General features: G+C 62.6%; 52 protein-coding genes (1 of these 52 cut by a window edge). 23 read left to right on the top strand and 29 right to left on the bottom strand.

Features of this window, described 5'->3' with window-relative positions:
* The 4 genes in view from lpdA to FBY10_RS11080 are tightly spaced (at most 4 nt apart) and all read right to left on the bottom strand, a layout consistent with a single transcriptional unit that may run on beyond the window.
* On the bottom strand, positions 1-621 hold the 5' end (the start) of the coding sequence (gene lpdA / locus FBY10_RS11095; RefSeq protein ID WP_131698179.1) for a dihydrolipoyl dehydrogenase. Its footprint begins 759 nt before the window's first position; the window shows 621 of its 1,380 coding nt (coding positions 1-621); it begins with the start codon at positions 619-621; the stop codon falls past the left edge of the window.
* A 4-nt stretch (positions 622-625) separates the two neighbouring features.
* Positions 626-1,882: a dihydrolipoamide acetyltransferase family protein gene (locus FBY10_RS11090; protein ID WP_145336186.1), complete on the bottom strand. Its 1,257-nt coding sequence runs from the start codon at positions 1,880-1,882 to the stop codon at positions 626-628.
* Entirely contained in the window at positions 1,883-2,941 is a 1,059-nt protein-coding gene (locus FBY10_RS11085; protein ID WP_145336184.1) for an alpha-ketoacid dehydrogenase subunit beta, read from the bottom strand.
* A gap of 1 nt (position 2,942) precedes the next feature.
* Complete coding sequence (locus tag FBY10_RS11080; protein WP_145336182.1) at positions 2,943-4,178, bottom strand: 3-methyl-2-oxobutanoate dehydrogenase (2-methylpropanoyl-transferring) subunit alpha; 1,236 nt, start codon at positions 4,176-4,178, stop codon at positions 2,943-2,945.
* A gap of 195 nt (positions 4,179-4,373) precedes the next feature.
* Between FBY10_RS11080 and bkdR the strand changes: the two genes are divergently transcribed.
* Complete coding sequence (gene bkdR / locus FBY10_RS11075) at positions 4,374-4,862, top strand: Bkd operon transcriptional regulator BkdR (RefSeq protein WP_003174877.1); 489 nt, start codon at positions 4,374-4,376, stop codon at positions 4,860-4,862.
* A 57-nt stretch (positions 4,863-4,919) separates the two neighbouring features.
* Here the strand turns inward: bkdR and FBY10_RS11070 are convergent, their stop codons facing one another.
* A complete protein-coding gene (locus FBY10_RS11070; protein WP_131698176.1) occupies positions 4,920-5,783 on the bottom strand; it encodes an MBL fold metallo-hydrolase in 864 nt (287 codons plus the stop codon).
* Positions 5,784-5,952: 169 nt separating this feature from the next.
* On the opposite strand from FBY10_RS11070, the gene FBY10_RS11065 reads away from it, so the two are divergent.
* The 4 genes from FBY10_RS11065 (at position 5,953) to FBY10_RS11050 (ending at position 11,171) form a co-directional block, all read left to right on the top strand.
* Positions 5,953-7,197, top strand: coding sequence for an FAD/NAD(P)-binding oxidoreductase (locus FBY10_RS11065; RefSeq protein ID WP_145336180.1), 1,245 nt, complete (start codon positions 5,953-5,955; stop codon positions 7,195-7,197).
* Positions 7,198-8,004, top strand: coding sequence for a sulfite exporter TauE/SafE family protein (locus FBY10_RS11060; protein WP_145336178.1), 807 nt, complete (start codon positions 7,198-7,200; stop codon positions 8,002-8,004).
* Between the two features lie 139 nt (positions 8,005-8,143).
* Positions 8,144-9,289, top strand: a complete 1,146-nt coding sequence (gene nosP / locus FBY10_RS11055) for a nitric oxide-sensing protein NosP (RefSeq protein WP_145336176.1) — start codon at positions 8,144-8,146, stop codon at positions 9,287-9,289.
* A complete protein-coding gene (locus FBY10_RS11050; protein WP_131698172.1) occupies positions 9,231-11,171 on the top strand; it encodes a PAS domain-containing hybrid sensor histidine kinase/response regulator in 1,941 nt (646 codons plus the stop codon). Before nosP ends, FBY10_RS11050 begins: the two co-directional genes overlap by 59 nt.
* Positions 11,172-12,099: 928 nt before the next feature.
* Here FBY10_RS11050 and FBY10_RS11045 read toward each other — a convergent pair.
* From FBY10_RS11045 to FBY10_RS11020, 6 genes are all read right to left on the bottom strand, one after another.
* A complete protein-coding gene (locus FBY10_RS11045; protein ID WP_010209341.1) occupies positions 12,100-12,765 on the bottom strand; it encodes a response regulator transcription factor in 666 nt (221 codons plus the stop codon).
* Between the two features lie 15 nt (positions 12,766-12,780).
* Positions 12,781-13,329: a PQQ-dependent catabolism-associated CXXCW motif protein gene (locus FBY10_RS11040; RefSeq protein ID WP_145336174.1), complete on the bottom strand. Its 549-nt coding sequence runs from the start codon at positions 13,327-13,329 to the stop codon at positions 12,781-12,783.
* A gap of 108 nt (positions 13,330-13,437) precedes the next feature.
* Positions 13,438-14,229, bottom strand: a complete 792-nt coding sequence (locus FBY10_RS11035; protein WP_145336173.1) for an ABC transporter permease — start codon at positions 14,227-14,229, stop codon at positions 13,438-13,440.
* Positions 14,226-14,966, bottom strand: a complete 741-nt coding sequence (locus FBY10_RS11030; RefSeq protein ID WP_131698170.1) for an ABC transporter ATP-binding protein — start codon at positions 14,964-14,966, stop codon at positions 14,226-14,228. The genes FBY10_RS11035 and FBY10_RS11030 overlap by 4 nt, the downstream gene beginning before the upstream one ends.
* Entirely contained in the window at positions 14,963-15,922 is a 960-nt protein-coding gene (locus tag FBY10_RS11025; protein WP_145336171.1) for a YVTN family beta-propeller repeat protein, read from the bottom strand. The genes FBY10_RS11030 and FBY10_RS11025 overlap by 4 nt, the downstream gene beginning before the upstream one ends.
* A 30-nt stretch (positions 15,923-15,952) precedes the next feature.
* A complete protein-coding gene (locus FBY10_RS11020) occupies positions 15,953-17,125 on the bottom strand; it encodes an ABC transporter substrate-binding protein (protein WP_145336169.1) in 1,173 nt (390 codons plus the stop codon).
* Positions 17,126-17,311: 186 nt separating this feature from the next.
* On the opposite strand from FBY10_RS11020, the gene FBY10_RS11015 reads away from it, so the two are divergent.
* A complete protein-coding gene (locus FBY10_RS11015) occupies positions 17,312-18,574 on the top strand; it encodes a sensor histidine kinase (RefSeq protein ID WP_145336521.1) in 1,263 nt (420 codons plus the stop codon).
* The gene (locus tag FBY10_RS11010; RefSeq protein ID WP_145336167.1) at positions 18,571-19,197 is read left to right on the top strand and encodes a response regulator transcription factor; all 627 of its coding nucleotides are present in this window, start codon (positions 18,571-18,573) and stop codon (positions 19,195-19,197) included. Before FBY10_RS11015 ends, FBY10_RS11010 begins: the two co-directional genes overlap by 4 nt.
* A 65-nt stretch (positions 19,198-19,262) precedes the next feature.
* Here the strand turns inward: FBY10_RS11010 and FBY10_RS11005 are convergent, their stop codons facing one another.
* Positions 19,263-19,910: a pentapeptide repeat-containing protein gene (locus FBY10_RS11005; RefSeq protein ID WP_145336165.1), complete on the bottom strand. Its 648-nt coding sequence runs from the start codon at positions 19,908-19,910 to the stop codon at positions 19,263-19,265.
* Positions 19,911-19,998: 88 nt separating this feature from the next.
* Positions 19,999-21,891: a quinoprotein ethanol dehydrogenase gene (gene exaA / locus FBY10_RS11000; protein WP_145336163.1), complete on the bottom strand. Its 1,893-nt coding sequence runs from the start codon at positions 21,889-21,891 to the stop codon at positions 19,999-20,001.
* A 254-nt stretch (positions 21,892-22,145) separates the two neighbouring features.
* On the opposite strand from exaA, the gene pedF reads away from it, so the two are divergent.
* The 10 genes from pedF to FBY10_RS10950 all read left to right on the top strand — a co-directional run bounded on the left by pedF (position 22,146) and on the right by FBY10_RS10950 (position 33,253).
* Positions 22,146-22,607 carry a cytochrome c-550 PedF gene (pedF, locus tag FBY10_RS10995; RefSeq protein ID WP_027606205.1) on the top strand — a complete coding sequence of 154 codons (462 nt, stop codon included), beginning with the start codon at positions 22,146-22,148 and terminating at the stop codon, positions 22,605-22,607.
* Positions 22,608-22,610: 3 nt separating this feature from the next.
* Entirely contained in the window at positions 22,611-23,486 is an 876-nt protein-coding gene (locus FBY10_RS10990; protein WP_145336161.1) for an ABC transporter substrate-binding protein, read from the top strand.
* A gap of 9 nt (positions 23,487-23,495) precedes the next feature.
* Complete coding sequence (locus FBY10_RS10985) at positions 23,496-24,245, top strand: quinoprotein dehydrogenase-associated SoxYZ-like carrier (RefSeq protein WP_145336159.1); 750 nt, start codon at positions 23,496-23,498, stop codon at positions 24,243-24,245.
* A 16-nt stretch (positions 24,246-24,261) separates the two neighbouring features.
* Positions 24,262-25,194, top strand: a complete 933-nt coding sequence (locus FBY10_RS10980) for a quinoprotein relay system zinc metallohydrolase 1 (RefSeq protein WP_145336157.1) — start codon at positions 24,262-24,264, stop codon at positions 25,192-25,194.
* Between the two features lie 125 nt (positions 25,195-25,319).
* Positions 25,320-27,095, top strand: coding sequence for a PQQ-dependent methanol/ethanol family dehydrogenase (locus tag FBY10_RS10975; protein WP_145336156.1), 1,776 nt, complete (start codon positions 25,320-25,322; stop codon positions 27,093-27,095).
* Positions 27,096-27,216: 121 nt separating this feature from the next.
* Positions 27,217-28,737, top strand: a complete 1,521-nt coding sequence (locus tag FBY10_RS10970; RefSeq protein ID WP_010209363.1) for an aldehyde dehydrogenase family protein — start codon at positions 27,217-27,219, stop codon at positions 28,735-28,737.
* A gap of 240 nt (positions 28,738-28,977) precedes the next feature.
* Positions 28,978-29,049, top strand: coding sequence for a pyrroloquinoline quinone precursor peptide PqqA (gene pqqA, locus FBY10_RS10965; RefSeq protein WP_010209364.1), 72 nt, complete (start codon positions 28,978-28,980; stop codon positions 29,047-29,049).
* A gap of 127 nt (positions 29,050-29,176) precedes the next feature.
* Positions 29,177-30,340 carry an alcohol dehydrogenase-like regulatory protein ErcA gene (gene ercA / locus FBY10_RS10960; RefSeq protein ID WP_090405974.1) on the top strand — a complete coding sequence of 388 codons (1,164 nt, stop codon included), beginning with the start codon at positions 29,177-29,179 and terminating at the stop codon, positions 30,338-30,340.
* Positions 30,324-31,694, top strand: coding sequence for a hybrid sensor histidine kinase/response regulator (locus FBY10_RS10955; RefSeq protein WP_145336154.1), 1,371 nt, complete (start codon positions 30,324-30,326; stop codon positions 31,692-31,694). The genes ercA and FBY10_RS10955 overlap by 17 nt, the downstream gene beginning before the upstream one ends.
* A gap of 80 nt (positions 31,695-31,774) precedes the next feature.
* Positions 31,775-33,253 (top strand): DASS family sodium-coupled anion symporter, encoded by a 1,479-nt coding sequence (locus tag FBY10_RS10950; protein ID WP_145336152.1) that lies wholly within the window; start codon positions 31,775-31,777, stop codon positions 33,251-33,253.
* A gap of 195 nt (positions 33,254-33,448) precedes the next feature.
* Here the strand turns inward: FBY10_RS10950 and FBY10_RS10945 are convergent, their stop codons facing one another.
* Genes FBY10_RS10945 through FBY10_RS10935 form a run of 3 tightly spaced genes read right to left on the bottom strand, consistent with a single transcriptional unit; the run spans position 33,449 to position 36,111 of the window.
* A complete protein-coding gene (locus FBY10_RS10945; protein ID WP_145336150.1) occupies positions 33,449-34,261 on the bottom strand; it encodes an oxidoreductase in 813 nt (270 codons plus the stop codon).
* Between the two features lie 34 nt (positions 34,262-34,295).
* Positions 34,296-35,294: an NADP-dependent oxidoreductase gene (locus FBY10_RS10940; RefSeq protein WP_131698159.1), complete on the bottom strand. Its 999-nt coding sequence runs from the start codon at positions 35,292-35,294 to the stop codon at positions 34,296-34,298.
* A 28-nt stretch (positions 35,295-35,322) separates the two neighbouring features.
* Positions 35,323-36,111, bottom strand: a complete 789-nt coding sequence (locus FBY10_RS10935) for an SDR family oxidoreductase (RefSeq protein ID WP_145336148.1) — start codon at positions 36,109-36,111, stop codon at positions 35,323-35,325.
* Between the two features lie 177 nt (positions 36,112-36,288).
* Here FBY10_RS10935 and FBY10_RS10930 point away from each other — a divergent pair, with 177 nt between their 5' ends.
* The 3 genes from FBY10_RS10930 to FBY10_RS10920 all read left to right on the top strand — a co-directional run bounded on the left by FBY10_RS10930 (position 36,289) and on the right by FBY10_RS10920 (position 39,779).
* Positions 36,289-36,876, top strand: a complete 588-nt coding sequence (locus FBY10_RS10930) for a TetR/AcrR family transcriptional regulator (protein ID WP_131698157.1) — start codon at positions 36,289-36,291, stop codon at positions 36,874-36,876.
* Positions 36,877-36,993: 117 nt separating this feature from the next.
* Positions 36,994-38,637, top strand: coding sequence for an MFS transporter (locus FBY10_RS10925; protein ID WP_145336146.1), 1,644 nt, complete (start codon positions 36,994-36,996; stop codon positions 38,635-38,637).
* Complete coding sequence (locus FBY10_RS10920; RefSeq protein ID WP_053138529.1) at positions 38,634-39,779, top strand: HlyD family secretion protein; 1,146 nt, start codon at positions 38,634-38,636, stop codon at positions 39,777-39,779. The genes FBY10_RS10925 and FBY10_RS10920 overlap by 4 nt, the downstream gene beginning before the upstream one ends.
* 12 nt (positions 39,780-39,791) lie before the next feature.
* On the opposite strand, the gene FBY10_RS10915 is transcribed toward FBY10_RS10920, so the two are convergent.
* From FBY10_RS10915 to copC, 9 genes are all read right to left on the bottom strand, one after another.
* Positions 39,792-40,649 (bottom strand): aldose 1-epimerase, encoded by an 858-nt coding sequence (locus FBY10_RS10915; protein ID WP_237683115.1) that lies wholly within the window; start codon positions 40,647-40,649, stop codon positions 39,792-39,794.
* The gene (locus FBY10_RS10910) at positions 40,649-41,929 is read right to left on the bottom strand and encodes a TRAP transporter large permease (protein ID WP_065927003.1); all 1,281 of its coding nucleotides are present in this window, start codon (positions 41,927-41,929) and stop codon (positions 40,649-40,651) included. The genes FBY10_RS10915 and FBY10_RS10910 overlap by 1 nt, the downstream gene beginning before the upstream one ends.
* A 1-nt stretch (position 41,930) precedes the next feature.
* Positions 41,931-42,458, bottom strand: a complete 528-nt coding sequence (locus FBY10_RS10905; RefSeq protein WP_090402566.1) for a TRAP transporter small permease — start codon at positions 42,456-42,458, stop codon at positions 41,931-41,933.
* A 66-nt stretch (positions 42,459-42,524) separates the two neighbouring features.
* Positions 42,525-43,487, bottom strand: coding sequence for a TRAP transporter substrate-binding protein (locus FBY10_RS10900; protein WP_131698154.1), 963 nt, complete (start codon positions 43,485-43,487; stop codon positions 42,525-42,527).
* A 50-nt stretch (positions 43,488-43,537) separates the two neighbouring features.
* Positions 43,538-44,413: an SMP-30/gluconolactonase/LRE family protein gene (locus FBY10_RS10895; protein WP_145336144.1), complete on the bottom strand. Its 876-nt coding sequence runs from the start codon at positions 44,411-44,413 to the stop codon at positions 43,538-43,540.
* Between the two features lie 30 nt (positions 44,414-44,443).
* Positions 44,444-45,262, bottom strand: a complete 819-nt coding sequence (locus FBY10_RS10890; protein ID WP_145336142.1) for an NAD(P)-dependent oxidoreductase — start codon at positions 45,260-45,262, stop codon at positions 44,444-44,446.
* 223 nt (positions 45,263-45,485) lie between these two features.
* Complete coding sequence (locus FBY10_RS10885; RefSeq protein WP_131698151.1) at positions 45,486-46,748, bottom strand: OprD family porin; 1,263 nt, start codon at positions 46,746-46,748, stop codon at positions 45,486-45,488.
* Between the two features lie 156 nt (positions 46,749-46,904).
* Positions 46,905-47,762: a copper homeostasis membrane protein CopD gene (copD, locus tag FBY10_RS10880; RefSeq protein ID WP_145336140.1), complete on the bottom strand. Its 858-nt coding sequence runs from the start codon at positions 47,760-47,762 to the stop codon at positions 46,905-46,907.
* A 3-nt stretch (positions 47,763-47,765) separates the two neighbouring features.
* Entirely contained in the window at positions 47,766-48,131 is a 366-nt protein-coding gene (copC, locus tag FBY10_RS10875) for a copper homeostasis periplasmic binding protein CopC (RefSeq protein ID WP_053138508.1), read from the bottom strand.
* Between the two features lie 115 nt (positions 48,132-48,246).
* On the opposite strand from copC, the gene FBY10_RS10870 reads away from it, so the two are divergent.
* Positions 48,247-48,867: a TetR/AcrR family transcriptional regulator gene (locus tag FBY10_RS10870; protein ID WP_027606227.1), complete on the top strand. Its 621-nt coding sequence runs from the start codon at positions 48,247-48,249 to the stop codon at positions 48,865-48,867.
* A 95-nt stretch (positions 48,868-48,962) separates the two neighbouring features.
* On the opposite strand, the gene preA is transcribed toward FBY10_RS10870, so the two are convergent.
* The 3 genes from preA to hydA all read right to left on the bottom strand — a co-directional run bounded on the left by preA (position 48,963) and on the right by hydA (position 53,200).
* Complete coding sequence (gene preA, locus FBY10_RS10865) at positions 48,963-50,237, bottom strand: NAD-dependent dihydropyrimidine dehydrogenase subunit PreA (RefSeq protein WP_115488543.1); 1,275 nt, start codon at positions 50,235-50,237, stop codon at positions 48,963-48,965.
* Positions 50,237-51,604 carry an NAD(P)-dependent oxidoreductase gene (locus tag FBY10_RS10860; RefSeq protein ID WP_145336138.1) on the bottom strand — a complete coding sequence of 456 codons (1,368 nt, stop codon included), beginning with the start codon at positions 51,602-51,604 and terminating at the stop codon, positions 50,237-50,239. Before FBY10_RS10860 ends, preA begins: the two co-directional genes overlap by 1 nt.
* A gap of 156 nt (positions 51,605-51,760) precedes the next feature.
* Entirely contained in the window at positions 51,761-53,200 is a 1,440-nt protein-coding gene (gene hydA / locus FBY10_RS10855; protein WP_131698148.1) for a dihydropyrimidinase, read from the bottom strand.
* Between the two features lie 591 nt (positions 53,201-53,791).
* Here hydA and FBY10_RS10850 point away from each other — a divergent pair.
* The gene (locus tag FBY10_RS10850; RefSeq protein WP_131698147.1) at positions 53,792-55,273 is read left to right on the top strand and encodes an NCS1 family nucleobase:cation symporter-1; all 1,482 of its coding nucleotides are present in this window, start codon (positions 53,792-53,794) and stop codon (positions 55,271-55,273) included.
* A gap of 25 nt (positions 55,274-55,298) precedes the next feature.
* On the top strand, positions 55,299-56,582 hold the full coding sequence (locus tag FBY10_RS10845; RefSeq protein ID WP_131698146.1) for a Zn-dependent hydrolase: 1,284 nt from the start codon (positions 55,299-55,301) through the stop codon (positions 56,580-56,582).
* 122 nt (positions 56,583-56,704) lie between these two features.
* Here the strand turns inward: FBY10_RS10845 and FBY10_RS10840 are convergent, their stop codons facing one another.
* Positions 56,705-57,163: a transposase gene (locus FBY10_RS10840; RefSeq protein ID WP_145336136.1), complete on the bottom strand. Its 459-nt coding sequence runs from the start codon at positions 57,161-57,163 to the stop codon at positions 56,705-56,707.
* Between the last annotated feature and the right edge of the window lie 189 nt (positions 57,164-57,352).

Below are 57,352 nucleotides of genomic sequence, written 5' to 3'. Positions count from 1 at the left end.
GATGCGGTCCTGCGCCTCGACCACACTGACCTCGGCGCCGAGCTTGCGGTAGGCAATCCCCAACTCCAGGCCGATGTAGCCGCCGCCCACCACAATCAGGCGCTTGGGCACGCGGGTCGGCGCCAGGGCTTCGGTGGAGGAGATGATCGGCCCGCCAATCGGCAGCATCGGCAGGTTGACGCTTGTCGAACCGGTGGCCAGCAGCAGATGTTCGCACTGGATGCGCTGGTCGCCGACGTCGACGGTCTTGCCGTCCACCACCGTGGCCCAGCCGTGGATCACCTGCACTTTGTGCTTTTTAAGCAGTGCAGCGACGCCCGTGGTCAGGCGGTCGACGATGCCGTCTTTCCATTCCACGCTTTTGCGGATGTCCAGGGTCGGCACATCCACCTCGATTCCCAGTTGGGAACCTTGGCTGTGGTGCACGGTTTGCTGGAACTGCTCGGCTACGTGAATCAAGGCCTTGGACGGAATGCAGCCGATGTTCAGGCAGGTGCCGCCCAACGCCTGGCCTTCCACCAGGATCGTCGGGATGCCCAGTTGGCCGGCACGAATGGCGGCCACATAACCGCCAGGGCCGCCGCCGATAATCAGCAGCGTGGTATGCAATGTCTGAGTCATGCCCTTACTCCAGGAACAGGCTGGCGGGTTGTTCGAGCAGGCCGCGAATGGCCTGGATGAATTGCGCCGCGTCCATGCCATCGACCACGCGGTGATCGAAGGAGCTGGAGAGGTTCATCATTTTGCGAATCACGATCTGGCCCTTGATCACCATCGGCCGCTCAACGATACGGTTGACGCCAACGATGGCCACCTCCGGCAGGTTCAGCACCGGGGTGCTGACGATACCGCCCAGGGCGCCCAGGCTGGTCAGGGTAATGGTCGATCCCGACAGTTCATCGCGACTGGCCTTGCCATTGCGCGCGGCGCTGGCCAAGCGCGCGATTTCCTCGGCGTTGCCCCACAGGCTGCGTGCCTCGGCGTGACGCACCACCGGCACCATCAGGCCCACGTCGCTCTGAGTGGCGACGCCCACATGCACCGCGCCGAGGCGGGTGATGACCTGGGCTTCGTCGTCGTAACGTGCGTTGATCTGCGGGAAATCCCGCAACGCCACGACCATGGCGCGCACGATAAACGGCAGCAACGTCAGCTTGCCGCGCGTGGCGCCGTGCTTCTCATTGAGGTGCACGCGCAGCTCGTCGAGGGCGGTGACGTCGATCTCTTCCACATAGCTGAAATGCGCGGCACGCCGGGTGGCTTCCTGCATACGCTGGGCGATCTTGCGGCGCATGCCGATCACCGGGATCTGTTCTTCGTCGTTGCGTTCGGCGTAAGGGTTGGCTGCCGTCGAAGCTTTTGACGGCCCTTGTTGCAGGTAGGCGTCAAGGTCTTCGTGCAGGATCCGCCCGGCGGGGCCGGAGCCCTGTACCAGACGCAGTTGAATCCCGGCATCCAGCGCGTGCTTGCGCACGGCGGGGGAGGCCAGGGGGCGTTCGTCGACATCGCGGGCCACAGGGGCCTGTGCGGTCACGACGGGCGCGGGCTGGCTTTCAATCACCGGTGCCGGTTTGGCCTCGACAACGGCAGCCGCTTTCACCGGCTCCGCCACCACGGGCGCCTCCTTGGCGTTGCCCGCACCTTCCACTTCAATGCTGATCAGAATACTGCCCACTGCCATGACTTCACCCGGCTCGCCGCCGAGGGAAATTACCTTGCCATGGACGGGCGAGGGAATGTCCACCATCGCCTTGTCGGTCATCACATCCGCCAACACCTGGTCTTCGACGACCAGGTCGCCGACCTTCACATGCCACTGCGACAGTTCAACTTCCGCGATGCCTTCGCCAATGTCCGGCATCTTGATAACGTGCGTGCCCATTCAGACCTCCATGACCCGTTTCAACGCCGCGCCCACTCGGGACGGGCCTGGGAAATACGCCCACTCCTGCGCGTGCGGGTAGGGGGTGTCCCAACCGGTGACGCGTTCGATCGGCGCTTCCAGGTGGTGGAAGCAATGCTCCTGCACCAGCGCCACCAATTCAGCACCAAAGCCGCAGGTGCGGGTGGCTTCGTGCACCACCACGCAACGGCCGGTCTTCTTCACGGATTTGACGATGGTTTCCAGGTCCAGCGGCCACAGGCTGCGCAGGTCGATGACTTCGGCGTCGATGCCGGTTTCTTCGGCGGCGACCTGCGACACATACACGGTGGTGCCGTAGGTCAGCACAGTGACGGCCGAGCCCGGACGCACGACGGCGGCCACGTCCAGCGGCACGGTGTAGTAACCGTCCGGCACTTGCGCCTGCGGGTGTTTCGACCACGGCGTTACCGGGCGGTCGTGGTGGCCGTCGAACGGGCCGTTGTACAGGCGTTTGGGCTCGAGGAAGATCACCGGGTCATCGTTTTCGATCGAGGCGATCAGCAGGCCCTTGGCGTCATAGGGATTGGACGGCATCACCGTGCGCAAGCCGCAGACCTGGGTGAACACCGCTTCGATGCTCTGGCTGTGGGTCTGGCCGCCGTAGATGCCGCCGCCGCAGGGCATGCGCATGGTCAGCGGTGCAGTGAACTGGCCGGCCGAGCGATAACGCAGGCGCGCCGCTTCGGAGATGATCTGGTCGGTGGCGGGGTAGACGTAGTCGGCGAACTGGATCTCGGCAACCGGGCGCAGGCCATAGGCACCCATGCCCACGGCCACGCCGATAATGCCGCTCTCGGAGATCGGTGCGTCGAAGACCCGCGAGCTGCCGTACTTGGTCTGCAAGCCTTCGGTGCAACGGAACACACCGCCGAAGTAACCGACGTCCTGGCCGAACACCACCACGTTGTCATCACGTTCAAGCATCACATCCATGGCCGAGCGCAGGGCCTGGATCATGGTCATGGTGGTGGTGGTCATGGCGGTTTCCAATTCGATGCTGTTGTTGTGATCGTTCATGTCAGATCCCCAACTCTTGACGCTGGCGCTTCAAGTGCTCCGGCATCTCTTTATAGACGTCTTCGAACATGGTCGCGGCGCTTGGAATCTGACCACCGGCCAGGGTGCCGTACTGTTCGGCTTGTTTCTGTGCGGCGATCACCTCGGCTTCCAGTTCGGCACTGACCGCCGCGTGTTCCTCTTCGGACCACTGGCCAATCCTGATCAGGTGCTGCTTGAGGCGGGCAATCGGGTCGCCCAACGGGAAGTGGCTCCAGTCGTCGGCGGGACGGTATTTGGACGGATCGTCCGAGGTGGAGTGCGGACCGGCGCGGTAGGTGACCCATTCGATCAGGGTTGGGCCGAGGTTGCGGCGCGCACGTTCGGCGGCCCAGGCGGAGGCGGCGTACACCGCGATAAAGTCGTTGCCGTCCACGCGCAGGGAGGCGATGCCGCAGCCGACGCCGCGTCCGGCGAAGGTGGTGGCTTCGCCACCGGCGATGGCCTGGAAGGTGGAAATCGCCCACTGGTTGTTGACCACGTTGAGAATCACCGGCGCGCGGTACACGTGGGCAAAGGTGAGGGCGGTGTGGAAGTCGGATTCGGCGGTGGCGCCGTCGCCGATCCAGGCCGAGGCGATCTTGGTATCGCCCTTGATCGCCGAGGCCATGCCCCAGCCTACACCCTGTACGAATTGGGTGGCGAGGTTGCCGGAAATGGTGAAGAAGCCTGCGTCCTTGACCGAATACATGATCGGCAGCTGGCGGCCCTTGAGCGGGTCGCGCTCGTTGGACAGCAACTGACAGATCAGGTCCACCAGCGGCACGTCGCGGGCCATCAGGATGCTTTGCTGGCGGTAGGTGGGGAAGCACATGTCGTCGATGTTCAAGGCCAGGGCCTGGGCGCTGCCGATGGCTTCTTCGCCAAGGCTTTGCATGTAGAACGACATTTTTTTCTGACGCTGGGCGACCACCATGCGGTTGTCGAAGATCCGCGTCTTGAGCATGGCGCGCATGCCTTTGCGCAGGATCTCTACCGGAACCCCTTCAGCCCACGGGCCCAGGGCCTGGCCCTGGTCGTCGAGCACGCGGATCAGGCCCTTGGCCAGGTCGGCGGTGTCGGCGGGTTCTACGTCGATGGCGGGTTTGCGCACGGTGCCTGCGTCGGTCAGGCGCAGGTAGGCAAAGTCGGTCTTGCAGCCTGGGCGACCCGACGGTTCGGGAACGTGCAGGCGCAGTGGGGCATACGGCTGATTCATGGCTTTCTACGCTCGATCTTGTGAATTTCTTGTAGTGGGCGCGCTAGCTGACAGTCAGTCTCCGGGTAAGAGAAATCTTGTCCTACAACAATCATAGGCGTGGCGTAGAAGAATATTTATCTCTGTTTCGTTGCGCCCGCGATCAATTGCGGATAAAAAACCTGCATAAACATAATAAACAGGTGATTTTGTCTCATGCGCAAACTGGACCGTACCGATATCGGCATTCTCAACGCCCTTCAGGAGAATGCGCGGATCACCAACGCCGACCTGGCCCGCTCGGTCAACCTGTCGCCTACACCCTGTTTCAACCGGGTCAAGGCGATGGAAGAACTGGGCCTGATTCGCGAGCAGGTCACCCTGCTCGACGCCGATTTGCTGGGGCTGCACGTCAACGTGTTTATCCATGTGAGCCTGGAAAAACAGAACGAGTTGGCGTTGCAGCAGTTTGAAGGCGCGATTTCCGACCGGCCCGAGGTGATGGAGTGCTATTTGATGGCCGGCGATCCGGACTATTTGATCCGGGTGTTGGTGCCGACGATCCAGTCGCTGGAGCGGTTCATGATGGACTTTTTGACCAAGGTGCCGGGGGTGGCGAATATTCGTTCCAGCTTTGCCCTCAAGCAAGTGCGCTACAAAACAGCGTTGCCGTTGCCTGCCAATGGCATCAGCCTCGGTAGCTGATGCAACAGATTACCAATGTGGGAGGGGGCAGGTCCCCTCCCACATTGTTCCCGCATCTCAGAGTTGGTTGAGGGGTATCTTCAAGTAAGTAACCCCATTCTCTTCCGCCGGCGGCATATTCCCCGCTCGCACATTCACCTGGATCGCCGGCAACAACAGCGTGGGCATCCCCAGCCCGGCATCGCGTTGGGTGCGCATCGCCACGAACGTCGCTTCATCCACCCCGTCATGCACATGGATATTTCCCGCCCGCTGTTCGGCCACCGTAGTCAGGCATTTGGCCTCGCGGCCTTCGGGCGGGTAGTCGTGGCACACGTACAGTTGGGTATCGGGGGCAAAGGCCAAGAGCTTGCGCATCGACGCATACAACTGCCGCGCATCGCCGCCGGGGAAGTCGCAGCGAGCGGTGCCGACATCGGGCATGAACAGGGTGTCGCCGACCAGGATGAGGCGGTCGTCGATCAAGTAGGCCATGTCCGCCGGGGTATGCCCCGGCACGTGCAGGGCCTGGGCCTTGATGGTGCCGATGTGGAAGATTTCATCCGGCGCAAACAGGTGGTCGAACTGCGAGCCATCGACGCGAAATTCCGGCTCCAGGTTGAAAAGATTCTTGAATACGTCCTGCACCTTGCTGATGCTTTGGCCGATGGCGATCTTGCCGCCCAGGGTGCGGCGCAGGTACGGCGCTGCCGACAGGTGGTCGGCATGGGCGTGGGTCTCCAGCAGCCATTGCACTTGCAGACGATGTTCGCGCACATAGGCAATCACTTTGTCCGCCTGACGGGTGTCGGTGCGCCCTGATGCCGGATCGTAGTTGAGCACCGAGTCGACAATGGCGCAGGGGCCATCATCGCCCTCATGCAGGACATAGGTGTAGGTCGACGATGCCTCGTCCAGAAAGGCTTGAATCAACGCTGGCATTGGCGGCGGTCCTTGGTAGCGAATTGCGGGTTACATTCGAGATGTTTTCCACATAGGCTTGCGAGCTTAAGGCAAAAAAACGATTCGAGGCAAAGCATCGACCCATCGCTGGGCGTGATGCCATACGGCAGCGACCCTTGTGTGCATTGACGATAAAAGGCAATAGACCATGACCGACCAACACTGGGGGCCAACCATCAGTGGCGATATCGTCGTCATCGGCGGCGGTTCGGCAGGCATCGGCCTGCTGGCCAGCCTGCTCAAGCGCGACCCCGACCTGAACATCACCCTCATCGAACCCAGCGACCATCACTGCTACCAGCCGGCCTGGACCCTGGTCGGCGGCGGTGCCTACGACCTGAAAAAGACCCGACGCCCCCTGGCCGATGTGCTGCCCAATGGCGTCACCTGGGTGCAGGCCGCCGTCACCGAACTGTCGCCGGACGAGCGCACCCTGGTGCTCGACAGCGGCCAGCGCGTCAGCTGGAACAACCTGATCGTCTGCCCGGGCCTGCGCCTGGCGTGGGAGAAGGTCGAAGGCCTGGAAGAGACCCTGGGCCAGCACGGCGTCACCTCCAATTACAGCTACGAAAGCGCCGCCTACACCTGGCAACTGGTGCAGCAACTCAAGGGCGGCAAGGCGATCTTTACCCAGCCGGCCATGCCGATCAAATGCGCGGGTGCGCCGCAAAAGGCCATGTACCTGTCCTGCGATCACTGGCTCAGGCAGGGCGACCTTAAACACATCGACGTCGAGTTCAACCTGGCCGGCGCGGCGCTGTTCGGCGTGGCGACCTTTGTGCCGCCGTTGATGAAATACGTGGAGAAATACAACGCGCGCCTGGCGTTCAACGCCAACCTGGTCAAGGTCGACGGCCCGGCGCGCAAGGCCTGGTTCGAGGTGAAGGATGCCGAGGGCAACGTCACGCTCGAGGAAAAATCCTTCGACCTGCTGCACGTGGTGCCGCCGCAAGTTGCCCCGGAGTTTATCCGCCAAAGCCCGCTGGCCGACGCTGCCGGCTGGTGCGAGGTGAACCCCCACAGCCTGCAGCACCTGCGCTATCCGCAGATATTCGGCCTGGGCGATGTGTGCGGCACCAGCAACGCCAAGACCGCCGCCGCCGTGCGCAAGCAAATCGTGGTGGTCGCCGAAAACCTGCTGGCCCTGCGCAGACAGGCGCCGCTGCCGCTCAAGTATGACGGCTATGGCTCGTGCCCGCTGACGGTGGAGAAGGGCAAGGTGGTATTGGCCGAGTTCGGCTACGGCGGCAAGTTGCTGCCGACCTTTCCCCTCGACCCGACCCGGGCGCGCCGTTCGATGTGGTTTCTCAAGGCGACCTGGCTGCCGTGGTTCTACTGGAACGGCATGCTCAAGGGCCGCGAGTGGCTGACCCGTCTGAGCAAGGTGGATTAAATGCTGCTGGCCAGTGTGTTGGGGATGTTGATGGGCCTGGTCATGGGCCTGACCGGCGCGGGCGGCGGCATCCTCGGGGTGCCGGCGTTGGTGCTGGGGTTGGGCTTGACGATGACCCAGGCCGCGCCGGTGTCGTTGCTGGCGGTGGGCGCGGCAGCGGCCGTCGGGGCGATTGACGGGTTACGCCACGGCCTGGTGCGTTACCGCGCCGCGCTGTTGATCGCTTTGCTCGGCGCGCTGTTTTCGCCGCTGGGGGTGTTTCTCGCCCACCAGTTGCCGGAGCCGGTGCTGATGGGGCTGTTCAGTGTGTTGATGGTGCTGGTGGCCTGGCGCATGTTGCAGCGCGAAAAGCTCGAGGCCGGGCCGAGTGACCATGGCGCGGCGTCCTGGGGCCAGAAGAACTGCATGCTCAATCAACAGACCGGGCGCCTGGCCTGGACCGCCAAATGCAGCGCCACCCTGGCCGCACTGGGCGCGGTGACGGGGGCGGTCTCGGGTTTGCTCGGGGTGGGCGGCGGCTTTTTGATCGTGCCGGCGTTCAAGCAACTCACCGACGTGCAGATGCGTGGCATCGTCGCCACGTCGCTGATGGTGATCAGCCTGATTTCGCTGATCGGCGTGGCCGGCGCGTTCCATGCCGGGGTGCGCATCGAACCCGTGGGCTGGGTGTTCATCGCGGCGAGTATCGTCGGCATGCTGATCGGCCGACGCCTGTGCTCGGTGATTGCCGCACGCACCTTGCAGGTGGGGTTTGCCAGCCTGTGTGTGCTGGTGGCGATTGGCATGCTGGTCAACGCCGTGCTTTGAACCTGAAATGCCCTCCCACATTTGAATCTCCCTTGTTTTTGAGCGATTCATCCCATCGCATCCCCCCACCCAGTACCCAAGTAGCATAGGTCCCACCCTCCGCCCTTCGTACACTCATGCCTCAGAGGGGGAGGTAACGATGCATAACAGTGAAGGCGTAGTCAGTGCCATGTCCCAGGCCACCGATGCCGGGCAGGCCGCCGAGGAGTTGGCGCGGCAACTGTTGCATCCGTACCTGGGCTTCGTGCTGTTTTTCTGCTCGGCCTCCTACGACCTGCAGGCCCTGGGCCACGCCCTGCAAGAATGTTTCGGCAACGTGCGCGTAGTGGGCTGCACCAGCGCCGGCGAGATCACGCCCCAGGGCTACGGCCGCAATTGCGTGACGGCAATGGGCTTTAACCACGCGCACTTTTCCATCGCCACGGAGCTGATCGACCAGGTGGAACACTTCAGCCTGATCGACGCCCAGCAGATGGTTGAACGTCTGGTCGGCGGTTGCCGCAGCAATACCCTGGCGCCGATCAAGGGCAACACCTTCGCTCTGACCCTGCTCGATGGCCTGTCCAGCCGTGAAGAGGTGGTGCTCGCCGCCCTCAGCGCGGCGCTCGGCGACATTCCGCATTTCGGCGGTTCGGCCGGTGACGACAACTTCCTCACCCACACCCACGTGTACTTCAACGGCGCCTTCCACAGCGGCGCGGCGGTGGTGGTGCTGGTCAATACCTGGCTGGATTTCGAGGTGTTCACCACCCACCACATCCTGCCGCGCAACGAAAAGCTGGTGGTGACCGGCGCCGACAGCCCGTCGCGCCGGGTCTTCGAGCTCAACGCCGAACCCGCCGCCGAAGAGTACGCGCGGCATATCGGCGTGGCCGTGGCCGATCTCGATCACCGCGTCTTCGCGGCGCACCCGTTGGCAGTGCGCATCCACGACCAGTACTACGTGCGGGCGATCCAGCAAGTGCACGACGACCTGAACCTGAGTTTCTACTGCGCGGTGGAAAACGGCATCGTCCTCACCGTGATGAAACCCGGGCCGATCCTGCCAAACCTGCAAACCCTGTTCGACGGCCTGCAAGCGCGCCTGGGCGACCTGCTGTTGACCATCGGCTGCGACTGCTTCCTGCGCCGCCTGGAGTTGGAAGACAGCGACAATCTGGAACAGATCGGCGGTTTCCTGCGTGACCAGCGGGTGATGGGCTTCAACACCTACGGAGAACAGTTCAATGGCATGCATATCAACCAGACCTTCACTGGAGTCGCCATTGCCCGAGGTCGGCGCTGAACTGCTCGCCCAGGTTGCCCAGCTGCAACAGGACAACCACAAGCTGGCGCGGATCAACGCGGCGCTGATCGAGCGCATCGAGTCCGGCATGGTCCAGGGCAATAACCCTTACACTACCTTTCAGCATTCGGTGGTGCTGGCCGAACAAGTGCGCGAACGCACCGACGCGCTGAACCAGGCGATGGCCGAACTCAAGGCCAGCAACCATTTGCTGATCAACGCGCGGCTGCGCGCCGAAACCCTGCGCGGCGAACAGGCGGCCGCGCAAAAGGCCCAGGAAAGCGAACGCTGGATTCGCCTGATCACCGATAACGTCCCGGCCCTGATCGGCTACCTGAATGCCGACCTGGTCTACGAGTTCACCAACAAAGTCTATGAAGAATGGTATTGCTGGCCGCGCGGCATGATGCTCGGCCAGAGCCTGCGCGAAGTCCACAGCGAGCAGCACTGCCAGCGCCTGGATGCCTACGTCGCCCGCGCCCTGGCGGGGGAGAGCGTGACCTTTGAATTCGCCGAGACCAACATCAATAACCAGGAGCGCTACATGCTGCGCTCCTATGTGCCGAATATGCTGGCCAGCGGCGAAGTGGTGGGGATCTTCGTGCTGATCCGCGACATCACCGAACGCCGCCGCACCGCCGAAGCCCTGCACCAGGCCTATCAGCACCTGGAGCAACGCGTGGCCCAGCGCACCTCGGAACTGACCGCGCTCAACGACCAGTTATTGCAGGAGATCGACGAGCGCCGCCGCGTGGAGGCGCGCCTGCGTGAAGCCAAGCTCGAGGCCGAGCAGGCCAACCTGTCGAAAACCAAATTCCTCGCCGCCGTCAGCCATGACCTGCTGCAACCTTTGAATGCGGCGCGCCTGTTTACCAGCGCGCTGCTGGAGCGGCCCAGCGAAACGTTGGTGCGCAACGTGAGCAACTCCCTGGAAGACGTGGAAAACCTGCTGGGCACCCTGGTGGATATCTCCAAGCTGGATGCCGGGGTGATCAAGGCCGACATCGCGCCGTTTGCCCTGAGTGAACTGCTCGACAACCTGGCCGCCGAGTACACCGAATTGGCCCGCAGCGAGGGCCTCGAATTGCATTTTGTCGGCTGTTCGGCGCTGGTGCGCAGCGATATTCAGTTGCTGGCGCGGATTCTGCGCAACCTGTTGAGCAACGCGATTCGCTACACCTACAAGGGCCGTGTGGTGCTGGGCTGTCGCCGCCAGCATCAGCGTTTGTTGATCCAGGTATGGGACAGCGGCATGGGCATCGCCGAGGAGCGGTTGGAGGAGATTTTCCAGGAGTTCAAGCGCGGCGATGTGCAGCGGCCCGACCAGGACCGTGGGTTGGGCCTGGGGCTGGCGATTGTGGAAAAGATCGCCGGGATCCTGGGTCATCGCATCAGCGTCAAATCCTGGCCGGGCAAGGGCTCGATGTTCTCGGTGGAGGTGCCGTTGAGCGCCACGGCGCCCAAGTCGCTGCCAATGCTGGCCATGAGCGAGCCGATGCTCGAACGCCTGCAAGGCGCACGGGTGTGGGTGCTGGATAACGACGCGGCGATCTGCGCGGGCATGCGCACCTTGCTGGAAGGCTGGGGCTGCCAGGTGATCACGGCGTTGTCGGAGCAAGACCTGGCACGGCAGGTGGACAACTACCATGCCGAAGCCGACTTGCTGATCGCCGACTACCACCTCGACGACGACCAGAACGGCGTCGACGCCGTCGCCCGCATCAATGGACGCCGCGGCCGCGCGATACCGGCGCTGATGATCACCGCCAACTACAGCAACGAGTTGAAGCTGCAGATCCGTGAGTTGGGGCACACCTTGATGCACAAGCCGGTACGCCCAATGAAACTCAAGACCGCCATGAGCCACCTGCTCGGCAAATGAACGGCGAAATACCCACAAGTGGAGATCAAAATGTCGGAGGGGGCTTGCCCCCGATAGCGGTGGGTCAGTCGACATCATAACTGACTGATGCACCGCCATCGGGAGCAAGCCCCCTCCCACATTTGACCGGTGTTGTGCCTGGAAGATTGGCGGCGCAGGTACGTCTGATCAAGCTCAAGACTGCCATGAGCCACTTACTCGGCCGGCCCTGACAAACGGAGATCCAGTGTGGGAGGGGGCTTGCCCCCGATAGCGGTGGGTCAGTCGACATCATAACTGACTGATGCACCGCCATCGGGAGCAAGCCCCCTCCCACATTTGACCAGTGTTGTGCCTGGAAGATTGGCGGCGCAGGTACGTCTGATCAAGCTCAAGACTGCCATGAGCCACTTACTCGGCCGGCCCTGATAAACGGAGAACCAATGTGGGAGGGGGCTTGCCCCGATAGCGGTGCATCAGCCAGCACATGTGTTGACTGACCTGATGCTATCGGGAGCAAGCCCCCTCCCACATTTGACCAGTGTTGTGCCTGGAAGATTGGCGTCGCAGGTACGTCTGATCAAGCTCAAGACTGCCATGAGCCACTTACTCGGGCGGCCCTGATAAACGGAGAACCAATGTGGGAGGGGGCTTGCTCCCGATGGCGGTGTTTCAGCCAAGCAGATGTCGACTGGTCCACAGCTATCGGGGGCAAGCCCCCTCCAACATTTGACCGGTGTTGTGCCTGGAAGATTGGCGGCGCAGGTACGTCTGATCAAGCTCAAGACTGCCATGAGCCACTTACTCGGCCGGCCCTGATAAACGGAGATCCAGTGTGGGAGGGGGCTTGCTCCCGATAGCGGTGGGTCAGTCGACATCATAACTGACTGATGCACCGCCATCGGGAGCAAGCCCCCTCCCACATTTGATTTGTGTTGTGTCAGACGGGTCAGCGGCGCAGGTACGAGCCGAAATCGATATCCCCGGCACTGAGGATCGCCTGCACCCGGTTATGCACGTTCAATTTGCGCAGGATCGCCGACACGTGAGCCTTCACCGTGGTCTCGGCAATTTCCAGGGTGTACGCGATCTGTTTGTTCGACTCGCCCTTGGTCATGCGTTCCAGCACCAGCAATTGCTTGCGTGTCAGGGCTTGCAGCAGTTCGGGGGCGAAGCCGGGGTTTTCGTTGAGGCGCCGGTGGGTGCCGGGCTTCTGGGTGCGGATGATGTCCGGCGGCAGGTACACGTTGCCGTTGAGAATCTGCTGGATCGCCTCGGTCATTTGCAGGCGCGGCGAGGATTTGGTGATAAAACCCACGGCGCCATAGGTGATGGCTTGCAGCACGACCTGCTTGTCCTGCTCGGCCGAGACGATCACCACCGGAATGGTCGGCGCCTCGTTGCGCAGGTTGATCAGGCCATTGAGGCCGTGCATGCCGGGCATGTTCAGGTCGAGCAGGATCAGGTCGAGGTCGTCGTGTTCCTGGGTCAGCGCCAGGGCGCTGTCGAGGTCGGCGGTTTCCATCACTTCGCTGCCGGGAAAGCCGTCGCTGATGACGTTATGGATCGCTTCGCGAAACAGTGGGTGATCGTCGGCAATCAGGATTTTGTACATGGCCGTTCACCTTTCTTATTGTGATGTTTGAAATGGCTCGGGTTGGGCGACCGTCACCGGCAGCTTCGCCGCTTCCCAGGCATCCAGGCCGTCGCGATACCAGTACACAGAGGTATAGCCGAGGTTGGCGGCACGTTTTACCGCGTTCCAACTCAGCCAGCAATCGGAGCGGCAATAGAAGACCAACGGTCGTTCGAGGTCGCCGCCGCTGTAGGTATACAAGTGGCGCACGAAATAGTTTTGCCACTCCGGCGTCAGGTCGCCGTCGCCGGTATTGGCCAGCCAGTGGCTGCCGGGCAGGTTGGCGTGGGGCTGGTCTTCGATGAAGCGCCCTTGCAGCCACTGGCGGCGGTACACGTCGATCAGCACGGGCGCGGGGGTTTGGCTGAGCAGGGTTTGCAGGGCCGAAGTGTCGACAATCGTGGCGCCTGGCAGGTGGTCGGGCGTGGGGCTGCGGTACAGGCTGATGCGGTAGCCGTCGGCGGAAAACAGTGGAGTGTCGGCCTGAACGTTAGCGACGAACAGGCACAGCAGTGCCAACAGAGGCAGTCGGGCGTACAGCATGGCAGGGCGATCCTTATCGTTATGCGCGCATTACACGTGAGTCCCGAGCCCTTGGGAATGCGACGATAGACAGGAAAACCAGTACTAAAGTAGTAGTTTTTGCCGCCTTCAGCCCTTTTTGCGCAACGCCGCATGCTGGGGATTGAACGTCAGCACCGCCAACACCGCGAACAGCACGGTCAAGCCAAGGCACACTGCCAAGGCCAGGCCCGCGAAGCGTTCGTACAGGGCAAAGCGCACCAGCTCCACGGCGTGGGTAAACGGGTTGACCGCGCACAGCCAGTACAGCCATTCGCTGGAGTCGCGCATCTTCCACAACGGGTACAGCGCCGACGACAGGAAAAACAGCGGGAAGATCACGAAGTTCATCACCCCGGCAAAGTTCTCCAACTGGCGAATCGCGTTCGACAGCAACAGGCCCAGGGCGCTCAACATCAAGGCCACCAGCAGCAACGCCGGCAGGGCGATCAACAGTCCCATGGGCGGCGGTTGCACGCCGTACACCCAGGCGATCGCCAGGAACCCATACACCTGCAACAGCGAAATCAGCGCGGTGGCCAACAGCTTGCTGCACAGCAAAAACGTGCGCGGCAACGGGCTGGTCAGCAGCACGCGCATGCTGCCCATCTCGCGGTCGTAGACCATCGACAGCGAGCCTTGCATGCCGTTGAACAGCAGGATCATGCAGGCCAGCCCCGGGATGATGTACACCTCGTAGGGGATGTAGGTGTCGTAGGGTTCGATCACCGAGATGCCCAACGCGGCGCGGAACCCGGCGGCGAACACCAGCAGCCACAGCAATGGCCGCACCAGCGCACTGAGAAACCGCGTGCGCTGCAACACAAACCGCAGCCACTCGCGCAGGACGATGCCGCGCAGGCATTGCCAGTAAGCGTTCATGCCGCAGCTCCCGTCGTGGTGGGGCGTGTCAAGCGCGCGAACACGCTGCCGAGGTCGCCGCCTTGTTGCGCGATCAAGGCATCGACTTGCCCACTGGCCACCAGACGGCCCTGATGCAGGATCATCAACGCGTCGTCGGCCTGTACTTCGTCGAGCAGGTGGGTGGTCCACAGCACGCTGATACCCTGTTCGAGGCACAGGCTTCGCACGTGCTGGTTCAGCGCCAGGCGGCTGGCCGGGTCGAGGCCGACGCTGGCTTCATCCAACAGCAGCAAGCGCGGTTCATGCAGCAACGCCCGGGCGATTTCCACCCGGCGCCGATGCCCGCCGTTGAGCTCGCGGACTTTTTCGCGGCGCCGTTCGGTGAGGGCCTGGCGTGCCAGTTCGGCGGCTACGCGCAGGTCGGTCTGGCGCCGTGATAAACCGTGCAGCGCGGCGTGGTAGCGCAGGTTCTGTTCCACGCTCAAATCCAGGTCCAGGGTGCTTTGCTGGAACACCACACCCAGCTGGGTGAGGGCTGCACGCGGCGCCTCACGCAGGGAATGACCGCCCACGCGAATGTCGCCGCTTTGCAGGTCATACAGCCGCGTGAGCAGGGCGATCAAGGTGGATTTGCCGGCGCCATTGGGCCCCAGCAGCGCCGCAAAGCGCCCCGGTGCGAGGCTGAAACCCACCTCGCACAAGGCCTGCCGTGCGCCGTAGGCGAAGCTCACGTCGCGCACCTCCAGGGCGTTCATGGCGTGACCACCACGCCCCATGGATAACGCCCGACCTTCACCGACTTGATCACCTTGAGGCTGTCCACATCGATCACCGACACATCACCGCTCACGCCGTTGGTGGCCAGCAACTGTTTCTCGTCCGGGGTAAATGCCATCTGCCACACGCGGCGGCCCACCAAAAGGTAGTCGAGGACCTCGAAGGTCTTGGCGTCGATCACGGCCACATGGTTGGCCGGACCGAGGGCGACAAAGCCGTACTTGCCGTCGGCGCTGAGCTTGATGCCGACCGGCTGGACTTTGTCCGGGTGCACGCCCTTGATCTTGAAGGTCAGGGTCTTGAGGATCGCGCGGCTGGCCACGTCGAGGATGGTCACGGTGCCGCCGATTTCCGCCGAGGCCCACAGCTGCGAGCCATCGTGGTTGAACTCGACGAAGCGCGGGCGCTGGTCCACCAGGGTGCTGTCGGCCAGGGTCTGGGTGCTGGTGTCGATCCAGTGCAGCATGTTGGTGGTTTCGCTGGTGTTTACCGCCCACTTGCCATCCGGGCTCACGGCCATGCCTTCGGGTTCGACGCCGACGTTGATCTGGCCGAGCACCTTGGAGGTCTCGGTGTCGATCACGGTGACCAGCGCGTCGTCTTCGTTGGACACGTACAGCCAGCGGTTATTGGGGTGCAGGGCGAACTGCTCGGGGTCTTTGCCGGAGGGCAGTTCCTTGATGATCTTGCGCGTGGCCACGTCCATCACCTGCACGCGGTCCGAGTCGCTGGCGCAGATGTACAGCAGCTTATGGTCATGGGACAGCAGCAAGCCTCGCGGACGCTGGCCGACCTTGAGGGTGTCGGTGACTTGCAGGGTCTGCATGTCGATCAGGCTCAGGCTGTTGTCTTTCTCGTTGGAGACCCAGGCGGTACTGGCCATGGCGTGCCCGGCGGCAAGCAGCAGGGCGCATGAGAGCAGGGTGCGGCGCATGGCGGATTCCTTATTATTGTGGGTAGGTGATCAAGGGAAGCGGCAGGTCACCTCGGGTTTGTCATAGCCCAGGCTGTCCATTTCGTTGGTGGGGTGCAGGAAACCGTCCTGGGGCGAGGTGCTGACCAGCGCGCGGGGCTGCACGATGGGAATCGGTTGGCGCAATTGGCCGTTCCAGGGGCGGTAGCTGAGCTTGCGGCCCTTGAAACCATCCAGGGGCAGTTGCTCGCTGATTTCCAGTTGACGGATCGCCATGGGCTCGACCTGACGCAACTTGCTCACGGCACTGGCGATGCTGCGCACGGCCATCCAGGCGGCGAAGTCGCGGTCGTTCATCCAGCGCCCGGCCAGGGCCTCGAAGCGTTTCTGCAATTGGGCGGCGCCGTAGGTCTCGACGGTTTTGTGCCAGCCGGTGGGCGTCAGACCCTGGGTGCCGGCCACGGGGCGCGGGTACCAGGTCTGGTAGGGCACGTACTCGCCGAAGTCGCCGCGCTCGTCGGCCACCAACACCACGTCGTATTCGGCGGTCTGGGTGAACAGCGGCATATCCGCCTGGGCGCTGCGGCGTTGGTCGTTGTCGAAGCGCCAGGCCTTATCCGCCACCAGCTGCACGCCGAAGCGTTTGGCGGCGCGACGCAGGGCGGCAGCGTAGGCCTGGTCATCCTCGGTGGGGCCGACGATCAACAGCGCTTTCTGCCATTTGCGCACTACCAGGAACTGCGCCAGCGCATCGGCAAGCATCGCGCGGCTGGGCAGGGTATGCAGCACGTTGCCCAGGCAGTCGGTGCTGCGCAGGCTGTCATCCGGGCTGCCGGCATTGAACAACAGGCTGTCGGGCAACGCCGCGCTGAGTTGGCGCAGGCTGGCAGCGGGCGCGTTGACCACGAACAGGCGCAGGCCCTGAGCATGCTGGGCCTGGGCGGCGGCGAGCAGGGCGTCTGGGGTGTCTACCGTGGCGGTCGTCAGGCTGTAGCGCTGGTTGAGAAAGGCGCCGGTGCTGTTGCTGTCGATGATCGCCAGTTCAGCGCCGCGCTGCCCGGCATCGGCGGGCTCGGGAATCACATTCGACAGCAGCGGGCCCGGATCGGGCCGATAACCCAGGTAGCCGATCTGCACCTGCAAGGGCGCTTCAGCGGCCTGGCCGGTGGCGGCCCAGGCGATTGCCAGCAGGCAGATCACGGCGTAGGGGGCGAGCTGGCGCATAGGGCACTCCATGACAGGTAGCGCCAGCATAGGAACCCTGAACGTCGCTGCAAATATGCAGAAAGTAGCGCTGGGGCAGTACCAAGGTAGTAGCCACGCGCAGCGGGTGCGGTTTTAGCATGGGTCCCTAACGGTCTTATTCACAGGAGTGACACGAGCATGCGCGTCTTCACCGCCCGGCCCGGCCTGTCGGCCCTGTGGCGCATCAACCTGTGGGTGTGCGGCTTCTTCGCCCTGGTGACCTGCGCCTGCACCGCGCTGTTGCTGCACCAGGCCCTGGCCGATGTGGAGCGCGAGCTGCAATCGGCCGAAGCGGTGGTGCACTACCTGAGCGAAACCGCCGAGCGCGACCCGGCCAGCCTGCAACCCCACCTCACCGCGAGTTTGCGCCATGTACGTGTGCACTGGCTGGCGAGCGGCGACACCGCGCAAGCGCCGGCCCCGGACGGGCTGGACGCCTGGCTCGGGCGCCTGCTGTTTGCCGAGGCGCGACGCAGTGCCCAGGTGCTGGACTTGCCGGACGGTCGGCGCGTGTCCATCGCCGTTGACCCACGGGATGAAATCGACGAGGTCTGGGACTCCCTGCAACAACTGCTGGGCCTGTGCGCCCTGGCCCTGGTGCTGAGCCTGTTGACCATCCGCTGGGCGGTGCGCCGTGGTATGGGCGTGCTGGATGAATTGCTGCGCGCGCTGCAACAGGTGTGCGCCGGCCAGCTTAACGTGCGCCTGCGCAGTGAAGGCGCGCCGGAAGCACGGCAATTGGCGCTGCACTTCAACCGCATGACCGCCGCCCTGGAGCAGGCGCGCACCGATAACACCCGGCTCACCCAGACCCTGCTGGCGGTGCAGGAGCAGGAGCGCACCCACCTGGCCCAGACCCTGCACGATGACCTCGGCCAATACCTGGCCGGCATTCGCGCCCAGGCCTGCCTGTTGCGGCTGGTTACCGACCAGCCGCATCTGCTGGCGTCCACGGTGGCGCAATTGGAGGATCACTGCGAGCACTTGCAGCAAGGCTTCAGGGCGCTGGTCCACGATCTCTATCCGGTGGCCCTGCAACACCTGCCGATGGCCGAGGCGTTTTCGATGCTGGTCACGCAGTGGCAGGCCAGCCACGGCATTCCCTGCCACCTGCAAGTCAGTACGGACCTGCCGCTGTTGCCCGGCGCCAGCAAGACCCATCTGTACCGCCTGCTCCAGGAAGCCCTGACCAACATCCTGCGGCATGCCGACGCCAGCCAGGTGCGCGTGCGCCTGCAACATCACGGTTCGCGCCTGCGCCTGTGGGTGCGTGATAACGGTCGCGGTGCAGAAACGCCCCAGCGGCCGGGTGTGGGCCTGTATTCGATGGCCGAACGCGCCCGCTGCCTGGGCGGCGAATTGAAGATCATCAGCCAGCCCGGCGCCGGCTGGGCGTTGGCGTTGAACATGCCGTTGGAGGCTTCATGAATATTCTGTTGGTGGATGACCACGCCGTGGTGCGCCAGGGCTATGCCAGCCTGCTGCGCGCGCTGCTGCCGGCCGTTGAAGTGCGCGAGGCGGCCAGTGGTGAAGAAGCGTTGAGCCGGGTCCAGGAAGCGCTGCCGCACCTGGTGATCATGGACTTCGGCCTGCCGGGCATCAGCGGCCTGGAAACCACCCGGCGTCTGCGCCAGCGCCTGCCGCACCTGCGTGTGCTGTTTTTCAGCATGCACGACGAACTGCCCCTGGTGCGCCAGGCCCTGGACGCCGGGGCCTCTGGCTACCTGACCAAAACCTCGGCACCCGAGGTGTTGATCGAAGCGGTGCGGCGCATCCTCGACGGCCACGCCTACATCGAACAGGCTCTGGCCACCGAACTGGCCTATACCCCCGGTGATCAACGCTTGCAGGGCATGACCCCACGTGAACTGGAGATTTTCCTGATGCTGGCCAGGGGCACGCCCACCCGAACGATTGCCGACCAGCTGAATATCAGCAGCAAGACCGTGTCCAATCACCTGACCTTGCTCAAGAGCAAATTGCAGGTGAGTTCCCATGCCGAGCTGGTGCACTTGGGGATCGATATGGGCGTGGTGCGGGTGGTTGGATAACCGGGTGTGCATAAAACCCACTGTGGGAGGGGGTAAGCCCCCTTCCACATTTCAATGGCGTCGTTTCAGCGATCCCAGGTCGTTGGGCAATCCTGGCAGCCCTCCATATTCGCATCCTGGAAATTCGCATAGTGCTGGCGACTGCCGGTGAGGGTGGCCTGTTCCAGGTTGCTCTCGCCGAACTTGGCTTCCTGCAGGTTGGCGTCGCTGAGGTCGGCATCTTGCAGGTCGGCCTTGCTCAGCCAGGTCATCTCCAGGTCGGCCGCACGCAGGTTGGCCTTGTGCATTTTTGCCCCGGACAGCCGCGCAAATTGCAGGTAGGCCGCACTGAGGTTGGCGTTTTCGAACTGCGCGCCCTGGGCGAACAGGCCCCACCCCTGGATCGCCATCAGCGTGGCGCCGCTGAAGTTGGCCAGGCGCAGGTTGGCCTGTTGCAGGCTGGCGCGGGTCAGGTTGGCGCCTTGCAGCTGGGCTTTTTCCAGGTTGGCCAGGTCGAGGTTGGCATGGCGCAGATCCGCCTCGCGCAGGTCGGCGCCGGCCAGGTTCATCTTGCTCAAGTCCTGGTTGCGCAGGTTGGCGCCCTTGAGGTTGGCGCCGGGGCATTGGCTGTGTTCGGCGATGGTGCAGCCGTTGATGATCAGCGGGGCGTCGTCGCCGTCGTCGGCGTGCGCCAGGGGCAGGGAGAGCAGGAGTAACAAGGGCAGGTAGTTCATCGTGTAACCTCTGGGGATCCTGTGGTGAGCGGGCTCACCACAAGGGAACCCGCTTGCTACAAAGGGCGGCCCGGCATTCTCGCAGGGGTTATTTTTGCGCGGTCTTCTGATCCCAACTCGGGATCTTGAACACCCAGAACGACCCGCCTTGCGCTACCGGCTTGGTCAGCTCGGCCATGTCGCCGCCCCACAACGGCACCGCGCCGCCATAGCCGACGGTCACGCCGACATACTGCTCGCCATCCTGCTCCCAGGTGATCGGCGGCGAGACGATGCCGCTGCCGGTCTGGAACTTCCACAGCTCCTTGCCGGTTTTCGCGTCGAAGGCCTTGAAGAAACCGTCGCCTGTACCGGTAAACACCAGGTTGCCCTTGGTGGCCAACACGCCGGCCCACAGTGGCAACGCTTCCTTGTGCTCCCACACTACCTTGCCGGTGGTTGGGTTCATCGCGCGCAGGGTGCCGACGTGGTCGTCATACATGCGCTTGATGCGAAAGCCCATGCCCAGGTACGCCGAGCCCTTCTTGTAGTTGACCTCTTCGGTCCAGTATTCCTCTTTCCACTGGTTGCCCGGGATATAGAACAGGCCGGTGTCCTGGCTGTAGGCCATGGGGTTCCAGTTCTTGCCACCCAGGAACGGCGGCGAGACTTCCACCGGTTTGCCTTTGGTTTCACCCGGCAATGGCTTGGCCGGGCGCTGTCCTTCGTTCTCCACCGGACGCCCGGTCTTCAGGTCGATATGGCTGGCCCAGGTGATGTTGTCGACGAACGGGAAGGCGTTCTGCAGCTTGCCGTTGTTGCGGTCCACCACATAGAAAAAGCCGTTGCGGTCGGCGTGACCGGTGGCCTTGACCACTTTGCCGTCCTTGTCTTTGTAGTCGAACAGCACCAGCTCGTTGTTGCCGGAGAAGTCCCAGGCGTCGTTCGGGGTGTGCTGGTAGAACCACTTCACTTCGCCGGTGCTCGGATCGACGCCGACCTGACCGGAGGTGTAGAGGCTGTCGAAGTCGTGGGGGTTGCCGTCCTTGGCGGTGCGCGCCCAGGTGTTCCACGGGCCGGGGTTGCCGGCGCCGACGATGATCGTGTTGGTCTCGGCATCGAAGCTCGCGCTCTGCCAAGGGGCGCCACCGCCGTGGCTCCAGGCCTCGACCTTGCCGGTTTCGGTGGTGGGGTCATCCGGCCACGAAGGGGCCTTGACGTCGCCGGTGGTGGTGCTGTCCTTGCCGTTGAGGCGGCCCATATGGCCTTCCACGAACGGGCGCATCCACACTTCTTCACCGGTGTCGGGGTCGCGGGCAAACAGCTGGCCGACCACGCCGAATTCATCGCCGGAGCTGCCGTGGATCAGCAGCACCTTGCCGCTGACCTTGTCTTTGATCAGCACCGGGGCGCCGGTCATGGTGTAGCCGGCGGCGTGGTCGCCGAACTTCTTGTTCCACACCACTTTGCCGGTGTTCTTGTCGAGGGCGATCAGGCGCGCGTCGAGGGTGCCGAAGTAGATCTTGTCGCCGAAGATCGCCGCACCACGGTTGACCACGTCGCAGCACGGGCGAATGTTGTCGGGCAGGCGGTGGTTGTAGGTCCACAGGCGCTTGCCGGTCTTTGCGTCAAGGGCGAACACGCGGGAATAGGAGCCGGTGACGTAGACCACGCCGTCGCTGACGATGGCCTGGGATTCCTGGCCGCGTTGCTTCTCATCGCCGAACGAGTAGGACCAGGCCGGGGTGAGCTTGAACACGTTCTTGTCGTTGACCTGGGCCAGCGGGCTCCAGCGCTGGGCGTTGGTGCCCATGCCGTATTGCAGCACGTCTTTGGTGGTCAGGTGGTCGTTGGCGATGTCTTCCCAGGTGACATTGTGCGTCGGCTTGGCGGGGTCGGCGGCCGCGAACGTTACGGCACTGAGGGACAGGCTGCCCACCAGCACAAAGGCTTGCACGGCAAGGCTTGAAGGTGAGCGGGCGGGTAGCGATCTTATTGTCATGGTTGCAGTTCCCAGTGGAGGTTTTGGCCTGCACAGGGTGGAACGCCGGGGCGCCGGGCGGATACGGAAAAAGTCCCGCTGTGGCCGGGAAGACTTCCCGAGGCGCCGCTGTTTTAGGCGTGCCCCACAAGCCCTACTACCAAGGGAGGAGAAGGCGGCCACCAAAGCAGCATACGGCCCATGCCCCGGGGTTTCTAAGATGGTTGCCATAACCTCTGCAATGAGGTTTTGCGTGCAATCCTGAGGGCAAAATAATGACAACAAAACACAATGCCTTGCTCGTCGCCGGGCTGTTGGTCGGTGTGATCGCCGGGGGCTCTGCCTGGGCCCACGGCAACGTGGTCCCGCAAGCGGTGGAAACCAAGGGCCTGACCTCGATCAAGGATGCCGGCGTGCCGGTCAACGAAGACGGCTGGGCGGCGGTCAATCCGTACCGTACCTCGCCTGAACACGACCGCGCCGTGGAAATCGGTTCGTCCGCCTATAACCAGAACTGCGCCGCCTGCCACGGCCTGGAAGCCAAGTCCGGCGGCATCGCCCCCGACCTGCGCATGCTCGATGTGGGCGAAGCCGGTGATGAATGGTTCGTCGAGCGCGTGCGCCATGGCGCGGTGCGTGACGGCCGCGTGTACATGCCGAAAATGGCCGACTACCTGAGCCAGGAAGCCTTGTGGGCCGTGCGCACCTACCTGGACAGCGTGCACGTCGAGGAGTAAGCCATGCGCCTGTTCGCTTATGTGCTTGGCCTGGCCCTGCTGTGTTGCCAGCCGGCACAGGCGCAGGTGCGCAGCTATGACCAGATGATCGCCGCCGGCGAAATCAACGTGGCGGTGTACAAGGACTTTGCCCCCTACAGTTTCGAAGACGGCGCCACCGCGCGCGGGGTCGACGTGGAGCTGGCCCAGGCCCTGGCCACGGCGCTGGGGGTGCAGCTCAAGTTGATCTGGGCGCCGGCCGGCGAGAAGCTCGACGACGACCTGCGCGACTACATCTGGCGTGGCAGCCAGTTGCACAACCAGCAACTGGCCGACCTGATGATGCGCGCGCCCTACGATCACGATTACGCACAGAAGCGCAACGACCAGGGCGAACTGGAAAACGGCCATGTGGTGATGTTCGGGCCGTACCAGAACGAACAATGGCAGGTGGCTTACGACCGTCGGCGCCTGGACAGGGTTGCCAGCGTGGCGGTGTTCGAGCAGCACCCGATTGGCGTCGAAGTCGACAGCGTGCCGTCGTTCTACCTCACCTCGGTGTTCAGCGGCATGCTCGCCGCCAAGACCCATCACTACCCCGACGTCCCCCAGGCCTTTGCGGCGATGAAAGCCGGTGAGGTCGATGCGGTGATGGCGATGCGCGGCGAAGTCGACTGGCAGGTGCATGAAGCCCACGACCCGCAACTGGCCCTGGCCGAAAACGCCTACCCGAACATGGGCAAGCAACGCTGGGAGATCGGCATGGCGGTGCACGAGAGCAATCGCCAGTTGGCCTATGCGGTGGAAGAGGCGCTGGAAGGCCTGATCCGCGACGGTGCGGTGCAAGCCATCTATGCCCGTTACGGCCTGCAGTACGAAGTCCCCGAGATGTATCAATAGGAGCAGGCGATGAATTGGCGACTGAGCTGCATTTTGGCGTGCTGGCTGCCGCTGGCGGCTCACGCCGTGGAGGTCGACCCGGTGCCGTCGGTGATGTGGGCGTTCTATCACAAGCAGTTCCTGGCCGAGGCGCCGTTCGTGTTCGACGACCGAGTCAAGCTGCTCGCGCCGCCGTTCGCCGAAGATGCGCGCCAGGTGCCGCTGGAAATCGACGCCCGCGCCTTCAACGGACATGTGGTGAAAATCCTCGCCTGGGCCGAGCTCAACCCATTGCCGAAAATCGTCGACTTCCAACCCAAGGCCGGCGTGCTGCCGTGGCTGTCGCTGCGGATTCGTATCGAGCAGGCCACGCCGTTGCGGGCGGCGGTGCTCACCGATGACGGGCTGTGGCATGTGGGCTCGACCTTGATCGAAGCTGCCGGTGGCGGCTGCACCGCGCCCAGCATGGTACGCACCCAGCCGGGCTGGGAAGAGCACATCGGCGAAGTGCTAGGCGGCCGTTACCCGCGTGGCGAGTTCAGCCGCGTACGTGTGCAGGTGGCGCACCCGATGGACAATGGCATGGTCAGCGGCATCCCCGAGTTTTTTATCAACCATGCGCAACTGCGCGGCCAGGACGGCCAGGTGCTGGCTGATCTTGAGTTGTTCCCGGCGGTCAGCGAGAACCCCAACCTGGCCTTCGACATCGACGCGCCGGGGCCCACCCGCCTGGTGCTGCGCGACAACAGCGGCAATGAGTTCGACGCGGCCATCCCCTGACCAGAAGGAGCGCGGCATGCGCTGGATTCTATTGTTATGCCTGGGCCTGAGCCTGCCCGCCCTGGCGGACCTCGACTACGCCCTCAAGCCCCGGTTGATCGCCGATGACACCTGGCTGCTTGAAGGCAGCACCGACAATTTTGCCAAGGCCAATGGCGGCAATATCGTCAACACCGCCTTCATTGTCACCGAGGCTGGCGTGGTGGTGATCGACACCGGGCCGTCGCGGCGCTACGGCGAAGCCATGCGCGAGGCCATCGCCCGTATCACCCCCAAACCGGTGATCCAGGTGCTGATTACCCACCATCACCCCGACCATGCGCTGGGCAATCAGGCCTTCAAGGACGTGCCCATCGGCGCCCTGGCCGAGACCACACGATTGCTGCACGAGCAGGGCGACGGCATGGCGGAAAACCTCTACCGCATGGTCGGCGACTGGATGCGCGGTACCGAGGTAGTGTTGCCCACCCAGGTGCTGGAACCCGGTGTGCTGAGCGTCGGCCGCCACGACTTGCGCCTGCTCGCGCTCACCGGCCACACCGGCGCCGACCTGGCGATCTTCGACCAGAGCACCGGCGTGCTGTTCGCCGGCGACCTGGTGTTTTACCAGCGCGCGCTCACCACCCCCAACAGCCCGGGGCTGGCGGTGTGGCTGGCCGACCTCGGCACCCTGCAAGCCTTGCCCTGGACCCTGATCGTGCCCGGCCATGGCCCGGTGGCCAGCGACGCGCAACCCTTCACGCAGATGCGCGACTACCTGACCTGGCTCGATCAACTGCTGCGTGACGGCGCGGCCCACGGCAGCGACATGGCCGAGATGATCCGCAGCCCCATCCCCGAACGCTTCGCCGCTATCAGCCTGAGCCGCTATGAACTGATCCGCAGCGTCAGCCACCTGTACCCGCGATACGAGCGCGAACAGATGCAACGCGTGGATTCGGCGCGCTGACCCGCTACTAAGGAACTAGCAAACTTGATACTGCGGTCAATTGTGACAACTGCCCCTGCGCCCAAGAATCTGCACCAGACCGGGAAAATTTCCCGGGTATAACAAAAACCGCAGAGGTAGCCGTCATGACCCAACCCGCACGCCGCCAACCCTTCGCCTTGAGTGTGTTGCTCGGTGCCATCCTGTTGTCTGGCCAGGCCATGGCCTCGGTCACCGATGAGGACATCCTCCAGGACCCGAAAAACCCCGGGCAGATCGTCACCAACGGCCTGGGCGTGCAGGGCCAGCGCTACAGCCCCCTCGACACCCTGAACGTCGACAACGTCAAGGAACTGCGCCCGGTCTGGGCGTTTTCCTTTGGTGGCGAGAAGCAGCGTGGGCAACAGGCGCAGCCGATGATCAAGGATGGGGTGATGTACCTCACCGGTTCCTACTCGCGGGTGTTCGCGGTGGATGCGCGCACCGGCAAGAAGCTCTGGCAGTACGATGCGCGTCTGCCCGATGACATCCGCCCGTGCTGTGACGTGATCAACCGTGGCGTGGCGCTGTACGGCGACCTGGTGTTCTTCGGCACCCTCGACGCCAAGCTGGTGGCGCTGAACAAAGACACCGGCAAAGTGGTGTGGAGCAAGAAAGTCGCCGACCACAAAGAAGGCTACTCCATCAGCGCCGCGCCCCTGGTGATCAACGGCAAGCTGATTACCGGTGTGGCCGGTGGCGAGTTCGGCGTGGTGGGCAAGATCGAAGCCTATGACCCGAAAAACGGTGAACTGCTATGGAGTCGCCCGACGGTCGAAGGCCATATGGGCTACGTCTACAAGGACGGCAAGGCGGTGGAGAACGGCATCTCCGGTGGCGAGGCGGGCAAGACCTGGCCCGGGGACTTGTGGAAAACCGGCGGCGCCGCACCGTGGCTGGGCGGCTACTACGACCCGGAAACCAACCTGCTGCTGTTCGGCACCGGCAACCCGGCGCCGTGGAACTCGCACCTGCGCCCTGGCGACAACCTCTACTCGTCCTCGCGCCTGGCGCTGAACCCGGACGACGGCACCATCAAGTGGCACTTCCAGACCACGCCCCATGACGGCTGGGACTATGACGGCGTGAACGAGCTGGTCTCCTTCAATTACACGGAAGGCGGCAAAGAGATCAAAGCCGCCGCCACAGCCGACCGTAACGGCTTCTTCTACGTGCTTGATCGCACCAACGGCAAGTTCATCCGTGGTTTCCCGTTTGTCGACAAGATCACCTGGGCCACCGGCCTGGACAAGGACGGTCGGCCGATCTACAACGACGCCAGCCGCCCTGGCGCCCCGGGCAGCGAAGCCAAGGGCACCTCGGTGTTCGTCGCACCGGCGTTCCTGGGCGCGAAAAACTGGATGCCGATGGCCTATAACCGCGACACCGGGTTGTTCTACGTGCCGTCCAACGAGTGGGGCATGGACATGTGGAACGAAGGCATCGCCTACAAAAAAGGCGCGGCGTTCCTCGGTGCGGGCTTCACTATCAAGCCATTGAACGAAGACTATATCGGCGTGCTGCGCGCCATTGACCCGAAGACCGGCAAGGAAGTCTGGCGCCACAAGAACTTCGCGCCGCTGTGGGGCGGGGTGCTGACCACCAAGGGCAACCTGGTGTTCACCGGCACGCCGGAAGGCTTCCTGCAGGCGTTCAACGCCAAGACCGGCGAGAAGGTCTGGGAATTCCAGACCGGCTCCGGCGTGCTCGGCTCGCCTGTGACCTGGGAAATGGACGGCGAACAGTACGTCTCGGTGCTCTCCGGCTGGGGCGGCGCCGTGCCGTTGTGGGGCGGTGAAGTGGCCAAGCGCATCAAGGACTTCAACCAGGGCGGCATGCTCTGGACCTTCAAGCTGCCCAAAGAGCTGGTCGCCAAACACTGAATCTACGACCAAATGACAAGTGCCCCCCTGCCAACGGCGCATTCGCCCGGCAACGGGGGCTCTTTACTATCGGGTCATCGCCTGTTGACCGACAGGCCCGGACCCAGACAGAGGCTTTAACATGATCTACGCACAACCTGGCACCCCTGGCGCCATCGTCAGCTTCAAGCAGCGCTACGGTAATTACATCGGCGGTGAATTCGTCGCCCCGCTGAGCGGTGAGTACTTCACCAACACTTCGCCGGTGACCGGTGAAGTGATCGCCGAATTCCCGCGCTCCAACGCCGCCGATATCGACAAGGCCCTCGACGCTGCCCATGCTGCCGCCGACGCCTGGGGCAAGACCTCGCCCCAGGATCGCTCGCTGGTGCTGCTGAAAATCGCCGACCGTATCGAGCAGCACCTCGAAGTGCTGGCCGTGACCGAGAGCTGGGACAACGGCAAGGCCGTGCGCGAAACCCTCAACGCCGACGTGCCCCTGGCCGCTGACCACTTCCGCTACTTCGCCGGCTGCATCCGCGCTCAGGAAGGCGGCGCCGCCGAGATCAACGAACACACCGCGGCCTATCATTTCCATGAGCCCTTGGGCGTGGTCGGGCAGATCATTCCGTGGAACTTCCCGCTGCTGATGGCCGCCTGGAAACTCGCCCCGGCCCTGGCCGCCGGTAACTGCATCGTGCTCAAGCCGGCCGAGCAGACGCCGTTGTCGATCATGGTGTTTGCCGAGTTAATCAATGACCTGCTGCCACCGGGCGTGCTGAATATCGTCCAGGGCTTTGGCCGCGAAGCCGGGGAGGCACTGGCCACCAGCAAGCGCATCGCCAAGATCGCCTTTACCGGCTCGACCCCCATCGGCGCGCACATCATGCATGCGGCCGCCGAGAACCTCATTCCCTCTACCGTGGAACTGGGCGGCAAGTCGCCGAACATCTTCTTCGAAGACATCATGCAGGCCGAGCCGCAGTTCATCGAAAAAGCCGCCGAAGGCCTGGTGCTGGCGTTCTTCAACCAGGGCGAAGTGTGCACCTGCCCGTCGCGGGCGCTGGTGCAGGAGTCGATCTACGACGACTTCATGAAAGTGGTGATGAAGAAGATCGTCAAGATCAAGCGCGGCAACCCGTTGGACACCGAGACCATGGTCGGCGCCCAGGCGTCCGAACAGCAATACGACAAGATCCTCTCCTACCTCAAGATCGCCCAGGAAGAGGGCGCCGAGCTGCTCACCGGCGGCGCGGCCGAGCGCCTGGAGGGCGACCTGTCCAGCGGTTACTACATCCAGCCGACCCTGCTCAAGGGCCACAACAAGATGCGCGTGTTCCAGGAAGAAATCTTCGGCCCGGTCGTGGGTATCACCACCTTCAAGGACGAAGCCGAAGCCCTGGCGATTGCCAACGACAGCGAATTCGGCCTCGGCGCCGGGCTGTGGACCCGCGACATCAACCGCGCCTACCGCATGGGCCGGGCGATCAAGGCCGGTCGCGTGTGGACCAACTGTTATCACCTGTACCCGGCGCATGCGGCGTTTGGCGGCTACAAGAAGTCGGGCGTGGGGCGTGAGAACCACAAGATGATGCTCGATCACTACCAGCAGACCAAGAATTTGCTGGTGAGCTACGACATCAATCCGTTGGGTTTCTTCTAACCCTCGGATTGCAACGCGGTCCCCTGTGGGAGGGGGCTTGCTCCCGATGGCGGTGGGTCAGTCAACAGTGATGTGGCTGACACATTGCTATCGGGAGCAAGCCCCCTCCCACATTTTGATCGGCGTATACCCGCTACCAATGCGGGTGCGAGCTCCTTCGAAAGTAGCATTCGCACCCCCATCCCCCCATGCATTAATGCCCTTACCGGAATCTTCCGGCACAACAAGAGGACTCTCCCTATGTGGACCAAACCCGCCTTCACCGACCTGCGTATCGGCTTCGAAGTGACCATGTACTTCGCCAGCCGCTGATCCATCTCCGGCCAGCCTCGCGCTGGCCGGTGCCGTATTGGGAATGACCCTTTGGTCTGATTGCATTCGCCCCGGAATGGGTTAGTGTGAAGCGCATCTCCCAAAAATAATAAGAACAGGCTTTCCAATGAGCCCCAATCTGAGCCTCCTGCGTAAATTCGTCTCGCCTGAAATCATCTTCGGTGCCGGCTGCCGGCACAACGTCGGTAACTACGCCAAGACCTTTGGTGCGCGCAAGGTGCTGGTGGTCAGCGACCCCGGTGTGATCGCTGCCGGTTGGGTCGCCGATGTGGAAGCCAGCCTGCAGGCCATCGGTATCGACTACTGCCTGTACAGCGCCGTGTCGCCCAACCCGCGCGTCGAAGAAGTGATGCTCGGTGCCGAGGTGTATCGGGAAAACCATTGCGACGTGATCGTGGCCATCGGCGGCGGCAGCCCCATGGACTGCGGCAAGGCCATCGGCATTGTGGTCGCCCATGGGCGCTGTATCCTCGAGTTCGAAGGCGTGGACACCATCCGTGTGCCGAGCCCGCCGTTGATCCTGATCCCCACCACCGCCGGCACGTCGGCGGATGTCTCGCAGTTCGTGATCATTTCCAACCAGCAGGAACGCATGAAGTTCTCCATCGTCAGCAAGGCGGTGGTGCCGGATGTGTCGCTGATCGACCCGGAAACCACGGCGAGCATGGACCCGTTCCTGTCCGCCTGTACCGGCATCGACGCGCTGGTGCATGCCATCGAGGCGTTCGTGTCCACCGGCCACGGCCCGCTGACCGACCCCCATGCGCTGGAGGCCATGCGCCTGATCAACGGTAACCTGGTGCAGATGATCGCCAACCCCGGTGACATTGCCCTGCGCGAGAAGATCATGCTCGGCAGCATGCAGGCCGGCCTGGCGTTCTCCAATGCGATCCTCGGCGCGGTGCATGCCATGTCCCACAGCCTCGGCGGGTTTCTCGACCTGCCCCATGGTTTGTGCAACGCGGTGCTGGTGGAACACGTGGTGGCGTTCAACTACAACTCGGCGCCGGAGCGCTTCAAGGTAATTGCCGAGACCTTTGGCATCGATTGCCGGGGCCTCAGCCATCGGCAGATTCGCGGGCGGCTGGTGGAGCATCTGATTGCCCTGAAGCACGCCATCGGCTTTCACGAAACCCTCGGTTTGCATGGGGTGCGCGTGGCGGATATTCCGTTCCTGTCCCAACATGCGATGCACGACCCGTGCATCCTCACCAACCCGCGCGAGTCCAGCCAGCGTGATGTCGAGGTCGTATATGGCGAAGCGCTCTGACGACCAGCAACAGGCCCTGGCCGGGCTGCTGGGCCTGGGCAATCACTCGGCGCGCAAGAGCCACTACCCGGAACTCACCGCGCGCCTCGACGAGCTGGAGGCCGAGCGCAACCGCTATATCCGTCTCAACGATGAGCTGGAGCAGCGGGTGGCGGCGCGCACCGATGAACTGCTGGAAGCCAACCGCAACCTGCAACAACAGATCGCCCAGCGCGAGCAGGTCGAGCAGGAGCTGCGCGATGCGCGCGACGCCGCCGAAGCTGCCAACCGCAGCAAGGACAAATACCTCGCCGCCGCCAGCCATGACCTGCTGCAACCGCTTAACGCGGCGCGGCTGCTGATCTCGACCCTGCGCGAACGCAACTTGCCCAGCGTCGAGCAGGTGCTGGTGGAACGTACGCACCAGGCCCTGGAAGGCGCCGAGGATTTGCTCACCGACCTGCTGGATATTTCGCGGCTCGACCAGGCGGCGGTCAAGCCCGATGTGGCGCTGTATCGCCTGGATGAGCTGTTTGCGCCGCTGGTCTCGGAGTTCCAGTCGGTGGCGCTGGCGGCCGGGCTGAACCTGCGCGCGCGTACCGGCCATTATGCGATTCGCACTGACCTGCGCCTGGTGACGCGGATCCTGCGTAACTTCCTCAGCAACGCCTGCCGCTACACCGACGAGGGCTGCATCCTGCTCGGCGCGCGCCGCCGTGGCGATCGCCTGCGCCTGGAGGTGTGGGACACCGGGCGCGGCATCGCGGCCGACCGGCTCGATGCGATCTTCCTCGAGTTCAACCAGCTCGACGTCGGCCGTGCCTCGGACCGCAAAGGCGTAGGGCTGGGCCTGGCGATTGTCGAGCGCATCGCCGAGATCCTCGGCTACCCGGTGGCGGTCCGTTCGTGGCCGGGGCGTGGCTCGATGTTCAGTATCGAGGTGCCCATCAGCGAAGAGATGCCCCTGGCGATCAGCCAACTGCCGGTGCTGCCGACCACGGGCAACCCGCTGCCGGGGCGGCGTTTACTGGTAATCGATAACGAGGTGAGCATCCTCGACAGCATGCGCGCGCTGCTGGGGCAGTGGGGCTGTGAGGTGATTACCGCCACCGACCAGGCCGGGGCGTTGCTGGCGCTGCAGGGCAGGGCACCGGAATTGATCCTCGCCGACTACCACCTTGACCACGGCGTGGTGGGCTGTGCGGTGGTCAAGCACCTGCGCGAGCATTTCGCGCAGAACATCCCCGCCGTGATCATCACCGCCGACCGCACCGACCAGTGCCGCCGCGTGCTGCGTCGCCTGGACGCGCCGTTGTTGAACAAACCGCTCAAGCCCGGCAAGTTGCGGGCGGTATTGAGCCAGTTATTGACCTAGGGTCTTGATACCCGTCAACACCCGTTGCGGCGCTTTGCCCCATGCTGCGGGCTCTGATTCAGAGCCCGACGGAGCCCGCCATGAACGCCCCCGCAACAACCGCAGCATCCTTCAAGTTGCCCCTGGGCCTGGTGATCGGTGTACTGGTGATGGTCGGCGTGCTGCTGTTGCCGATGCCCGTCGACTTACCGGTGGCTGGGCAGCGCATGCTGGCGATCCTCGCGTTTGCCGTGGTGGTGTGGATCACCGAGGCGGTGTCTTATGAAGCCAGCGCGATCATGATTACCTCGCTCATGGCGTTTTTGCTTGGCACGGCACCGTCGCTGCAAGACCCCACCCACCTGATCGGCTCCAGCCCGGCCATCAGCATGGCGCTCACCGGCTTTTCCAACCCGGCACTGGCCCTGGTGGCGGGCGCGTTGTTTATTGCGGCGGCCATGACCCACACCGGCCTGGACCGGCGCATCGCCCTGGTGACCCTGACCCGCGTCGGCACCAGCACCCGCGGCATTCTGCTTGGGGCGATTGCGGTGACGATCCTGCTCAGCCTCGTCGTCCCCAGCGCCACTGCGCGCAGCGCCTGTGTGGTGCCGATCATGATGGGCGTGGTCGCCGCGTTTGGCGTGGACAAGCGCTCCAACATCGCCGCCGGCCTGATGATCGTGGTGGCCCAGGGCACCAGCATCTGGAACGTCGGCATCCAGACCGCCGCCGCGCAAAACCTGCTGACCGTGGGCTTTATGGACAAGATGCTCGGCCAGCGCGTGTCGTGGATCGACTGGCTGATCGCCGGCGCGCCGTGGGCGGTGATCATGTCGGCGGTGCTACTGTTCCTTGTGATCAAGCTGCTGCCGCCGGAAACCGACAGCATCCCTGGTGGCAAGGAAGCCGTGGCCCAGTCCCTGGTGGACATCGGCCCGATGACCGGCCCGCAGAAACGCTTGCTGACGGTGTCGGTGTTGTTGCTGTTGGCATGGGCGACGGAAGGGCGCCTGCACCCTTTCGACACGACCTCGACCACCTACGCCGGGCTGGTGTTCCTGCTGCTGCCGGGGATTGGGGTGATGACCTGGAAGGATGTGCAGTCGCGCATTCCATGGGGCACGGTGATTGTGTTTGGCGTGGGCATCAGCCTCGGTACCGCGCTGCTGACCACCCAGGCCGGACAGTGGCTGGGTTCCCAGGTGGTGGCGCATACCGGCCTGGATCAGGTCGGGCCGCTGGGGGTGTTTGCGATCCTGGGGGCGTTTTTGATCGTGATCCACCTGGGCTTTGCCAGCGCCACGGCGCTGACCTCGGCGCTGTTGCCGATATTGATTGCGGTGTTGCAGACCTTGCCGGGGGAGTTCAACCGCTTGGGCATGACCATGCTGCTGGGGTTTGTGATGAGCTACGGGTTTATCCTGCCGATCAATGCGCCGCAGAACATGGTGTGCCTGGGGACCGGGACGTTTACGGCGCGGCAGTTTGCCAAGGTGGGGATTCTGGTGACGTTGATCGGGTATGGGTTGATGTTGGTGTTTGCGGCGACTTACTGGAGCTGGCTCGGTTGGATCTGATTTGAAATGCGCTTCTGGTCGCACAGCAAACTGGAACCCCTGTGGCGAGCGGGCTTGTCCCCCGTTGGGGTGCGAAGCGCCCCCAATGAAGGACGAATGCGGTGTACCCGATATTGCGTAGTGGCTGGTTTTGGGGCTGCTGCGCAGCCCAACGCGGGACAAGCCCTCTCGCCACAAGTCTGCACATCTTGTGATTCAAACCGGCAGGCGAAATTGCTTACGCAAGGCCTTATCGAAGAACCCAGCAGGGGCGAAGCGGCGCAGCAGGCTGATTTGTCGTGCGGCCTTGCCAGCCGTGTAGCGAGGCTGAGGGTGGATGTCGGTCGCGGCTTTGACCACGACTGCCGCGACGACGTCTGGCCGGTCGGCTTTCGGCATCACCTCGGCCAGCAGTGCCTTGAACCCGGCTCGGGGCTGATCGTAGGTCTTCAGCAGCGAGTCTGGCTCAATGCCGTTTTGATCGAAGACGGTACGCACGAATGCGGGCTCGATGACCGAGACGCGAATATTGAAGGCACGCACCTCGTGGTCAAGGGATTCGGAATAGCCTTCCAGCGCGTGCTTGACCGCCGAATAATGAGCGGAGTAGGGCGCGGGGATTACCCCTAGAATCGATCCGATATTGATGATGCGCCCCTGGCCACGCTCTCGCATTGCCGGGAGTACCGCATTGGTCATGCGGATGACGCCGAACAGATTGACGTCGAACAGTGCCTGTACCTGTGGGAGCGAGAATTCTTCAGCGCCGCCCAGCAGGCCGATGCCGGCATTATTGACCAGCAGATCGATCCGCCCGGTCTGTGCGAGCACGGTGGAGACGAGCGCACTGACAGAGGTGTCGTCTGTCACGTCGCAGGTGAGCATGGACACCGGCGTTGAGCTGGCCCCCGCTTTCCGACTTGTGCCAAATACCCTATACCCTGCACGCACCAGTGCTTCAGCAGTCGCTTGACCAATACCGGACGACGCACCGGTGACTATCGCAGTTCTTTCGGAAGGTGTTTTCATTTGAGGCTCCGCCGGTTGTTGAGTGTGTGCTGGGTCATATGATCTTGATGACCACCTTCCCCTTGGCTCTGCCCCGTTCGACGTAGCTCAATGCCTCAGCCGTTGCCTCGAAAGGGAAGGTTCGGTCGATCACGGGTGTGATAGCGCCGGACTCGACGAGCACGGTGATTTTCTGCAATTGCGCACCGCTCGCGCGCATGAACACGAACCCATAGTCGACGCCCTGCCTGCGGGCTTTTCTGCGTATGCCACTGCTTAACAGGCGCATGATCCAACCGAGTCCCCAGGACAGCTTTTGCTCGCGTGCGAACTCGGCGGTTGGTGGCCCTGAGATAGAAATGAGCTGCCCACCCGGCTTGAGAATGCGCAGGGATGTTTCCAGTTCGGCAGGGCCCAGGCTGTTCAATACGACGTCGTAGTCACGCAACACGGTTTCGAAGTTTTGCTGCGTGTAGTCGATGACGACGTCTGCTCCCAGCGCCTTGACCCACTCCACGTTGGGGGTGCTGGTCGTGGTGGCAACGAAAGCCCCCAGGTGTTTTGCAAGCTGGATGGCAATGCTGCCGACACCACCGGAGCCCGCCTGGATAAAGACTTTTTGTCCCTTCTTCAAGCGGGCTGTTTCAACCAGCACCTGCCAGGCGGTCAGTGCAACCAGGGGCAGGGCGGCAGCTTGTTCCATGCTGGTGTTTTTGGGTTTCAGTGCGAGGGCACTTTCCTCAATCGCGATCAGCTCGGCAAAGCCACCGATGCGCGCGTCGGGCGGGCGCGCGTAGACCTCGTCACCGGGCTTGAAGCTGCGCACGCCTGACCCTACGCGAACGACGACGCCGGCCACGTCGTTGCCCATGATCAGCGGGAATGGGTACGGCAGGATCAGTTTGAATTCACCCTTGCTGATCTTCGAATCCAGCAGGTTGACGCTGCTGGCATGCACCTTGATCAGCACGTCGTGGATGCCTGGTTCCGGGTCCGGTACCTCGGCAAGGCGTCCTTGATTCTTGCCGTAACGGTCGATCAGGAAGGCTTTCATCGTTCAGTTCCCATGGTTCGCGTGACTATCACGCCTTGGCTTGATAGCGCTCGGCGACGACCGATTGGCGAATCTCTGACAGCAAACCTTGGCGGGCGGCCTGCAGGGCATCCCAGCGGGCGGCGTCTTGCAATGGCGGAATGGTCACCGGCTCGCGACGATCAAAACCGACCAGCGCAGCATCGACCAGCTCGTCCACGCTCATGATTTCGCTCAGGGTATTGATGTCGATGCCCGCGCGATCCCAGATTTCCGTGCGGGTGGCCGCTGGAAGAACGGCTTGCACGTAGACGCCTTTGGACGAGAGCTCGAGGCTCAGCCCTTGGGATAGAAACAGCACGAACGCCTTGGTTGCACCGTAGACGCTCATGCCGAATTCCGGTGCCAGACCCACCACCGAGGCAATGTTGATAATCGCGCCGTTACCGGCGTGTGCCAGGCGTGGCGCGATGGCGCTGGCGAGTCGCACCAGGGCGGTGGTGTTGAGCGCGACCAGGTTGGTAACGCTGTCGATGGATTGCTCAATGAAGCTGCCGGACAGGGCGGCGCCCGCATTGTTCACCAGGATGCCGATACTGGCGTCATCACGCAGGCGAGCTTCGACGGTGGTCAGGTCGCTGGTTTGAGTCAGGTCGGCCTGGATCACGTCAATGGAAACCGCGTGTTTCTCACGCAGCCGCGAGGCCAATGCGTCCAGCCGGCTTTTGTCGCGGGCAACCAGCACCAGGTTGTGCCCACGTTGGGCAAAACGCTCGGCGTAGGTCGCGCCAATGCCTGTTGAGGCGCCGGTAATCAGTACGGTTTCTGGGGTGCTCATAGGTAGATGCTCTTGATTGTTCAGGATGATCAGAGACGGCGATCCGCGCCGCACAGCCGCAGAGACATGTGCGGGTGGTTTTATGATGTCGATCATAATCAAAGGTGTCAATAGTTTTGATTATGAACGACATCAGAGTATGATCAGGCCATTGTTCAGGAGTCGCAGGGGCGCGAAATGAAGATCACCAAGACGCAATCACTCGCCAACCGAGCTCATATTGTGGAGACGGCGTCAGAGCTGTTTCGTGAGCGTGGCTATGACGGTGTGGGTGTGGCAGAACTCATGGCTACTGCGGGTTTTACCCAGGGAGGCTTCTACAAACACTTTGGCTCCAAGGCCGATCTGATGGCCGAAGCGGCCGAAAACAGCCTGGCCAAATCCCTGTCGAGTACCTGCGATCTCGACGTGCCGGAATTTGTAAACCTGTACGTGTCCAGGGACCACCGAGACGGCAGGGGAGCGGGGTGCACCCTGGCAGCCCTGTGTGGTGACGCCGCCCGTCAGTCCGATGATCTGAAGGCGACCTTTGCCAGTGGCGTTGAAAACACGCTTGCAGCACTCGAGGACAAGTACACGGCGGGTGTGGATGTCACCAGGCAAGAGGCCCGCGCGAAAATGATCGACCTGCTGGCCCATGCAATCGGTGCGGTCATGCTGTCGCGGGCGTGTCCGGATGACTCGGCCCTGGCGGATGAAATATTGGAAACGTGCCGCGCTGAGATAATGGCATCCCTGCCATCGAGTAAAGAAAGCAGCGCATGAGTGGCAAGATGGGCGCTGACTGATACGTCCAAGATGGCAAGATGAACTCTGCTCAGGTTTACTGTCTCTGAGTAGTGGTTTTACCGACGTCACCCGTCGGGTCATCTAGGTCATCGAATGGATAAATACACCCCCCACACCTGGGAACCCCACGAGCGCCCGAGCCTGCCCGGTTCGCCGTCGACGCCGTGGCACCCCACCCACAAGCGCTGGCTGTATGCGCTGGTCGGCGTGCTGGTGGCAATCACCGGTGGCCTGGGCAACGCGCTGGTCATCGCCAACCTGCAATACCTGCAAGGCGCCCTCGGTGCGACCACCGCGGAAATGGCCTGGCTGCCCGCCGCCTATGTGATGACCAACGTGTGCATGAACCTGCTGCTGGTGAAGTTTCGCCAGCAATTCGGCCTGCGGGCGTTTACCGAGGTGTTCCTGGTGCTGTACGCGCTGGTGACCTTCGGCCACTTGTTCGTCAACGACCTTAACTCGGCCATCGCGGTGCGGGCGGCCCATGGCATGGTCGGCGCGGCGCTGAGTTCGTTGGGCTTGTACTACATGATCCAGGCGTTCCCGGCGAAGTGGCGGTTGAAATCCCTGGTGCTGGGGTTGGGCACGGCGCAATTGGCCTTGCCGCTGGCGCGACTGTTCTCCGAAGACCTGCTGCAAATTGCCGAGTGGCGTGGTTTGTACCTGTTCGAACTGGGCATGGCGCTGATCTGCCTGGGCTGTGTGTTCCTGCTCAAGCTGCCCCCCGGCGACCGCTTCAAGACCTTTGAAAAACTTGATTTCCTCACCTTCGCCATCCTCGCCAGCGGCGTGGCCCTGCTGTGCGCGGTGCTGTCCCTGGGGCGTATCGACTGGTGGCTGGAGGCCCCTTGGATCGGCGTGGCCTCGGCCTGTTCCCTGGTGCTGATCATGGCCGGCCTGGCCATCGAACATAACCGCGCCAACCCGCTGCTGATGACGCGCTGGCTGGGCAGCGGCACCATGATTCGCCTGGCGCTGGCGGTGATCCTGATTCGCATGGTGCTGTCGGAGCAGTCCACCGGCGCTGTCGGGTTCATGCAGATGTTGAACATGAGCTACCAGCAGATGCACACGCTGTACGTGGTGATGCTGGTGGGGGCGATTGCCGGGTTGGTGGTCAGTGCGCTGACGATCAACCCGGCGCACCTGCTGATGCCGCTGGTGATTTCCCTGGCGCTGATGGCCACCGGCTCGGTGATGGACAGTTTCTCCAGCAACCTCACGCGTCCGCAGAACCTGTACATCAGCCAGTTCCTGCTAGGCTTCGGCGGTACGTTCTTTCTGGGGCCTACCATGGTGCTGGGGACCAAAAACGTGTTGGCCAACCCACGTAACCTGGTGAGCTTTTCGGTGATGTTCGGGATTTGCCAGAACCTCGGCGGCCTGATCGGCGCGGCCTTGCTCGGCACCTTCCAGATCGTGCGCGAGAAGTATCACTCCAGCATGATCGTCGAGCACCTGACCTTGCTCGACCCGCGTGTGGCCGCGCGGGTGCAGAGCGGCGGGTCGGCCTATGGCGGTATCGTCGCCGACCCGGAACTGCGCAACCTGATGGGCATCCGCAGCCTGGCCACCGCGGCGACCCGTGAGGCCAATGTCATGGCCTACAACGATGTGTTCATGCTGATCGCGATTATCGCGATCCTGACCATGATCTGGATCTTTATCCGCAGTCTGTGGCTGATGAGCACCACTAAAGCAGCCACTCCCGTTCAACCCAGCGGCGCTACTTCATGACCGAACCGACCACCACGACCACCAACGCCATCGCCGCCACCCCGGAAGGCACCACGCCGCCCGGCGCCACGGTCACCGAACCGCGCTCATTGCGCGTGCGCATCCTCTCGTCACTGGGCTTCGCCGCGATTGCCATCGTCGGGGTGCTGATCGTGCTGTATGCCTGGCAACTGCCGCCGTTCAGCAGCGCGGTGGAAACCACCGAGAACGCTCTGGTGCGTGGCCAGGTAACCATCATCGGCCCGCAGCTCAGCGGCTATGTGTTCGAGGTGCCGGTGCAGGACTTCCAGTACGTCAAGGCCGGCGACCTGCTGGTGCGCCTGGATGACCGCATCTACAAGCAGCGCCTCGACCAGGCGCTGGCGCAACTGGCGGTGCAGAAGGCTTCGCTGGCCAATGTGGTGCAGCAACGCAACAGTGCCGAAGCCACCATCAAGCTGCGCCAGGCCGCACTGGTGGATAGCCAGGCCCAGGCGCGCAAAAGCACCGCCGACCTGCGCCGCAATGAAGAGCTGATCAGCGACGGTTCGGTGTCCAAGCGCGAGCTGGACGTGACCCGCGCCGCCAATGCGCAGACCATCGCGGCGGTGGCACAGGCCCAGGCGAGCCTGGAAATTGCGCGGCAGGATTTGCAAACGGTGATCGTCAATCGCGGCTCCCTGGAAGCGGCGGTCGCGAGTGCCGAGGCCGCAGTGGAGTTGGCGCGTATCGACCTGTCCAACACCCGCATCACCGCGCCGCGTGACGGGCAGCTGGGGCAGATTGGCGTGCGTCTGGGAGCCTACGTCAACTCCGGAGCGCAGTTGATGGCGCTGGTGCCGAAGCAGCTGTGGGTGATCGCCAACATGAAGGAAACCCAGATGGACAATGTGCAGGTCGGCCAGCCGGTGACCTTCACCGTGGATGCGCTGAACCACCGCAGGTTTCACGGCACGGTGCAGCATATTTCCCCGGCCACGGGGTCGGAATTCAGCCTGTTGCAGGCGGACAACGCGACGGGCAACTTTGTGAAGATTGCCCAGCGCGTGCCGGTAAGGATTACGGTGGACCCGGATCAGGCTGAGAGCGAACGGTTGCGGCCGGGGTTGTCGGTTGTCGTGAGTATCGATACGGCTGGGCGCCTGAAAAACTCCCCACCTTGAGCAAGCTCGCTCCTACAGGGGGGTGTATTTCAGGTTGAAATTGAGTTGGACCGACTGATTGTGTTCCAGCAGTTTCAGGCCCGGCCGTCCCGTCAGGTGATGAGCATTCACCGGATGACTCACCGGCTCGATGCAAAAGAACCCCAGCCCCGGCGGGCAGTACAGCAGAAAGTAGTCGGCCCCGCTGGCCTGGCATTCCAGCGCATAGCCCAGGTCCGGCTGTTCGATCCGGCAATACCCGTCCCACTGGCAAAACCCGTTGTCCACCAGGCCTTCGGGCAGGGTATTCAATACCTGGAAATCCCACTCGCCCGGCACCGGCGTCAACCCGGTCGGCAGCTTGGACGCGTCACTCATCCACACCTGCGCAGCCCTGGCCTGCAACCGGGTACCCGGCCGGCGCGGAAAGTACGGATGCAAGCCCACGCCATGCCACGCCGCTGTTTCGGCCAGGTGCGTCACCCGCAGCTCGATACTCAACGCCCCGTCGATCAAGCGAATCCGCTGCTCGGCGCGATAGGCAAACGGCGTGTCACAGCGTACTTCCAGCACTGCTTCATCCGCCGACTGGCTGACCACCTGCCACGCCTGTTGCCAGGCCGAACCGTGAATCGGCAAAGGATCGGTCAGGCTGTTGGGCGTGAGCGCGAGCCAACCGTCGGGGTTGTCGAAACCGCCGTGGGCAATGCGGTTGGACCAGGGCACCAATGGATAGCACCCCAGCTTGCCCGGCAAACCGGTATGGATCGCCTGCTCATCGTTATGGCGCAGCAACGGCTGGCCGGTGGCGCGCACGGACCAGTTGACGATGCTGCCGCCCACGGCCGGATTCAAGGTGAGGTGGGTCAGGCTGTCTTCAAGTTCAATCATCACAACACCACGCTTGGCAGCCATAGCGACAGCGCCGGAATGTACGTCACCGCAATCAGCACCAGGAACAGCACCGCGTAGAACGGCAGCAGCGCCTTCACGGTCTTCTCGATACTCACCTTGCCCACCGCCGCACCCACGAACAGCACCGCACCCACCGGCGGCGTAATCAAGCCAATGCCGAGGTTGACCAGCATGATCATGCCGAAGTGCACCGGGTCGACGCCGATACCGAGCACCACCGGCAGCAGGATCGGCGTGAGGATCAGGATCAGCGGCGCCATGTCCATCACCGTGCCGAGCAACAGCAGCATGGCGTTGATGCACATCAGGATCACGTAGCGGTTGTCCGACAGGGTCAGGAACAGGGTGGTGATCTTCGCCGGGATCTGCATCAAGGTCATGATGTAGCCGAAGCTGGCGGCGAAGGCGATCAGGATCATCACGATGGAAATGGTGCGCACCGTGCGGTGCATCAGCTTGGGCAGCTCGCTCCATTTGTAGTCGCGGTAGATGAACATGGTCACGAAGAACGCCCACAGCACCGCAATCGCGGCGGACTCGGTGGCGGTGAAGATGCCCGACAGGATGCCGCCGAGGATGATCACCATGGCCATCAGGCCCCACAGCGCGTCGGCGCAGATTTTCAGGGCCTGTTTCAAAGGGATGACTTCGCCCTTGGGGTAGTTGCGTTTTTTCGCGAAGATCAGGCACAGCACCATCAGGCACGCGCTCATCAACAACCCAGGCACCACGCCGGCCATGAACAGCGAGGCGATGGACACCGTGCCGCCCGCCGCCAGGGAGTAGAGCACCGAGTTATGGCTGGGCGGGGTCAACAGCGCCTGCACCGAACCGCTCACCGTGACTGCGGTGGCAAATTCCCGTGGGTAGCCACGGCGCTCCATTTCCGGGATCAGCACCGAGCCGACCGAGGCGGTGTCGGCCACCGACGAGCCGGAGATGGCGCCGAAAAACGTCGAGGCCATGATGTTCACCAGCGACAGGCCGCCGCGCACAAAGCCCACCAGCACCCCGGCAAACGCCACCAGCCGGCGCGACATGCCGCCCTCGGCCATGATCGCCCCCGCCAGCACGAAGAACGGAATCGCCATCAGCGAAAACTTGTTCACCCCGCCTGCGACCTGAATCATCAGGGCCTGGAACGGGATGTCGATCCACCACGCGCCAATCAGCGCCGACAAACCCAGGGCGTAGGCCACCGGCATGCCGATCAGGATCAGGGCGATAAAGCTGCCCAGCAGAATCAATGCGTCCATATCAGGCAGCCCCTTCGCTTTCTTCCACCAGGTCGAAGCGCACCACGCGCCGGTTGCTCTGGTCACCGAGCAGGAGTTTTTCCACCACGAAGATCAGGGTCAGCAGCCCGCCAATTGGAATCGGCATATAAGTGATGCCCACGCGCAGGGTCGGGATGGCGCTCATGAACTGGTTCCAGGTCGACAGGCACAGCTTGGTGCCCCAGATGGCCATGAACAGGCAGATGGTGCCCATCAGCAGTTGCGAAAGGATGCCGACGATGCGGCGCTGGGCGGGCGGCAGGCGGTCCGTGACCATGGCCACCGACATATGTGCACCGGCGCGGTAGCTGGCGGCGGCGCCGATAAAGGTGAACACCAGCATCAGCAGGATGGCGGTGGGTTCCGGCCAGCTGGAGCCGGTGCCGAGGATGTAGCGGGCGAAGATGCCCCAGGGGATGATCAGTGCGACGCCGAGAACCGAGAGGCCGGCGACCCAGATGCAGGTCATGTAGATGCGGTCGTTGATGCGCAGCAGTAGATTCTTCATGGCGTTCACCGTAACCGGGCGCGTCGGTGCAGACCGCGCCGGGCCTTTTGCGAGAGGCAGGAGAGGTTATTGAACGGCGTCGATGCGCGCGATGATGTCGGCGTAAGGCGCGCCGTACTTGGCGCGAACCGCTGCGGTGGCGTCATAGAAGGGCTTTTTGTCGACGGTGATGAACTCGACACCGGCCTTTTTGAGTTTTTCCTCACTGCTGGCGGACTTGGCATCCCACAGCGCGCGTTCATCGGCCTGGGCGGCCTTGGCGGCATTTTTCACCATGACCTGTTGCGCCGGGGTGAGCTTGTTCCAGGTGATTTTCGACATCACGATGGGCTCAGGCAGGATCAGGTGCTCGGTGAGGGTGTAGTACTTGGCGTTCTGGAAGTGGTTGTGTTCGAGCATGGTCGGCGGGTTGTTCTCCGCGCCGTCGATCACTCCGGTCTGCAGGGCGCTGAAGATCTCGCCGGTGTCCATGGCAATGCCGTTGGCGCCCATCGCGTTGAAGGCATCGATGAACAGCGGGTTACCTTGCACACGGATCTTCATGCCCTTGAGGTCTTCGATCTTGCGCACCGGCTTCTTGGTGTAGAGGTTGCGCGTGCCGCCGTCCATCCAGGCCAGGGCCACCAGGCCGAACTCGGAGTCGGTGATCTTGGCGAGAATCTCGTCGCCGATTTCGCCATCGATGACCTTGCGCATATGCGCCTGGTCGCGGAACACGAACGGCAGGTTGAACACGTTCACGTCCGGCACCACTGGCCCGACGATGCCGAGGCTGACGCGGGTCATCTGCACGGCGCCGACCTGGGCCTGTTCGACCACTTCTTTCTCGGAGCCCAGCACGCCACCGGGGAAGTATTTGAAGGTCAGTTCGCCGTTGCTTTCCTTGGTCAGGGCCTTGCCCATGTTTTCTTCGGCAACAACGGTGGGGTAGCCGGCGGGGTGGATGTCGGCGAATTTGATTTCCAGCGCGTGGGCGGCGCTGCTGAGGGTAAAGACTGCGACGGCGAGCAAGGTGCGTTTGAAGTCCATGGGAGTCACTCCTGTGTTGTTATTGTTGTATTCAAGGCACAGCGATGCAGCTAGAGAGTAAACGTCGGTTCAGGCAGTCCTTGGACGCCGGGGTTGAGGGCGAACACGCCGCCGGACACTGACTGTTCACTCTGGTCGTCACGGATCGAGGTGACAAACAGGGTGTCCAGGCGGCTGCCGCCGAAGGCGCACATGGTGGGTTTTTTCACCGGTACGCTCAGGGAGCGGTCCAGGCGACCATCGGGGGTAAAACGGTGGATCAGGCCGGCGTCGTTGGCGCAGATCCAGTAGCAGCCATCGGCGTCCACGGCGGCGCCGTCGGGGCGGCCGAGGTGCTGGTGCATATCGACGAACACGCGACGGTTGGACGGCGTGCCGGTGTCGATGTCGTAGTCGAAGGCCCAGATCTGCTGCACCAGCGGGTGCGAATCCGAGGCGTACATCGTGCGGCCATCGGGGCTGAAGGCCAGGCCGTTCAGGGTGATAAAACCCTCCAGCTGGGCATGGGGTGCTGAACCCGATGCATAGCGATAGAGGATGCCTTCGGCGGCATTCGCGCCCATGTTCAGCACCATGCTGCCGGCCCAGAAACGTCCTTGGCGATCACAGCGGCCGTCGTTCAGGCGCATGTCCGGGCGTGGGTGCTCGACGCTGGCCAACGGCGTGGTGTCGAGGCTGCCGTCGTTGTGCGGCGTGAGTTGGAAGAAACCGGTTTCCATCCCGGCGACCCAGTTGCCCGCGGTGGTGCGGGCGATGCAGGCGAGCATCTGCGGGGCTTTCCAAGCGGCAACGTTGCCGGTGGCGGCGCTCCAGCGTTGCAGGCCGCCGTGGGGGATGTCCACCCAGTACAGGGCGTTTTCCTCGGGCACCCACACCGGGCATTCGCCCACGGCATTGCGGGCGTCGACGATCAATTCAGCAGTCATGGCAACTCATTCCCTTGGGTGGGTGTGAACTCAGTCATCGAATGGCCCGGCGGCGCAGAACGCGCCACCCTGATAGACCTTGGCCGGGTCATCGGCGGCCACCGGTGGCTGGGCTTCGACCTGGGCGCGGAAGACTTCGGAGCTGTCTTTCGGGGCGTAGCCCAGGTGTGCGGCGTAGCGGTTGTCCCACCAGGTGTCGAGGTTATCCGACATGCCGTAGACCACGGTGTGGCCGACGTTCGGCGTATACAGCGCGCGTTCGAGCAGTTGGGTCAGGTCATCGAAGCTCAGCCAGGTGTGCATCATCCGGCGGTTCTGCGGTTCCGGGAACGAGGAGCCGATACGGATGCTCACGGTCTCGATGCCGTAGCGGTCGAAGTAGAAACTCGCCATGTCTTCGCCGTAGGACTTGGACAGGCCGTAGTAGCTGTCGGGGCGGCGTGGAGAGTGGGCGTCGATGGTTTCGGTCTGCTTATAGAAACCGATCACATGGTTGGAACTGGCGAAGATCACGCGCTTGACCCCATGACGGCGCGCGGCTTCGTAGATATGGAAGGTACCGCTGATATTGGCGCCGAGGATCTCTTCAAACGGACGCTCCACCGATACACCGCCGAAGTGCAGGATGGCGTCGACGCCTTCCACCAGGTGGTGCACCGCTTGTTTGTCGGCGAGGTCGCAGGGCTGGACTTCTTCCGAAGCATCGGCTGCCGGGGCCATAGTGGCGATGTCCGACAGGCGCAGCACCTGGGCGTAAGGACGCAGGCGCTCGCGCAGGACTTTGCCGAGGCCGCCGGCGGCACCGGTGAGCAGCAGACGGTTGAAGGGCGTGGAGGTGGTCTTGGTCATGGGGATTCCAAATTTTTGTTGTAGGTTGTCGTATGACTATGCCGAAGTATTGGTAGGGATCCCCCAGGTTGTCAACGTTCTTGCGGACAGAGTGCGGAGCAAAATGTGGGAGAGGGCTTGCCCTCGATGAGGGCATGCCAGTGAATGCATCTGTTACTGACCCACCGCCATCGGGAGCAAGCCCCCTCCCACAGGGGATTTTCTGGGGCTGGGAGACTAGGTTCTACAGCAGGGAGAGTGGATAGCTGATAAAGATCCGGTTTTCGTCGAACTCGTTGGTGCTGAAATCCCGGCGCATGGTTGCGTTGCGCCATTTCACGTTGAGGTTCTTCAACGCACCGCTCTGCACGGTGTAGGCCAGCTCCGATTCGCGTCCCCATTCCTTGCCATCGGTGATCGCCCCGGTGTGCACGTTACTGCCGCTGATATAGCGGTTCATCAGGGTCAGCCCTGGCACACCGAGCACCACGAAGTTGAAGTCATGCCGTACCTGCCAGGATTTTTCCTTGGCATTGTCATAACTGGAGTTGTAGCTGTCGTTGGCCAGGGTGCCGCCGCTGGTGCCGTTGACGCGCATCCACACGCTGTCGCCGGTGAGTTTCTGCAAGCCAACGTAAAAGGTGTTGCCGCCGTATTTGGCCGAGAGCAGGGCGAACACGGTTTTGTTGTCGAGGTCGCCGGCCAGGGCGCTGCCGTCTTCCTTGCCGTTGAAGAAACCCAGGTTGGCACCCAGGGTCCAGTCGCCCACGGGCTGGCTGTGGGTCAGGTTGACGTACTGCTGCTGGTAGATATCAGTCAACTCGGCGTACCACACGCCGACCTGGGTGCGCTTGTCGTTGAAGGTGTATTCGCCGCCGCCAAAGTTGAAGCGATCAGAGGTGAACGCGGCTTTGCCGTTCATGAACATGTCTTCCATGCTCGCGTCGTTGCGCGGGCTGTTGCCGCGAAACTGGCCGCCGTAGAGAGTCAGGCCGGCGATTTCGTTGGACGTCACCTGGCCGCCACGAAAGGTCTGGGGCAGCGAGCGGCCATCGTCGGAGCGCAGGATCGGCAGCACCGGCATCCACTCGCCGACCTTCAATTCGGTCTTCGACAGCCTGGTTTTCAGCGCCACGCCCAAGCGCCCGAAGTTATCGGCGGGGCGGCCGTCATCGTGGATCGGCAGCAACTGGGTGCCGCCGGTGCCTTTGCCGCCATCGAGCTTCTGCGAATACAGCCCCAGCACATCAATGCCGAACCCTACGGTGCCCTGGGTGAAGCCGGACTTGGCGTCGAGAATAAAACTCTGCGTCCACTCTTCGGCCTTGCCCTGGGGGTTGTTCGGGTTGGTGAAGTTGCGGTTGAAGTAGGCGTTGCGCAGGTTGAGCGTGGCCTTGGCGTCATCGACGAAACCGTCGGCGTGGGCGACGAGGGGCAGGGCGAAGGCCAGGCTGCCGAGACCGATAAGGCTGATACACGACGAGGAATTACGGGCGAATTGACTCACAGTGACGCTCCCTTTCATTTGTTGTTTTTATTAGTTGTTATACGTCGTCGTACAACGTTGAGGCGGATATTTGCGGGGTTTTCGTGGAGTGTCAAGCGGAAGTTATGCGATGACTGGGTGTGGGTTGATCTAGAACGGGCACCGCCCCTCCCACATTCAGCCCGCCAGGACCATCGGCGGCAAAGTGCCAAGGAGTGAAACGGCAGCTACTGCACAAACACCGAGCAGCCATTCCACCATCACGCTGGCCTTCAAGCTGCCCAGTCGCTGTTCTCCGCTATCAAGGCGCAACCGGTTCAACAATGCCAGCGCCAACATGCCCAGCACCAGCATCACCTTGATCAGCAGAATCAGGGCAAAACCACTGAACAAGGGGGTGGGCCACAGCTGCCCGGTGAGTACGCGCACATTGATCAGGCCGGTCACCAGCAAACCGGTGACCAGGCCATAACCCACGCCGCTGAAACGACGCAGGACCGGCGCCAGCTCAACACCGTGTGGCGGCCTGAGGATCAATACCAGCAGCAATAACCCCCCCAACCATGCGCCAACGCACATCAGGTGCACCACCTGGTTGAGGATCAACAACTGCCCGCTCAGCCCATCGAGCATGGCGCCATGGCCGACCGGGGCCAGGGTCATCAGCAACAGCGTGATCAACGGCAGGCGCGGGGCCTTCCACGCGGTCGTCAGGGCAATGACCAGCAAGCCATTCAACATCAGGTGCCAGGTCCACACCTGGCCAAAAAAGGTCTTGCCCAGCACCAACTGCACGGTCGACAGTTCCAGCGCCGCCGGCCATGAACCGGCCATGCTGGCGGTAATCAACCCTAACCAGATCATCCCCGACGCGAGGGCCGTCCACGCCAGCCCGCGGGTGATGCGCAACAATTGCCGGTCCAGCAGCGGCTGCGGTTCAGCGCCCAGGAGCCAGGGTCTGAATACACAGGCCCCGAACATCAACAGCACGACGCTGAAATGCACGAACCGGCACAGCACCAGCAGCGTTGCCATGGGTTATTGGCCGACCTTGAAGCTGTATTCACCGTTGCTTTTGTGGGTGTCGACCGACACCGCATTCCACACCACTTTGTAGTTACCGGCCGCGAGCGGTGCGGCAGGCGTCACCACCAGGGTTTTCTTGTCGGCGTCCGGGGTTTCCAGGCCTTTGATGGCGATTTCGGTGCCGTCCTTGCTCAAGGACACTTTGGTGAAGGTGGCTTCGACGCCTTCGCTGAAGGTCAGGCGCAGATCGGCAGGCGCGGCGACGCTGCTGTCTGCCGCAGGCGTGGCGCTTTTGAGATGAGCATGGGCAAATGCTGCGGAGGCACCCAGGAGGGAGGCGAGCAGGGCGACAGTGGTCAGGGTTTTCTTGATCAACATTGTGCAATACCCATCAATGGTTAGGAGCGGGCAGTGTACGAAGTTTCGACTGCGCCTGTCGCCCCGATCTAGAGCGGTGGTAGTCTTTGGGTCATGTCTTTGTCAGGGAGCCCTTATGGGCAATCACAAGAGCGGAATTCGCCGGGTCAACGTCGAAAAAATCCTGCTGGCGGCGGAGAAGATCTTCGCCGAAAAGGGCTACGGCAGCACCGCCATGGCCGATATTGCCGAAGAAGTGCAACTGCCGCGCTCCAACCTGCATTACTACTTCACCACCAAGAGCGAGCTGTACAGCGCGGTGCTGTTCGACCTGCTGGAAGTGTGGAAGCAGGACGCCCTCAGCTTCGAGACCTTCGATGACCCCCGGGTGGTGCTCAGCAGCTATATCCGCGCCAAGATGCAACGCTCGCGCACACGGCCCTATGGCTCCAAGGTCTGGGCCAACGAGATCATCCACGGCGCGCCGACACTCGGTGAGGCCCTGGATGAGAGCCTGTACGACTGGGCCAAGATGAAGGAAGCGAAAATTCGCCAGTGGGTGGAAGACAAACGCATCCTGCCGGTGGAGCCTTCGAGCCTGCTGTACATGATCTGGGCTTCGACCCAGCACTATGCCGACTTTGACCACCAGGTGAAGATTTTGAATGATCACCAGCCGTTGTCGGATATGCAGTTCGAGAAGGCGATCCAGACGGTGACCAGTGTGATTTTGCGTGGGATTGGGTTGGAGCCTTGAGTATTGTGGTGGGGCTTAGGGCCTCATCGGGGGCAAGCCCCCTCCCACATTTGATGTGTGGTGTGGGAGGGGGCCCCCGATAGTGGCCTGAAGGACTACACCGCCTCTCGATAGGGATTCCTCGGATCCTGCGTCCAATTCAAAAACGGCTTGCCCGTGTCGATAGGCACCATCTCGATGCAATCCGCCACCGGGCAGGTGATCTGACACAGGTTGCAGCCCACGCACTCATCATCGATCACTTCGTATTTATGCGTGCCGTCCGCCTGTTTCAGGCTGGCGATGGCCTGGTGCGAGGTATCCTCACAGGCAATATGGCAACGCCCACAGCCAATGCACGCCTCTTGGTCGATCTTGGCGATCACCTGGTAGTTGATGTCCAGGTACTTCCAGTCCGTGGTGTTGCCCACCGCCCTCCCGGAAAATTCTTGCAGGCTGGTGTAGCCCTGGCTGTCCATCCATCGCGACAGCCCATCCTTCATCTCCTCCACGATGCGAAAACCATGCAGCATCGCCGCCGTGCACACCTGCACCGCGCCGCAACCGAGGGCGACGAATTCAGCGGCGTCGCGCCAGTTGCCAATGCCGCCGATCCCGCAGATCGGCAGGCCCTGGGTCTGCGGGTCGCGGGCGATTTCGGCAACCATGTTCAGGGCAATCGGCTTGACCGCCGAGCCGCAATAACCGCCGTGGGTGCTCTGGGTGCCGACCATCGGCAGGGCGACCATGCGTTCCAGGTCCACGCTGGTGATGGAGTTGATGGTGTTGATCAGCGACACCGCGTCCGCACCGCCGCGATACGCTGCCCGCGCCGCCACACGGATGTCGGTGATATTCGGCGTGAGCTTGACGATCACCGGCAGCGAGCAATAGGTCTTGCACCAACGCGTCACCTGTTCCACGTACTCCGGCACCTGGCCCACCGCCGCCCCCATGCCGCGTTCGGGCATGCCGTGAGGGCAGCCAAAGTTCAGCTCGATACCGTCGCAGCCGGTGGCTTCCACCAGGGGCAGGATGTTTTTCCAGGATTCCTCAACGCAGGGCACCATCAGCGACACGATCAGCGCGCGGTCGGGCCAATCCTTTTTCACCTGGGTGATTTCCCGCAGGTTGATCTCCAGGGAACGGTCGGTGATCAGCTCGATATTATTGATGCCCAGCACTTCACGGTTGGCGCCGTAGTGCGCCGAGTACCGCGATGACACATTGACCGCCGCCGGGTCTTCACCCAGGGTTTTCCACACCACGCCGCCCCAGCCCGCTTCAAACGCACGCACCACGTTGTAGGCTTTGTCGGTGGGTGGCGCGGAGGCCAGCCAGAACGGGTTGGGGGCCTTGATACCGGCGAACACAATCGAGAGATCGGCCATTACGCAGCCTCCACATTCAGCATGAGTTGGGCGTGCATGGCTTCGGCGGCCAGCTTGCCGTGTTGCACCGCCTGCACGGTGAGGTCCTGGCCGAGGCTGACGCAGTCGCCGCCGGCATAGACCCCAGGGATGCTGGTGCGCAGCTGTTCGTCGACGAAGATACGCTCGCCGACGCGGTGCAGCTGTTGCGCCAGGGGATCGTGCAAGGCCTCGCCGTCAAAACCCTGCCCGATGGCCTTGAAGATGGCATCGGCGGCCAGTTCGAAAGTTTCTCCGGTAGGGTGCAGGCGCCCGTTTTCCAGGCGGGTGCGGGCGAAGCGCATGCCGCGTACGTGGCCCTGGTCGTCGAGCAGGACTTCTTCGGGTTGGGCCCAGGTCAACAGGCGCACCTGATTGGCCTTGGCGATGTCCTGCTCATGGTGGGTGGCGCCCATGTCGGCCAGGCCACGGCGGTAGACGAGGTTCACATCACGGGCGCCGAGCCGGGCCATTTGCACGGCCATGTCGATGGCGGTATTGCCGGCGCCGAGCACGATGCAGCGGTCGGCCAGGGGCAGCTGGGTCAGGTCGTCGGCCTGGCGCAGTTCGCGGATATAGTCGGTGGCGGCGAGCAGGCCGGGCGCGTCCTCATGGGGTAAGCCGAGTTGCTTGCTCGCAGCCAGGCCCAGGCCGAGGAACACCGAGTCGAATTGCTGGTGCAGTTCGCTCAAGGTCAGGTTGTCGCCCAGGCGCTGGCCGTGGCGGATTTCGATGCCGCCGATCTGCAGGAGAAAATCCAGTTCCTTCTGGGCGAAGTCGTCCACCAGCTTGTACTTGGCGATCCCGTATTCATTCAGGCCGCCGGCTTTTTCCCGCGCTTCGAAGATCACCACGTCATGCCCGTGCAGGGCTGCGCGATGAGCGCAGGCCAGCCCTGCGGGACCCGCACCGACTACGGCGATGCGTTTGCCGGTCGGTGCGGCACGCTGGAACGGGTGTTCGCTGAAGTGTGCGTTGTCTACCGCATAGCGCTGTAACAAGCCGATCAGCACCGGCGCGCATTCTTCGGCGTTGTTACGGACACAGGCTTGCTGGCAGAGGATCTCTGTCGGGCAGACTCGCGCGCAACTGCCGCCAAGGATGTTGGCCGAGAGAATCTTGTGCGCGGCGCCCTGGACGTTGTCGGTGTGGATATTGCGGATGAACGACGGGATGTCGATTTCGCTGGGGCACGCGTTCACACACGGGGCGTCGTAGCAATACAGGCAGCGCGAGGCTTCCAGTTGGGCCTGGCGCGCGTTGAGAGGCGGCGCCAGGTCGGTGAAATGGCTGGCGAGGGTGGCCCCGTCTTCATGGGGATGGGGGAGGTGGGTCAGGGTCTGGATCACGGTGTTGGCCTCACGGTTTTTTTGGATTGCCTCTAAGTGGGCATTTTTGTTGCCTGTACTGGCCTCATCGGGGGCAAGCCCCCTCCCATATTCGACCGAGTTGTATCTGAATGAATGCGGTCAAGTGTGGGAGGGGGCTTGACCCCGATAGCGGTCTCAGCGCTTCACAGCAACCGGCCTGGAATGCTCCGCCCGCTTGCTCAACTGCTCAAACACCGACGGATACGCCGGCCGTTCCACATAGCGCCCGGCGCCGCGCTCGGCGCGCAGGTCGCCATCGGCCCAGACCAGCTTGCCCTGGCTGATGGTGTGGCTCGGCACGCCGCGCACGGTCTTGCCTTCGAAGATGTTGAAGTCGACCTTCTGATGGTGCGTCTTGGCGGAAATGGTCCGCGTACCTTCGGGGTCCCACAGCACCAGATCGGCATCCGCACCCACGCGGATCGCGCCTTTGCGCGGGTAGAGGTTGAAGATTTTCGCGGTGTTGGTGGAGGTCAGCGCGACGAACTCCTGCATCGACAGGCGTCCGGTGTTGACCCCTTCGTGCCACAGCAGCGCCATGCGGTCTTCGATACCGGCGGTGCCGTTGGGGATCTTGCTGAAATCGTCACGCCCGGCGGCTTTTTGCTCGGCGCAGAAGCAGCAGTGGTCGGTGGCGGTGGTGTGCAGGTTGCCCGATTGCAGGCCATGCCACAGCGCTTCCTGATGCCCGCGTGGACGGAACGGCGGGCTCATCACATAGCCGGCGGCGGTTTGCCAGTCGGGGTGCTGGTAGACGCTGTCGTCCAGCAGCAGGTGGCCGGCGAGCACTTCGCCGTAGACCGCCTGGCCCTTGCCCCGGGCGTAGGTGATTTCATCCAGCGCCTCCTTGGTAGACACGTGCACCAGGTACAGCGGCGTGCCGATGGTCTCGGCGATACGGATTGCGCGGCTGGCCGCTTCGCCTTCCACCTGGGAAGGGCGCGACAGCGGGTGCGCTTCCGGCCCGGTGATGCCCTGGGCCATCAGCTTGCGTTGCAGGTGGTACACCAGCTCGCCGTTTTCCGCATGCACGGTGGGCACGGCGCCGAGTTCCAGGCAGCGTTCGAAGCTGGCCACCAGGGTGTCGTCGGCCGCCATGATTGCGTTCTTGTAGGCCATGAAATGCTTGAAGCTGTTGATGCCGTGGTGGCTGACCAGCTCGGCCATTTCCTCGCGCACCTGTTCGCTCCACCAGGTGATCGCCACATGAAAGCCGTAGTCGGACGCAGACTTTTCTGCCCAGCCCCGCCACTGATGGAACGCTTCCATCAACGATTGCTGCGGGTTGGGAATCACGAAGTCGATGATCGAGGTGGTGCCCCCGGCCAGACCCGCCGCCGTGCCGCTGAAAAAATCTTCACTGGCCACTGTGCCCATGAAGGGCAGTTGCATATGGGTATGGGGGTCGATGCCGCCGGGCATCAAATATTGTCCGCTGCCGTCGAGTTGTTCAGTGCCGGCGGGAATATCCAGGTCCGTGCCAATAGCGCGAATCAGACCGCCTGCGCATAAAACATCGGCGCGGTAACTTTCATCATGGGTAATAACGGTGGCGCCACGGATCAACAGCGACATGTCGAGTTCCTCACAGGCTTGACCGGCTTGTGCCAGTTCTAAGTGTTGTATTGCTACGCGCCGATGGTCGGTTAATTCCTGTCATCGGTGACAGGAATAGAAACTAGCCCGAGTTTTTCGATTGAGCAAGAAGATTTTTTATAAGCTTATGCAGTATTTAATCTATTGATTTATAAGGATAAAAATACAAAATCACCAAAATGTAGCGGTCTCTCACCATTTTGACGCACTTGACAGGTTCTCAATATGAGCAACATTTCTTATTGCAAATCAGACGCTTGAGACATGCCTCTTGACGGGGTCGGTAAATAAAAATAATTGTGGTGCACCAGATTGAGTCCTGACCGTTCGGATAACTGGCGCGTTATTTAGCCTGAGTAGCGCGGCAAGTACCGCAGGCACAATCGGAAAGCTGATTAACATCAGCGAGTTATATAAGCGGTGCGGGTTCGAGAGCGGTTGTCGGCACGGTTATTGAGTGCAGTGGCGGCTGGCCGGACCCGTGATGTCATGTTGTTTACGAGGTACTCCGGCCACCCAGCGTTCAGCGCGGGGTGAGCAACAATAATTCGAAAAAACCGTGGAGCGGCCATGCAACAGAACAGATCGCAAGTTATTGAGCGCAACGGCCTGTACGAACTCGACGCCGGCCCCGACGTCCTCGACAGCCCTCGCTACAACCACGATATGGCACCGACCAAGGTGCACGAACGCACCTGGAACAAGTGGCACATCACCGCGCTGTGGGTCGGCATGTCGATCTGCGTGCCCACGTACACCTTGGGCGGTGTGCTCACCGCGTATTTCGGGTTGTCGGTGGGCGAGGCGCTGATGGCGATTTTGCTCGCCAATATCGTGGTGCTGATCCCGCTGACCCTCAACGCCTTCCCCGGCACCAAGTACGGCATTCCGTTTCCGGTGTTGCTGCGTTCGTCCTTCGGCATCCTCGGCTCCAACGTGCCGTGCCTGATCCGCGCGCTGGTGGCGTGCGGCTGGTTTGGTATCCAGACGATGTTTGGCGGGCTGGCGATTCACCTGTTCCTGGGCTCGATTTTCGAGGGATGGAAGTCCCTCGGCGGCACCGGTGAAGTGATCGGCTTCATGATGTTCTGGTGCCTGAATTTGTGGGTGGTGCTGCGCGGCGCCGAGTCGATCAAGCGCCTGGAAACCCTGTCGGCGCCGTTGCTGGTGGCCGTGGGCATTGGCCTGCTGGTGTGGGCGATGCCGAATGTGTCTCTCAGCGAACTGATGGCGATCCCGCCCAAGCGTCCCGAGGGCGCGAGCCTTACCGGTTACTTCATGGCCGGCCTGACCGCGATGGTGGGCTTCTGGGCCACCTTGTCGCTGAATATTCCCGACTTCAGCCGCTACGCCAAAAGCCAGAAGGACCAGATCCTCGGGCAGATTTTCGGCCTGCCGCTGACCATGTTCCTGTTCGCCGCCCTCGGCGTGATCATGACCGCCGCCTCGGTGAAACTGGTGGGCGTCAGTGTGTCCGATCCCGTGACCCTGATCGGCCATATCCAGAGCCCGGTGTGGGTGGCCGTGGCCATGGCGCTGATCATCGTCGCGACCTTGTCCACCAACACCGCCGCGAACATCGTCTCGCCCACCAACGACTTCCAGAACATCGCGCCCAAGCTGATCAACCGCACCACGGCGGTGATCCTCACCGGTTTGGTGGGGTTGGTGCTGATGGGCCATGAACTGCTGAAAAAACTTGGCTTGATCGTCTCGGATGTGAGCCTGGAAACCGTATATTCCAACTGGCTGCTGGGCTACTCAAGCCTGCTGGGCCCGATCGCCGGGATCATGGTGGTGGACTACTTCATCACCCGCAAACAGCAACTGGACCTGGCCGGTCTGTACCGCGACGACGTGTACCCGGCGTGGAACTGGAGCGGCTTTATCGCCTTTGGCGTGCCGGTGGTGTTGACGTTGCTGTCGTTGGGCAGTGATGCGTTCAGCTGGTTCTACAGCTACGGCTGGTTTACCGGTTCGGCCTTGGGCGGGTTGTTGTATTACGGCCTGAATGCCAGGCGCGGAGCCAGCCCGGTCGTTGTCAATTCATAAGAAATACACGCCTGAGGAGATCCCCATGAACGCTGCCCTTGACGTTCTGCAATCGACCCACCAGCACATCAACCGCGACCGCTTGTGGCAGTCGCTGATGGACCTGGCCAAACTCGGTGCCACCCCCAAGGGCGGCGTGTGCCGCCTGGCCCTCACCGACCTCGACCGCAAGGCCCGCGACCTGTTTGTGCAGTGGTGCGAAGACGCCGGTTGCACCGTGACCGTCGACGGTATCGGCAATATCTTCGCGCGCCGTCCCGGTCGTAATCCCAACCTGCCGCCGGTGATGACCGGCAGCCATATCGACACTCAGCCTACGGGCGGCAAGTTCGATGGTTGCTTCGGTGTGCTGGCGGGGGTGGAAGTGTTGCGTACGCTCAATGACCTCAAGATCGAAACCGAGGCGCCCTTGGAAGTGGTGGTGTGGACCAACGAGGAAGGCTCGCGCTTCCCACCGTGCATGATGGGCTCGGGGGTATTTGCGGAGAAATTCACCCTGGCGGATACCTTGGCCAAGGTCGATGCGGACGGGGTCAGCGTGGGTGATGCACTGAATGCGATTGGCTACGCGGGAACCCGTCCTGAGAGTGGGCACAAGGTCGGTGCGTATTTCGAGGCGCATATCGAACAAGGGCCGATTCTGGAGGATGAGAAGAAGACCATCGGCGTGGTGCTCGGCGCCCTCGGGCAAAAGTGGTTCGACCTGAAACTGCGCGGCGTTGAAGCGCATGCGGGGCCGACGCCGATGCACCTGCGCAAGGACGCCCTGGTAGGCGCGGCAGCGGTGGTGGCGGCGGTCAATGCGGCGGCGCTGGGGCATCAGCCGCATGCTTGCGGGACCGTCGGTTGCCTGCAGGCGTATCCCGGTTCACGCAACGTCATTCCTGGCGAAGTGCGCATGACCCTGGACTTCCGTCACTTGGAACCGGCGCGGTTGGATTCGATGATTGCCGAGGTGCGCACGGTGATTGACGAGACCTGTGCCAAGCATGGGCTGAGTTTTGAAATGGAACCCACGGCTGACTTCCCGCCGCTGTACTTCGACAAAGGCTGCGTTGACGCCGTGCGCGATGCCGCGAATGGGCTGGGCTTGTCGAACATGGACATCGTCAGCGGGGCAGGGCACGACGCGATTTTCGTCGCCGAGTTGGGGCCGGCGGGGATGATCTTTGTGCCGTGTGAGGGGGGTATCAGCCATAACGAAATCGAGAACGCCGCGCCGGATGACCTGGCAGCTGGGTGTGCAGTGCTGTTGCGGGCCATGGTGGCTGCATCGGCAGCCATCGCCAGCGGCAAACTCGCCGCCTGAAATGCGGGTAAAAAATGTGGGAGGGGGCTTGCTCCCGATAGCGGTGTATCAGTTACAGATAAGCTGACTGACCTACCGCGATCGGGAGCAAGCCCCCTCCCACATTTGAACTGTGTTTGACGTTAAATCCAGATGGCATCCCACAGTGGGTAGTCGCCAATCCGCTCGACCAAGCCCGCCCGCAATGGATTTGCCACCACATACCGGGCCATTTTCACCAAGTCATCTTCCTTGCGCAGTGCGCGGTCATGGAAGCCTTCTTGCCAGAGCCGTCCCTTGCGTCCGCTTGCACCATTGACGGTCCTGGTGCTCTTTGACTTCACCTGGCACATCAAGTCCGCCAGCGAGCCTTTTTTCAGTTCAAGCAGCCAATGGAAATGGTCCGGCATAATCACCCAAGCCAGCGAGTTGGCGAGCCCTTGGTACTGCGCCAACCGAAATTGCCAGACCACCAAGCGAGCGAGATGGAAATTGTCGAATATCGGTATGCGTTCGTGGGTGTTGGTGGTGATGAGGTAGATACGGTTGGGTTCGCTGAATCGACCGATGTGCAGGCGGTGTGAAGCGGGTAAATCTGCCATTCCCTGGCCCTCTCAAGATGTGCTTAGAGAGGCTAGATTGGAGAGCAAGAGGTTGATGGGCAGGCTTTTGGCAGCATGTGTCTGGAATGGCGCAATCGGGGTGTAGAACCGTAGACATCGTTTACATCTGAAACCGGGGACATCGTTTACACATTTGAGGCCTGGACGCGGGTCATACCTCGTCCAAGC

It is taken from the genome of Pseudomonas sp. SJZ103 (assembly GCF_007828335.1).
Taxonomy (GTDB): Bacteria; Pseudomonadota; Gammaproteobacteria; order Pseudomonadales; family Pseudomonadaceae; genus Aquipseudomonas.
Note: the sequence above shows the minus strand (reverse complement) of the source record. Positions and strands in the feature narration are given on the sequence as shown.

Coding starts and splice junctions, on each gene's coding strand:
- FBY10_RS11090 (WP_145336186.1), bottom strand. CDS start 1,882: ATGGGCACGCACGTTATCAAGATGCCGGACATTGGCGAAGGCATCGCG.
- FBY10_RS11085 (WP_145336184.1), bottom strand. CDS start 2,941: ATGAACGATCACAACAACAGCATCGAATTGGAAACCGCCATGACCACC.
- FBY10_RS11080 (WP_145336182.1), bottom strand. CDS start 4,178: ATGAATCAGCCGTATGCCCCACTGCGCCTGCACGTTCCCGAACCGTCG.
- bkdR (WP_003174877.1), top strand. CDS start 4,374: ATGCGCAAACTGGACCGTACCGATATCGGCATTCTCAACGCCCTTCAG.
- FBY10_RS11070 (WP_131698176.1), bottom strand. CDS start 5,783: ATGCCAGCGTTGATTCAAGCCTTTCTGGACGAGGCATCGTCGACCTAC.
- FBY10_RS11065 (WP_145336180.1), top strand. CDS start 5,953: ATGACCGACCAACACTGGGGGCCAACCATCAGTGGCGATATCGTCGTC.
- FBY10_RS11060 (WP_145336178.1), top strand. CDS start 7,198: ATGCTGCTGGCCAGTGTGTTGGGGATGTTGATGGGCCTGGTCATGGGC.
- nosP (WP_145336176.1), top strand. CDS start 8,144: ATGCATAACAGTGAAGGCGTAGTCAGTGCCATGTCCCAGGCCACCGAT.
- FBY10_RS11050 (WP_131698172.1), top strand. CDS start 9,231: ATGGCATGCATATCAACCAGACCTTCACTGGAGTCGCCATTGCCCGAG.
- FBY10_RS11045 (WP_010209341.1), bottom strand. CDS start 12,765: ATGTACAAAATCCTGATTGCCGACGATCACCCACTGTTTCGCGAAGCG.
- FBY10_RS11040 (WP_145336174.1), bottom strand. CDS start 13,329: ATGCTGTACGCCCGACTGCCTCTGTTGGCACTGCTGTGCCTGTTCGTC.
- FBY10_RS11035 (WP_145336173.1), bottom strand. CDS start 14,229: ATGAACGCTTACTGGCAATGCCTGCGCGGCATCGTCCTGCGCGAGTGG.
- FBY10_RS11030 (WP_131698170.1), bottom strand. CDS start 14,966: ATGAACGCCCTGGAGGTGCGCGACGTGAGCTTCGCCTACGGCGCACGG.
- FBY10_RS11025 (WP_145336171.1), bottom strand. CDS start 15,922: ATGCGCCGCACCCTGCTCTCATGCGCCCTGCTGCTTGCCGCCGGGCAC.
- FBY10_RS11020 (WP_145336169.1), bottom strand. CDS start 17,125: ATGCGCCAGCTCGCCCCCTACGCCGTGATCTGCCTGCTGGCAATCGCC.
- FBY10_RS11010 (WP_145336167.1), top strand. CDS start 18,571: ATGAATATTCTGTTGGTGGATGACCACGCCGTGGTGCGCCAGGGCTAT.
- FBY10_RS11005 (WP_145336165.1), bottom strand. CDS start 19,910: ATGAACTACCTGCCCTTGTTACTCCTGCTCTCCCTGCCCCTGGCGCAC.
- exaA (WP_145336163.1), bottom strand. CDS start 21,891: ATGACAATAAGATCGCTACCCGCCCGCTCACCTTCAAGCCTTGCCGTG.
- pedF (WP_027606205.1), top strand. CDS start 22,146: ATGACAACAAAACACAATGCCTTGCTCGTCGCCGGGCTGTTGGTCGGT.
- FBY10_RS10990 (WP_145336161.1), top strand. CDS start 22,611: ATGCGCCTGTTCGCTTATGTGCTTGGCCTGGCCCTGCTGTGTTGCCAG.
- FBY10_RS10985 (WP_145336159.1), top strand. CDS start 23,496: ATGAATTGGCGACTGAGCTGCATTTTGGCGTGCTGGCTGCCGCTGGCG.
- FBY10_RS10980 (WP_145336157.1), top strand. CDS start 24,262: ATGCGCTGGATTCTATTGTTATGCCTGGGCCTGAGCCTGCCCGCCCTG.
- FBY10_RS10975 (WP_145336156.1), top strand. CDS start 25,320: ATGACCCAACCCGCACGCCGCCAACCCTTCGCCTTGAGTGTGTTGCTC.
- FBY10_RS10970 (WP_010209363.1), top strand. CDS start 27,217: ATGATCTACGCACAACCTGGCACCCCTGGCGCCATCGTCAGCTTCAAG.
- ercA (WP_090405974.1), top strand. CDS start 29,177: ATGAGCCCCAATCTGAGCCTCCTGCGTAAATTCGTCTCGCCTGAAATC.
- FBY10_RS10955 (WP_145336154.1), top strand. CDS start 30,324: ATGGCGAAGCGCTCTGACGACCAGCAACAGGCCCTGGCCGGGCTGCTG.
- FBY10_RS10950 (WP_145336152.1), top strand. CDS start 31,775: ATGAACGCCCCCGCAACAACCGCAGCATCCTTCAAGTTGCCCCTGGGC.
- FBY10_RS10945 (WP_145336150.1), bottom strand. CDS start 34,261: ATGAAAACACCTTCCGAAAGAACTGCGATAGTCACCGGTGCGTCGTCC.
- FBY10_RS10940 (WP_131698159.1), bottom strand. CDS start 35,294: ATGAAAGCCTTCCTGATCGACCGTTACGGCAAGAATCAAGGACGCCTT.
- FBY10_RS10935 (WP_145336148.1), bottom strand. CDS start 36,111: ATGAGCACCCCAGAAACCGTACTGATTACCGGCGCCTCAACAGGCATT.
- FBY10_RS10930 (WP_131698157.1), top strand. CDS start 36,289: ATGAAGATCACCAAGACGCAATCACTCGCCAACCGAGCTCATATTGTG.
- FBY10_RS10925 (WP_145336146.1), top strand. CDS start 36,994: ATGGATAAATACACCCCCCACACCTGGGAACCCCACGAGCGCCCGAGC.
- FBY10_RS10920 (WP_053138529.1), top strand. CDS start 38,634: ATGACCGAACCGACCACCACGACCACCAACGCCATCGCCGCCACCCCG.
- FBY10_RS10915 (WP_237683115.1), bottom strand. CDS start 40,649: ATGATTGAACTTGAAGACAGCCTGACCCACCTCACCTTGAATCCGGCC.
- FBY10_RS10910 (WP_065927003.1), bottom strand. CDS start 41,929: ATGGACGCATTGATTCTGCTGGGCAGCTTTATCGCCCTGATCCTGATC.
- FBY10_RS10905 (WP_090402566.1), bottom strand. CDS start 42,458: ATGAAGAATCTACTGCTGCGCATCAACGACCGCATCTACATGACCTGC.
- FBY10_RS10900 (WP_131698154.1), bottom strand. CDS start 43,487: ATGGACTTCAAACGCACCTTGCTCGCCGTCGCAGTCTTTACCCTCAGC.
- FBY10_RS10895 (WP_145336144.1), bottom strand. CDS start 44,413: ATGACTGCTGAATTGATCGTCGACGCCCGCAATGCCGTGGGCGAATGC.
- FBY10_RS10890 (WP_145336142.1), bottom strand. CDS start 45,262: ATGACCAAGACCACCTCCACGCCCTTCAACCGTCTGCTGCTCACCGGT.
- copD (WP_145336140.1), bottom strand. CDS start 47,762: ATGGCAACGCTGCTGGTGCTGTGCCGGTTCGTGCATTTCAGCGTCGTG.
- copC (WP_053138508.1), bottom strand. CDS start 48,131: ATGTTGATCAAGAAAACCCTGACCACTGTCGCCCTGCTCGCCTCCCTC.
- FBY10_RS10870 (WP_027606227.1), top strand. CDS start 48,247: ATGGGCAATCACAAGAGCGGAATTCGCCGGGTCAACGTCGAAAAAATC.
- preA (WP_115488543.1), bottom strand. CDS start 50,237: ATGGCCGATCTCTCGATTGTGTTCGCCGGTATCAAGGCCCCCAACCCG.
- hydA (WP_131698148.1), bottom strand. CDS start 53,200: ATGTCGCTGTTGATCCGTGGCGCCACCGTTATTACCCATGATGAAAGT.
- FBY10_RS10850 (WP_131698147.1), top strand. CDS start 53,792: ATGCAACAGAACAGATCGCAAGTTATTGAGCGCAACGGCCTGTACGAA.
- FBY10_RS10845 (WP_131698146.1), top strand. CDS start 55,299: ATGAACGCTGCCCTTGACGTTCTGCAATCGACCCACCAGCACATCAAC.
- FBY10_RS10840 (WP_145336136.1), bottom strand. CDS start 57,163: ATGGCAGATTTACCCGCTTCACACCGCCTGCACATCGGTCGATTCAGC.